The 55,817-nt window shown below is 71.4% G+C and carries 50 protein-coding genes, 2 tRNA genes and 1 pseudogene (2 of these 53 cut by a window edge); 27 read left to right on the forward strand and 26 right to left on the reverse strand.

Annotation, left to right across the window (positions count from 1 at the left end; translation table 11 throughout):
• Positions 1 to 770 carry the 5' portion of a M20 metallopeptidase family protein gene (locus ACFSZT_RS06145; RefSeq protein WP_377386919.1) on the reverse strand. Its footprint begins 460 nt before the window's first position, so only the first 770 of its 1,230 coding nucleotides appear in the window; it begins with the start codon at positions 768 to 770; the stop codon falls past the left edge of the window.
• Positions 771 to 868: 98 nt separating this feature from the next.
• On the opposite strand from ACFSZT_RS06145, the gene ACFSZT_RS06150 reads away from it, so the two are divergent.
• The 5 genes from ACFSZT_RS06150 to ACFSZT_RS06170 all read left to right on the forward strand — a co-directional run bounded on the left by ACFSZT_RS06150 (position 869) and on the right by ACFSZT_RS06170 (position 6,475).
• Positions 869 to 1,351: a tRNA adenosine deaminase-associated protein gene (locus ACFSZT_RS06150; RefSeq protein WP_377386916.1), complete on the forward strand. Its 483-nt coding sequence runs from the start codon at positions 869 to 871 to the stop codon at positions 1,349 to 1,351.
• The gene (locus ACFSZT_RS06155) at positions 1,348 to 1,845 is read left to right on the forward strand and encodes a nucleoside deaminase (protein ID WP_377386913.1); all 498 of its coding nucleotides are present in this window, start codon (positions 1,348 to 1,350) and stop codon (positions 1,843 to 1,845) included. The genes ACFSZT_RS06150 and ACFSZT_RS06155 overlap by 4 nt, the downstream gene beginning before the upstream one ends.
• Positions 1,846 to 1,868: 23 nt before the next feature.
• Positions 1,869 to 1,956, forward strand: a tRNA-Ser gene (locus ACFSZT_RS06160).
• 132 nt (positions 1,957 to 2,088) lie between these two features.
• Positions 2,089 to 4,935, forward strand: coding sequence for a PQQ-dependent sugar dehydrogenase (locus ACFSZT_RS06165; protein WP_377478184.1), 2,847 nt, complete (start codon positions 2,089 to 2,091; stop codon positions 4,933 to 4,935).
• A 436-nt stretch (positions 4,936 to 5,371) separates the two neighbouring features.
• Positions 5,372 to 6,475, forward strand: coding sequence for an HNH endonuclease signature motif containing protein (locus tag ACFSZT_RS06170; RefSeq protein ID WP_377478186.1), 1,104 nt, complete (start codon positions 5,372 to 5,374; stop codon positions 6,473 to 6,475).
• A 270-nt stretch (positions 6,476 to 6,745) separates the two neighbouring features.
• On the opposite strand, the gene ACFSZT_RS06175 is transcribed toward ACFSZT_RS06170, so the two are convergent.
• Positions 6,746 to 9,193, reverse strand: coding sequence for a LuxR C-terminal-related transcriptional regulator (locus tag ACFSZT_RS06175; RefSeq protein ID WP_377478188.1), 2,448 nt, complete (start codon positions 9,191 to 9,193; stop codon positions 6,746 to 6,748).
• A complete protein-coding gene (locus ACFSZT_RS06180; RefSeq protein ID WP_377389572.1) occupies positions 9,190 to 10,443 on the reverse strand; it encodes an Hsp70 family protein in 1,254 nt (417 codons plus the stop codon). Before ACFSZT_RS06180 ends, ACFSZT_RS06175 begins: the two co-directional genes overlap by 4 nt.
• A 246-nt stretch (positions 10,444 to 10,689) precedes the next feature.
• Between ACFSZT_RS06180 and ACFSZT_RS06185 the strand changes: the two genes are divergently transcribed.
• The 7 genes from ACFSZT_RS06185 (at position 10,690) to ACFSZT_RS06215 (ending at position 18,986) form a co-directional block, all read left to right on the forward strand.
• The gene (locus tag ACFSZT_RS06185) at positions 10,690 to 11,976 is read left to right on the forward strand and encodes an IniB N-terminal domain-containing protein (RefSeq protein ID WP_377389570.1); all 1,287 of its coding nucleotides are present in this window, start codon (positions 10,690 to 10,692) and stop codon (positions 11,974 to 11,976) included.
• A 96-nt stretch (positions 11,977 to 12,072) separates the two neighbouring features.
• Positions 12,073 to 13,878 (forward strand): dynamin family protein, encoded by a 1,806-nt coding sequence (locus tag ACFSZT_RS06190; protein ID WP_377389568.1) that lies wholly within the window; start codon positions 12,073 to 12,075, stop codon positions 13,876 to 13,878.
• Complete coding sequence (locus ACFSZT_RS06195; protein WP_377389567.1) at positions 13,875 to 15,128, forward strand: GTPase; 1,254 nt, start codon at positions 13,875 to 13,877, stop codon at positions 15,126 to 15,128. Before ACFSZT_RS06190 ends, ACFSZT_RS06195 begins: the two co-directional genes overlap by 4 nt.
• A gap of 38 nt (positions 15,129 to 15,166) precedes the next feature.
• Positions 15,167 to 15,613, forward strand: coding sequence for a limonene-1,2-epoxide hydrolase family protein (locus tag ACFSZT_RS06200; RefSeq protein ID WP_377389565.1), 447 nt, complete (start codon positions 15,167 to 15,169; stop codon positions 15,611 to 15,613).
• Positions 15,614 to 15,761: 148 nt separating this feature from the next.
• On the forward strand, positions 15,762 to 17,537 hold the full coding sequence (locus ACFSZT_RS06205) for an endonuclease/exonuclease/phosphatase family protein (protein ID WP_377389563.1): 1,776 nt from the start codon (positions 15,762 to 15,764) through the stop codon (positions 17,535 to 17,537).
• A gap of 277 nt (positions 17,538 to 17,814) precedes the next feature.
• Positions 17,815 to 18,753 (forward strand): DUF222 domain-containing protein, encoded by a 939-nt coding sequence (locus tag ACFSZT_RS06210; RefSeq protein ID WP_377389561.1) that lies wholly within the window; start codon positions 17,815 to 17,817, stop codon positions 18,751 to 18,753.
• Positions 18,750 to 18,986 (forward strand): HNH endonuclease signature motif containing protein, encoded by a 237-nt coding sequence (locus ACFSZT_RS06215; protein WP_377389559.1) that lies wholly within the window; start codon positions 18,750 to 18,752, stop codon positions 18,984 to 18,986. Before ACFSZT_RS06210 ends, ACFSZT_RS06215 begins: the two co-directional genes overlap by 4 nt.
• 342 nt (positions 18,987 to 19,328) lie before the next feature.
• On the opposite strand, the gene ACFSZT_RS06220 is transcribed toward ACFSZT_RS06215, so the two are convergent.
• The 5 genes from ACFSZT_RS06220 to ACFSZT_RS06240 form a co-directional block, all read right to left on the reverse strand.
• Positions 19,329 to 19,757 (reverse strand): hypothetical protein, encoded by a 429-nt coding sequence (locus tag ACFSZT_RS06220; RefSeq protein WP_449301407.1) that lies wholly within the window; start codon positions 19,755 to 19,757, stop codon positions 19,329 to 19,331.
• Positions 19,750 to 22,509, reverse strand: a complete 2,760-nt coding sequence (locus tag ACFSZT_RS06225) for an FtsK/SpoIIIE domain-containing protein (protein WP_377389557.1) — start codon at positions 22,507 to 22,509, stop codon at positions 19,750 to 19,752. The genes ACFSZT_RS06220 and ACFSZT_RS06225 overlap by 8 nt, the downstream gene beginning before the upstream one ends.
• 7 nt (positions 22,510 to 22,516) lie before the next feature.
• Positions 22,517 to 22,762 (reverse strand): hypothetical protein, encoded by a 246-nt coding sequence (locus ACFSZT_RS06230; protein WP_377389555.1) that lies wholly within the window; start codon positions 22,760 to 22,762, stop codon positions 22,517 to 22,519.
• Positions 22,763 to 22,765: 3 nt separating this feature from the next.
• Positions 22,766 to 23,026, reverse strand: coding sequence for a hypothetical protein (locus ACFSZT_RS06235; RefSeq protein WP_377389553.1), 261 nt, complete (start codon positions 23,024 to 23,026; stop codon positions 22,766 to 22,768).
• Between the two features lie 112 nt (positions 23,027 to 23,138).
• Positions 23,139 to 23,858 (reverse strand): GAF and ANTAR domain-containing protein, encoded by a 720-nt coding sequence (locus ACFSZT_RS06240; protein ID WP_377389551.1) that lies wholly within the window; start codon positions 23,856 to 23,858, stop codon positions 23,139 to 23,141.
• 109 nt (positions 23,859 to 23,967) lie between these two features.
• On the opposite strand from ACFSZT_RS06240, the gene ACFSZT_RS06245 reads away from it, so the two are divergent.
• Both ACFSZT_RS06245 and ACFSZT_RS06250 read left to right on the forward strand, forming a co-directional pair.
• A complete protein-coding gene (locus ACFSZT_RS06245) occupies positions 23,968 to 25,263 on the forward strand; it encodes a PP2C family protein-serine/threonine phosphatase (RefSeq protein ID WP_377389549.1) in 1,296 nt (431 codons plus the stop codon).
• Complete coding sequence (locus ACFSZT_RS06250) at positions 25,260 to 26,279, forward strand: cobalamin B12-binding domain-containing protein (RefSeq protein ID WP_377389547.1); 1,020 nt, start codon at positions 25,260 to 25,262, stop codon at positions 26,277 to 26,279. The genes ACFSZT_RS06245 and ACFSZT_RS06250 overlap by 4 nt, the downstream gene beginning before the upstream one ends.
• A gap of 5 nt (positions 26,280 to 26,284) precedes the next feature.
• On the opposite strand, the gene ACFSZT_RS06255 is transcribed toward ACFSZT_RS06250, so the two are convergent.
• A complete protein-coding gene (locus ACFSZT_RS06255) occupies positions 26,285 to 27,151 on the reverse strand; it encodes an SAM-dependent methyltransferase (protein WP_377389545.1) in 867 nt (288 codons plus the stop codon).
• Between the two features lie 234 nt (positions 27,152 to 27,385).
• On the opposite strand from ACFSZT_RS06255, the gene ACFSZT_RS06260 reads away from it, so the two are divergent.
• On the forward strand, positions 27,386 to 27,907 hold the full coding sequence (locus tag ACFSZT_RS06260; protein ID WP_377389543.1) for a DUF4396 domain-containing protein: 522 nt from the start codon (positions 27,386 to 27,388) through the stop codon (positions 27,905 to 27,907).
• Positions 27,908 to 27,944: 37 nt separating this feature from the next.
• On the opposite strand, the pseudogene ACFSZT_RS06265 reads toward ACFSZT_RS06260, so the two are convergent.
• Positions 27,945 to 28,775: pseudogene (locus ACFSZT_RS06265) on the reverse strand (EamA family transporter); the annotation flags it as partial.
• A gap of 37 nt (positions 28,776 to 28,812) precedes the next feature.
• Between ACFSZT_RS06265 and ACFSZT_RS06270 the strand changes: the two are divergent.
• Together ACFSZT_RS06270 and ACFSZT_RS06275 are read left to right on the forward strand one after the other, a co-directional pair.
• On the forward strand, positions 28,813 to 29,727 hold the full coding sequence (locus ACFSZT_RS06270; RefSeq protein ID WP_377389541.1) for a LysR substrate-binding domain-containing protein: 915 nt from the start codon (positions 28,813 to 28,815) through the stop codon (positions 29,725 to 29,727).
• A gap of 115 nt (positions 29,728 to 29,842) precedes the next feature.
• On the forward strand, positions 29,843 to 31,483 hold the full coding sequence (locus tag ACFSZT_RS06275) for a serine/threonine-protein kinase (protein WP_377389539.1): 1,641 nt from the start codon (positions 29,843 to 29,845) through the stop codon (positions 31,481 to 31,483).
• Between the two features lie 61 nt (positions 31,484 to 31,544).
• On the opposite strand, the gene ACFSZT_RS06280 is transcribed toward ACFSZT_RS06275, so the two are convergent.
• A complete protein-coding gene (locus ACFSZT_RS06280) occupies positions 31,545 to 32,000 on the reverse strand; it encodes a DUF4383 domain-containing protein (RefSeq protein WP_377389537.1) in 456 nt (151 codons plus the stop codon).
• 112 nt (positions 32,001 to 32,112) lie between these two features.
• Positions 32,113 to 32,460, reverse strand: coding sequence for an STAS domain-containing protein (locus ACFSZT_RS06285; RefSeq protein WP_377389535.1), 348 nt, complete (start codon positions 32,458 to 32,460; stop codon positions 32,113 to 32,115).
• Positions 32,461 to 32,663: 203 nt separating this feature from the next.
• On the opposite strand from ACFSZT_RS06285, the gene ACFSZT_RS06290 reads away from it, so the two are divergent.
• Entirely contained in the window at positions 32,664 to 33,155 is a 492-nt protein-coding gene (locus ACFSZT_RS06290) for a hypothetical protein (protein ID WP_377389533.1), read from the forward strand.
• A gap of 61 nt (positions 33,156 to 33,216) precedes the next feature.
• Positions 33,217 to 33,516, forward strand: coding sequence for a hypothetical protein (locus ACFSZT_RS06295; RefSeq protein ID WP_377389532.1), 300 nt, complete (start codon positions 33,217 to 33,219; stop codon positions 33,514 to 33,516).
• A gap of 66 nt (positions 33,517 to 33,582) precedes the next feature.
• Here ACFSZT_RS06295 and ACFSZT_RS06300 read toward each other — a convergent pair whose 3' ends face one another.
• Positions 33,583 to 34,212: a DUF305 domain-containing protein gene (locus tag ACFSZT_RS06300; protein ID WP_377389530.1), complete on the reverse strand. Its 630-nt coding sequence runs from the start codon at positions 34,210 to 34,212 to the stop codon at positions 33,583 to 33,585.
• An 89-nt stretch (positions 34,213 to 34,301) separates the two neighbouring features.
• Positions 34,302 to 34,703 (reverse strand): DUF6153 family protein, encoded by a 402-nt coding sequence (locus tag ACFSZT_RS06305; RefSeq protein WP_377389528.1) that lies wholly within the window; start codon positions 34,701 to 34,703, stop codon positions 34,302 to 34,304.
• A gap of 188 nt (positions 34,704 to 34,891) precedes the next feature.
• Here ACFSZT_RS06305 and ACFSZT_RS06310 point away from each other — a divergent pair, with 188 nt between their 5' ends.
• Both ACFSZT_RS06310 and ACFSZT_RS06315 read left to right on the forward strand, forming a co-directional pair.
• On the forward strand, positions 34,892 to 35,389 hold the full coding sequence (locus ACFSZT_RS06310) for an RrF2 family transcriptional regulator (protein ID WP_377389526.1): 498 nt from the start codon (positions 34,892 to 34,894) through the stop codon (positions 35,387 to 35,389).
• Positions 35,386 to 36,135, forward strand: a complete 750-nt coding sequence (locus tag ACFSZT_RS06315) for an SDR family oxidoreductase (protein WP_377389524.1) — start codon at positions 35,386 to 35,388, stop codon at positions 36,133 to 36,135. The genes ACFSZT_RS06310 and ACFSZT_RS06315 overlap by 4 nt, the downstream gene beginning before the upstream one ends.
• A gap of 195 nt (positions 36,136 to 36,330) precedes the next feature.
• Here ACFSZT_RS06315 and ACFSZT_RS06320 read toward each other — a convergent pair whose 3' ends face one another.
• A complete protein-coding gene (locus ACFSZT_RS06320) occupies positions 36,331 to 37,134 on the reverse strand; it encodes a three-helix bundle dimerization domain-containing protein (protein WP_377389522.1) in 804 nt (267 codons plus the stop codon).
• Between the two features lie 187 nt (positions 37,135 to 37,321).
• Between ACFSZT_RS06320 and ACFSZT_RS06325 the strand changes: the two genes are divergently transcribed.
• Entirely contained in the window at positions 37,322 to 37,900 is a 579-nt protein-coding gene (locus ACFSZT_RS06325; protein WP_377389520.1) for a hypothetical protein, read from the forward strand.
• 48 nt (positions 37,901 to 37,948) lie between these two features.
• Here ACFSZT_RS06325 and ACFSZT_RS06330 read toward each other — a convergent pair whose 3' ends face one another.
• The 3 genes from ACFSZT_RS06330 to ACFSZT_RS06340 all read right to left on the reverse strand — a co-directional run bounded on the left by ACFSZT_RS06330 (position 37,949) and on the right by ACFSZT_RS06340 (position 42,435).
• Positions 37,949 to 39,115, reverse strand: a complete 1,167-nt coding sequence (locus tag ACFSZT_RS06330) for a class I SAM-dependent methyltransferase (RefSeq protein WP_377389518.1) — start codon at positions 39,113 to 39,115, stop codon at positions 37,949 to 37,951.
• Positions 39,112 to 41,766: an HAD family hydrolase gene (locus ACFSZT_RS06335; RefSeq protein ID WP_377389516.1), complete on the reverse strand. Its 2,655-nt coding sequence runs from the start codon at positions 41,764 to 41,766 to the stop codon at positions 39,112 to 39,114. Before ACFSZT_RS06335 ends, ACFSZT_RS06330 begins: the two co-directional genes overlap by 4 nt.
• Before the next feature lie 306 nt (positions 41,767 to 42,072).
• Positions 42,073 to 42,435 carry an ArsR/SmtB family transcription factor gene (locus ACFSZT_RS06340; RefSeq protein WP_377389514.1) on the reverse strand — a complete coding sequence of 121 codons (363 nt, stop codon included), beginning with the start codon at positions 42,433 to 42,435 and terminating at the stop codon, positions 42,073 to 42,075.
• A 192-nt stretch (positions 42,436 to 42,627) separates the two neighbouring features.
• Between ACFSZT_RS06340 and ACFSZT_RS06345 the strand changes: the two genes are divergently transcribed.
• Both ACFSZT_RS06345 and ACFSZT_RS06350 read left to right on the forward strand, forming a co-directional pair.
• Entirely contained in the window at positions 42,628 to 44,514 is a 1,887-nt protein-coding gene (locus tag ACFSZT_RS06345) for a heavy metal translocating P-type ATPase (RefSeq protein WP_377389695.1), read from the forward strand.
• A gap of 243 nt (positions 44,515 to 44,757) precedes the next feature.
• Positions 44,758 to 45,528: a hypothetical protein gene (locus tag ACFSZT_RS06350; protein ID WP_377389512.1), complete on the forward strand. Its 771-nt coding sequence runs from the start codon at positions 44,758 to 44,760 to the stop codon at positions 45,526 to 45,528.
• Between the two features lie 311 nt (positions 45,529 to 45,839).
• Here ACFSZT_RS06350 and ACFSZT_RS06355 read toward each other — a convergent pair whose 3' ends face one another.
• From ACFSZT_RS06355 to ACFSZT_RS06375, 5 genes are all read right to left on the reverse strand, one after another.
• Positions 45,840 to 46,214 carry a hypothetical protein gene (locus tag ACFSZT_RS06355; RefSeq protein ID WP_377389510.1) on the reverse strand — a complete coding sequence of 125 codons (375 nt, stop codon included), beginning with the start codon at positions 46,212 to 46,214 and terminating at the stop codon, positions 45,840 to 45,842.
• Positions 46,215 to 46,779: 565 nt separating this feature from the next.
• Positions 46,780 to 46,866: transfer RNA gene (locus ACFSZT_RS06360), tRNA-Ser, on the reverse strand.
• Positions 46,867 to 46,901: 35 nt separating this feature from the next.
• Entirely contained in the window at positions 46,902 to 47,561 is a 660-nt protein-coding gene (locus tag ACFSZT_RS06365; protein WP_377389508.1) for a GNAT family N-acetyltransferase, read from the reverse strand.
• Positions 47,562 to 47,653: 92 nt separating this feature from the next.
• Complete coding sequence (locus ACFSZT_RS06370) at positions 47,654 to 49,063, reverse strand: selenium-binding protein SBP56-related protein (RefSeq protein ID WP_377389506.1); 1,410 nt, start codon at positions 49,061 to 49,063, stop codon at positions 47,654 to 47,656.
• A gap of 105 nt (positions 49,064 to 49,168) precedes the next feature.
• The gene (locus ACFSZT_RS06375; protein ID WP_377389504.1) at positions 49,169 to 49,666 is read right to left on the reverse strand and encodes a hypothetical protein; all 498 of its coding nucleotides are present in this window, start codon (positions 49,664 to 49,666) and stop codon (positions 49,169 to 49,171) included.
• A gap of 15 nt (positions 49,667 to 49,681) precedes the next feature.
• Between ACFSZT_RS06375 and ACFSZT_RS06380 the strand changes: the two genes are divergently transcribed.
• Positions 49,682 to 50,752: a hypothetical protein gene (locus tag ACFSZT_RS06380; RefSeq protein ID WP_377389502.1), complete on the forward strand. Its 1,071-nt coding sequence runs from the start codon at positions 49,682 to 49,684 to the stop codon at positions 50,750 to 50,752.
• Positions 50,753 to 50,796: 44 nt separating this feature from the next.
• Entirely contained in the window at positions 50,797 to 51,918 is a 1,122-nt protein-coding gene (locus ACFSZT_RS06385) for a 5-methyltetrahydropteroyltriglutamate--homocysteine S-methyltransferase (protein WP_377389500.1), read from the forward strand.
• 3 nt (positions 51,919 to 51,921) lie between these two features.
• Here ACFSZT_RS06385 and ACFSZT_RS06390 read toward each other — a convergent pair whose 3' ends face one another.
• Positions 51,922 to 52,599, reverse strand: a complete 678-nt coding sequence (locus ACFSZT_RS06390) for a potassium channel family protein (RefSeq protein ID WP_377389498.1) — start codon at positions 52,597 to 52,599, stop codon at positions 51,922 to 51,924.
• A complete protein-coding gene (locus ACFSZT_RS06395; RefSeq protein ID WP_449301408.1) occupies positions 52,592 to 53,962 on the reverse strand; it encodes a TrkH family potassium uptake protein in 1,371 nt (456 codons plus the stop codon). Before ACFSZT_RS06395 ends, ACFSZT_RS06390 begins: the two co-directional genes overlap by 8 nt.
• Positions 53,963 to 54,096: 134 nt before the next feature.
• On the opposite strand from ACFSZT_RS06395, the gene ACFSZT_RS06400 reads away from it, so the two are divergent.
• Positions 54,097 to 54,492: a hypothetical protein gene (locus ACFSZT_RS06400; RefSeq protein ID WP_377389496.1), complete on the forward strand. Its 396-nt coding sequence runs from the start codon at positions 54,097 to 54,099 to the stop codon at positions 54,490 to 54,492.
• A 6-nt stretch (positions 54,493 to 54,498) separates the two neighbouring features.
• Here ACFSZT_RS06400 and gndA read toward each other — a convergent pair whose 3' ends face one another.
• Positions 54,499 to 55,817, reverse strand: the 3' portion of a protein-coding gene (gndA, locus tag ACFSZT_RS06405) for an NADP-dependent phosphogluconate dehydrogenase (protein WP_377389494.1). Its footprint extends 121 nt past the window's final position; the window shows 1,319 of its 1,440 coding nt (coding positions 122–1,440); the start codon falls outside the window, past its right edge; it ends in the stop codon at positions 54,499 to 54,501.

Here is a 55,817-nt window from a genome sequence, read left to right on the forward strand (position 1 = left end):
TCGATCCGGGTCACCGACACCACGGCGGGGTCGGCGACGTTCACCCGGCGCGTCACCATCGTCTGCAGCGCGCCCACCATCGCGGCGGCGGCCGGAACCGGGTCGACGGCGTTGTGCGGCAGCGAGCCGTGCCCGCCCTTACCCGTGACGCGCACCGAGAACGTGTCGGCCGACGCCATCAGCGCACCCGCCCGCGTGCGGATCTGCCCGCTGGGGAAGTTGGGGTAGATGTGCAGGCCGAACGCCCGCTCCACGCGCTCGCCCGCGGCGTCCAGCACGCCGTCGTGGATCATGTGCCGCGCGCCGTGGTAGCCCTCCTCGCCCGGCTGGAACATGAACACCACTGAGCCGGCGAGTTCGTTCGCGTGGGCCGACAGCAGCCGCGCGGCCGAGACGAGCATGGCGACGTGCGTGTCGTGCCCGCATCCGTGCATGACGCCGGGCACCGTCGAGGCGAACTCCTCGCCGGTGTCCTCGGGCATCGGCAGGGCGTCCATGTCACCCCGCAGCAGCACGGCCGGACCGGGTCTTCTGCCACGGAGCACCGCGGTCACCGAGGTCGTCGTCCTGCCGGTGGTGACCTCGAGCGGCAGGACGGCGATGGCGTCGAGAATCGCCTGCTGGGTCCGCGGCAGGTTCAGCCCGATCTCGGGATGGCGGTGCAGCTCCCTGCGCAGCGCCACCGTGTCGGCCTGCAGGGCGCGCGCCTCGGCGGCGAGCCCGGCCAGGCGGACGTCGGGCAGCGAGGGCAGCTCGTGGGGTCCGGTCATGGCGTGAATGGTGGCACGGCCGTCCGTGCCGTCGGGTGCGGTCGGACGGGTGACGACTTCGGGCATCGTCGAAGGTCAACCAGGTATACGGTGGGCGCATGGCGGTGAAGGAGCCGATCACGGGGTTCGCGGTGGCCGTGGTGCGCGAGGACGGCCGGTGGCGGTGCAGCCCTTTGGACCCGGCTGCGCTCACCGAGCTGGACGCCGCGATCACCGAACTGAGAAAGCTGCGCTCGACCGGCGCCGTGTTCGGTCTGCTGGCGGTGGACGACGAGTTCTTCGTCATCGTCCGCCCGACCCCCGGCGGGGCGTCGTTGCTGCTGTCGGACGCCGCGGCGGCGCTGGACTACGACATCGCCGCGGACGTGCTCGACCTGCTGCGCGTCGAGCCGCCCGACGAGGACGACGACGTCATCTGGCCCGAGGGCGATCTCGAGGTCCTCGCCGACCTCGGGATGCCGGGTGCGGAGCTCGAGGTGATCGTCAACGAGGTGGAGCTCTACCCGGACGAGCAGCTCAGCATGATCGCCCAGCGGTGCGGCTTCGCCGACGAGTTCGGCAAGGTGCTCGACGAGCTGTGAAGCCGCCGAAGGCCCGCACCGACGCCGACGCCGTGCGCGCCGCCATCGAGGTCGCGCGACGCGCGCGCCACACCGCGGACGTGCCGATCGGGGCGGTGGTGTTCGCGCCCGACGGTCGTCTGCTCGCCGGTGCCCACAACGCCCGCGAGGAGCTCGGAGACCCGACCGCCCACGCGGAGATCCTCGCCCTGCGGGCGGCGGCGCGCGAGTACGGCGACGGCTGGCGGCTCGCCGGCTGCACCCTGGCCGTGACCGTCGAACCGTGCACGATGTGCGCGGGCGCGCTGGTGCTCGCACGGGTGGCCCGCGTCGTGTTCGGCGCGTGGGAGCCGAGGACCGGGGCGGTCGGGTCGCTGTGGGACGTCGTCCGCGACCGCAGGCTCAACCACCGGCCGGAGGTGATCGGCGGGGTGCTGGAATCGGAGTGCGCGGCGCTGCTCGCGGAGTTCTTCGCAGGACAGCGCCCTGCGGCGGACCCGTTCGAGACGCGCTGAGCCGATGCAGTATCGTATCCGGCGGTAGCGTGTCCGAGCGGCCGAAGGAGCGCGACTCGAAATCGCGTGACGGGTAACCCCCGTCCGTGGGTTCAAATCCCACCGCTACCGCTGCTCAACGGGGCAGGCGCGAGTTCTCGTGTCTGCCCCGTTGTCGTATCCGGTCCACGTATATGTGGTAACGATCACATCACGTCGCCGTGGGCTTGCAACGCTTCGCGCGCCCCTGCCGAAAAGCCCGGCATGCGCAGTGCTGCGAGAACCATCACCGGACGCCTGGGTGCCGCCGTCCTTGTCTCCCTGCTGACCGTGGGCCTGGTGGCCGGGCTCCCGGCCCGCGAGGCCGCGGCGGCTCCGGTACTGCCCAGCGGGTTCGTGTTGCGGGACCAGCCGAGCGGGCAGGCCGCCTTCGACCTGACCGATTTCGCCTACCTCCCCGACGGCAGCGTGGTCAGCACCGGCAAGCTGGGCAAGCTCGCGTGGGCGTCGGCCGACGGCAGCAGGAGCCGCCAGCTCGCCATGCTGGAGGTGGACCCCACACGCGACTCCGGGCTCGTCGGCATCGCGGTGGCGCCGGACTACACCAGCTCGCGCGCGATCTACCTCGCGCGCTCGGTGCCCCAGGCCTCCGGGTCGGTGCTGCGGCTCGAACGCTGGCAGCTCGCCGGCACGGGCGAGCCGACCGGCCTGGTCCAGGGAAGCGCGCAGACGCTGCTGCAGATACCCGCAGGCTTCCTGGTGCACGGCCTCACCGGCATCATCCCGGCCGAAGACGGCACCCTGTGGGTGTCGATCGGCGACACGTCCGACTTCGAGGGCACCGACCCGGCCGCGTTACGCGCACAGGACATCAACCAGCCGCAGGGCAAGATCCTTCGGATCCAGGCCAATGGGGACGGGGTGCCGTCCAATCCCTACTACGACCCCGCGGCGCCCGGAGCGGTGCGGAGCAAGGTGTACGCGTTCGGCTTCCGCAGCCCGTTCCGGCTGACGCTCGACCCGCGCACCGGCCTCCCGGTGGTGGGCGACGTCGGCTACCAGACGTGGGAAGAGATCGACATCGTGCGGCCGGGCGGCAACTACGGCTGGCCGTGCTGGGAAGGACGTGTCCGCACACCCGGCTACCGCGACCTGCCCGGCTGCGCAGGCGTGCCGAACACCGATCCGCTGGTGGCGTACCACCACGGCTCCGGACCCGATCAGGGCAACAGCGTGACCGGCGGCGTCGTCTACACGGGAACGAACTATCCGGAGCGCTACCACGGCGCCTACTTCTACGCCGACTACTCCGGCAAGCGAATGTGGACGGTCGCCTACGACGCGCAGGGAAACCTGACGCGCCCACCGGAGAACCCGCCGTTCGGTTCGGACATCGGCGGACCGGTGAAGTTCGCGACGGGGCCCGGCGGTGACATCGTCTACGCCGACATCTACTCCGGACAGTTGCGCAGGCTCAGCTACGTGCCCGGCAACGCCGAGCCCATCGCGAAGGCCACCACGAGCACCGACCCGGCCACGCGCACGGTGACGTTCGACGCGTCCGAGTCGCTCGACTTCAATGGCGACCCGCTGACCTACCGGTGGGACTTCGGGGACGGCCCGACCGGCACGGGCGTGCGCGCCACCCACACCTACGGCGCCGGTGCCGAGCGGTTCACCGCGCGGCTCACGGTGACCGACCCGCTGGGAGCCACCGGCACCGTCGACCTCACGGTCGTGCCCGGCAACCACTCGCCCGTGATCACGCCGGAGACGCCGGAGGACGTCACCTACGCCGTCGGCGATCCGGTGACCGTGCAGGTGAGCGCCACCGATACCGAGGACGGCGCGCTGGATGTGACGTGGACGAGCAGCACCGTGCACTGCGCCGAAGCCGACACGTGCCACTTCCACCCTGGCCCGGCCGGTGAGGGCGCCACCTTCACCGTGCCGTTCACGAACCATCCGGACTCGCGCATGGAGCTCACCGCGACCGCGACCGACAGCGCGGGGGTCTCCACCACCTACACCTACAGAGCCCTGCCGCGCGAATACCGCGTGACACTCACCAGCACAGTGCCCGCGGCGCTGGAGATCCCGGCCGAGGGCACGGGCGGGCCGACCGCGATGGTCACCGAGGGCGCCGACGTGGAGGTGCGGGCGGCCACGATCGCCAGCGACGGCGGCTCGCGGTTCGTGCGGTGGGACGACGGCGTGACCGAGCCGTCACAGACGTTCACCATGCCCGCGCGGGACGTCCACCTCACCGCCATCTACGCGAGCCCCATCGACTCGCGGTACGAGGCGGAGCCGGAACTGCGCGAGGTGCTGGGCGAGCCGGTCGGCCCCGAGGTGATCGACGGCGGGGTCCGCTACCGCACGTACGAGGGCGGCAGGCTCTACTGGACGCAGGCGACCGGCGTGAAGGCCGTGTACGGCGCGATCTACGACAAGTACCTCGCGCTGGGCGGCCACCGCGTACACGGGGTGCCGACCACCGACGAGTCGGCGACGCCCGACGGAACCGGCCGGTACAACCACTTCACCGGCATGACGGGCACGGGTATGCCGACGTCGATCTACTGGACTGCGTCGACGGGTGCGCACGGTGTTTGGGGTGCGATTCGGGATCGGTGGCGTGTGTTGGGTTGGGAGCGTGGGCCGCTCGGGTATCCGACGACCGATGAGTCGGTTACCCCGGACGGGCGTGGCCGATACAACCACTTCACCAAAGCCGGCTCGATCTACTGGACTGCGTCGACGGGTGCGCACGGTGTTTGGGGTGCGATTCGGGATCGGTGGCGTGTGTTGGGTTGGGAGCGTGGGCCGCTCGGGTATCCGACGACGGACGAGTCGGTGACCCCGGATGGGCGTGGCCGATACAACCACTTCTCGAAGTCCGGCTCGATCTACTGGACCGCCGGCACCGGTGCGCGCGACGTTTACGGCGCCATCCGGCAACGGTGGGCAGCGCTCGGCTGGGAACGGTCCTATTTGGGCTACCCGACCAGCGGCGAGTTCGCGGTACCCGGCGGGCGGCGGAACAACTTCCAGCGCGGCTACATCCAGTGGAATTCGTCCACCGGTGCCGTGATCGACCGGCGGTACTGACCGGACGGGGGTTCGGGCGGTTCGGGGCGGGGCCTGGTTTGCCGTGTGTGCGGTTCCAGTAGCCGTGTCTGCGGTTGCGGTTGCCGTGTCGGCCGTTCACGTCGCCGTGTGTGCGGTTGGCGTTGTCGTGTCGCGGTTCCGCTAGCCGTCTCGCCCGCTCCCGTCGTCGTGGGCAGTGCCGCCCATGGCACGATTCGTTCGACGCTCACGAAAGCTGGAATTTCCGTCAGGGGACCATTGTTGTGGTTGCCTGGCCTGCTTGGGTGGTTGGGTTTCAGGCACGCCTGCGGCGCGCCGCGGGAAACTGCCGCTCCACACATGACCATGCATTGTCTGGTGGTTAGCGGCAGTTCCCCACGGAACGGATTTCGTGGTCACGTTCCGTTGTTTTTCGGTTCACTCATATGATTCGGTACTTCGCGGTAGAATCGTGGGCATGGGGGAAAGTTCTCTTGATGACGTCGTTCGACTGGAGCGGGAGATCGCTCGGCTGCAGGCGTTGCAGGTGCGGGCTTTGGTGGAGTATTCGGCGTCGCGGGATGATGCTGCGGATGTGGCGTCGGAAGTGGCGCTGGGGTTGGCGATTTCGGAGAATGCGGCGCGGGTCAAAATCGGGTTGGCGCGGGATTTGGTGTCGCGGCTTCCGGAAACGTTGGGTGCGTTGTCCCGGGGCGAGATCGATCTGTACAAAGCCTCGAAAATCTCGGAACCGACAGCGGTCTTGTCTGATTCGCGGGCGCGGGAGGTGGATGCGCTGGTCTCCGGGCGGTTGGTGGGGCGGGATGCCTCGTCGATTCGGCGAATGGTGAACCGTGCGGTGCAGAAGGTGGATCCGGAGGGTGCTGCGGCGCGGGCGGAGGCGCGGCGGCGGGAACGGCGGGTCGAGCTGCGGCACGCCGACGACGCGATGGCCACGTTGACCGCCGATTTGCCCGCCGAGGTGGCCTCGGCGGCGTATGCGCGGATCGACCGGTGTGCCCGCGCGCTGCGCAACGCCGGCGACGGCCGGACCATGGATCAGCTGCGGGCCGACGTGTTCGCCGACCTGCTTCTCAGCGACCACCCAGGTGGGGGCTCACCGGAGGCCGAGATCTTCATCCACATCGACCTCGCCTCGCTGGTCGGCCTGTCGACCAACCCTGCCGAGCTCGCTGGACACGGACCACTCCCGGCGCCGATCGCGCGGGCGATCGCGTTCGACCCGAACTCGACCTGGCGGCGGATCATCACCGACCCGCACACCGGCGCCCCGCTCGACGTGGGCCGCGAGCGTTACCGGCCACCGGCCGTCACCGCCGACCATGTGAAGGTCCGCGACCGGGAATGCCGCTTCCCCACCTGCCACCGACCCGCCCACGACAGCGACCTCGACCACGTCGTCCCGTACCAGCGTGGCGGCGACACCAACACCGCCAACCTGATCGGCCTGTGCCGCCGCCACCACCGCACCAAACACACCCCCGGCTGGCGATTCCACCTCACCGACACCGGAGCCCTGCGCATCACCACCCCCACCGGCCACACCTACCGAACGCGGTAACTCCGGGCCGCAGCAGGCGATGCGGCCCGCTGTACGGGTCGTGACCATGATGCTCGCACGGTGCGACGCCTGCCGTCCTGCCCACGGCTCGCGGAGCCGCAGTGCCACGTCACCTGCGCCCGGGCCGCAACGGGGCACACCGCTCCGCCACGCGGCGGAACCTCACCCGGTCCACCGCTTTGACCGCCACGTGCCCGTTCCCGCTCGACCGCCGGACCCCGCGCACTCGGCGGACCATGCTGGGCCCCTGGGTCTGCCGGGACGCCCCGCTTACCCAGCCCGGTCCGCGACGGCGGCGCGGAGGCGGGCCAGGAGGTCGCTCCGGCTGGTGGCGCCGAGGCGCTGGCGCATGCGTGCCATGTGGTGCTCGACGGTCTTGGCCGAGATGAACAACTGGTCGCCGACCTGCTTGTACGTCATCCCGGCGACGACCAGCTCGGCCACCTGCAGCTCCCGCTCGCTCAGCTGCGTGGCCCCAGTGGGCGCGGTCGCCGGCTCGGGCGCGCGGCCCTGGAGCTGACGTGCGCAGTCGAGCAGGGTCACCATCGCGGACCGGTCGGTCGTGCGGATGGCGGCCTGGCCGGCGAGCCGCGCGGCGTCCCAGCGCAAGCCGGCGTCGTGCAGGCCCCGGGCCGCCGCTTCGACGCATTCGGCGTCGACGTCGCCGCCGATGACTCGCAGCCAGCACTCGGCGGCGGTCGCCATGGTCGTGTGGAACCCGCTGTGCCGCGCGCCGTCCGTGAGGGCGCGCACGTGCTCGGCCGCCTCATCGCGCGCCTCCGCCATGATCGCCGCATGCAGGCCGCTCCAGCGCAGCCATACCGACCACAGTGGAGGGTCGCCGAGCGCGGCCAGCAGCTCGTGTGCCCGGCGGAGTTGGTGCGCCAGCCGGTCGCGGTCGCCGAGCCGTGCGGCGGCCACGGACAGCTCACCGAATGGCAGCAGTGTGAACAGGTCCACCGGATGCCGGATGACGGCGTCGCACGCCTCGCCCCAAATGGTCCGGAGCGCACCGAGGTCGCTCGCCCTCCGCGCGAGCGCCGCACGCAGTCCGATCGCGAACAGCCAGTCGCGCGGCGAGAGATCCGCGCCGGCGGCGGTGAGACGGTCGTTCGCGACGTCGGTGTCCCCGCGCAGCATGGCGAGCCAGCCGAGCAGCAGGGTGTGCCGCGGCGCGAGCGCCCGGCCGCCCGTCTCGGCGGCCACGGCCCGCTCGAGGAGCGTCTCCGCGATCCCGAGTTCTCCACTGTGGATGGCCACGAGCGCACCCAACGCGGCGGGCGTGTCCGGCAACAACACCGACCGGCCGACCGGCTCCAGCATCTCGGCCGCGCCGACCACAGTGGACAGAGCGGTCACCGGCGGTCCGGTCACCGACTCCACCACACCCTGCGCGGCCGCCGCCACCGCACCGGCGAGCAGGGTCGGCGGCTCGTCGCCGTCGGCGGGAGCGTCGAGCAGGCGCTGGGCGTCGGCGAGTCGTCCGGTGCCGACCAGGCCGAGCGCGGCGTAGCCGGTGCACGTCCGGCCACCTGCCCACCGGAACAGCTCCGCGCTCCGGGCGAGCTGGCCGCGATGCACCAGTGCCGTTCCCGCGACGCGGGCACCCTCGCGCCGACCGGGAGCGGCGGGGTCGGCGAGCACCTGGTCGGCGAGCCGGGCGGCGGTGTCGAGGTCGCCCGCCCGCGCCGCCGCTTCGGCGCACCGCGCGCCGACCACGCCCGGCCGCGTGCCGGCCGCGACGGCCGCCCGGTAGAGCCGCGCGGCGAGCGCGGGATCGTCCGGCGCGGCCTCGTCGGCAGCGGCCTCGAACGCGGCGGCGGGCTCCGGGCCGGTCAGTCCACTGTCGACCAGCGGTCGCACGAGACCGAGCACCGGGCCGCGCCGGGCGAGCTGAACGCGCACCAACCGCTGGTACACGGCGAACCGGCGCTCCGCCGGCACCTGGGCGACCAGCGCACGGCGCGCGATCGGCAGCAACGTGCCGTCGTGGCGCAGCAGACCCGTCGCACGTGCCGCGTCGAGCACCTCGCCGACGCGGCTGTCCGGGCAGTCGAGCACCCCGGCGAGCAGCTCCGCGTCGAGCGTCACGCCGGTGCCCGCGGCCAGCAGCAGAGCGAGCGTGTCGGCACCGAGCCGGTCGAGCTCCGGGCGGAACTCCGCCAGCGCCTCGCCAGGAACCTCGGGTTGTTTGCCCACTGTGGAAGCCAGCCGGGCGACGTAGCCGGGCACACCAGCGGTCTCGGCGTGCACGAACTCGGCGAGCCGGGCGCGCTCGCGGCCCAGCACGGCAGCCACCGCCGCCTGGTCCAGCGGGCGAAGCACGATCTGACCGGACAGCCTCGTCAGCACGTCGTTGAGCGCGGCCGACCGCGGCCAGGGGCGCGCGGCGATCACCACGCCCTGCTCCTGGTCGTCGGCGAGCTCGCGCAGCTGGGCGATGCCCTCGCCGCCGAGCTGGTGGGCGTCGTCGACGAGCACCAGCGCGGTGCCGGAGTCATGCTCGCCGAACCGCGCGGCCGGGATCCCCGACCGCGCGCACCCGCGGGCGAGGTGGTCCAGCACCGTCGTCTTGCCGTACGCGCCGGGCGCGAGAATCGCCAGCCGTGCCGGTGCCAGCCGCCCGCTCGCGACGGCCTCGCACAGCCGGCGCGTCGGCTCGTCCAGCACCGGCTCGGCAGCCGAGGCCCGGGACAGCACCGGGTCGCCCAGGCTCATCGGCGGTCCTCGCCCCGGGAGTCCTTACGCCGCAACGACAACGTGCGCTTCGGCGGTTCCAGCGGGGTCACCTCGACCGGCGGCCGGGGCGGTGGCGGCTCCAGGTCGTCCGGCCCGTCCCGGTACACGGCGGGCAGCTCGTGCCGCGCGGTCACCAGCTCGCCCGAGCCTGAGCCCGAGCCCGCGTCCGAGCCCGCGTCCGCACCCGGTTCCGGGCGAGGTCCCGGACACGGTCTGGCCGCCACCGCGGCGCCCCGGGCCAGCGCGGTGGCGGGATCGTCATCCACCGCCACCGGGCAGTCCAGCATGGTCTCGGCCAGCTCCCGCACGAGCGGCACCGCTGCCGTGCCGCCCACCAGCACCGCCGCTTCGACGCCGTCACCCGGCGCCTGCGCGAGCATCCGGTGCAGTTCGGTCACCGCCGCCGCCAGAACCGGCCGCGCCAGCCGCTCGAACTCGGCACGCGGCACGGCGAGCCCCTCGGTGACGTGCACCTCGCGAGCGTGGGCGAGCCGCTCCTTGGCCACCACGCACGCCGACCGCAGCCGCGCCATCGCATCCGGATCGCGCTGGTCGGTGCCGGTCCGCTCGACGACGTGCCGCACGAGCAGGTCGTCCAGCAGCGCACCGGCACCGCATTCGGCGTTCTCGGCGTGCGTGAGGAGGTCGAACCCGCGCGGACCACGGCGCAGCAACGCCGTCTCGACGGACGTGCCCCCGATCCGGCACACCGCCAGAGTCCCGCCCGGCGGCACCTCGGCTTGCGCGTGCCTGCTCTCCGCGGCGGCGATCGGGGCCGGTAACGCGAGCACACCCGGCAAGTCGGCGCGATCGAGCGCCTCGTGCAGCAGGCCGCGCCGGTACCCGGACCACTCGGCCGGATGGGTCACAACAATGCGTTCCGGCGCGGCGCCCTCGAGGTCCGCGACGCGGTCGGCGACCCACCCGATCAGCGCGGCTGCCAGTGTCTCGGCCGGGTAGGAGACCTCCCCGAGCACGTACGGCACGGGGTCGCCCGTCCGGCGCAGCGGGCCGAACGCGACGCGCTCCGGCTCCGTCGCGGCCATGCGCATCGCCGCCTCGCCCGCCAGCAGCTCGCCGGCCGCCGACACGTGCAGCACCGAGTCCAGCCACGGCACCGCACCGCCGAGCGGTACCACTTCGGGTGGCCCCCAAGGGCCTGCGGTGGCACGGCAGACCGCGGCCGTGACGCGTGTGGCACCGACGTGGATGCCCAGCACATAGCGCATACGCGACGGTTCCTCACGATCTGTTCGCTCGCCTGGCCCAGGGTGTCCCCTTTCGTACCAAAGTGGGTCCGGCCCCGCGCACCCCCGACTCGCGGCGAGCGGCACCCCCTAATCCCCTAACGAATCCCCGTACGCCGCGCGCCGATGACGGGGAGTGATCCCCGATGCCCCGCGAGTGGCCGGGCTCCTAACGTGCTCGCGACCGCCTCTCGGGGCGTCGTGACATCCCACGCAAAGGAGATCTTCTTGTCCATCCACGAGGAGCAGACGCTGCTCGACTTCGTGCAGACCCTGCTGACCGACGCGACCGCGCGCACGGCGTTCGCCCAGGACCCGACGCATGTCCTGCAGTGCGCGGGCCTCGGTGACATCACCGCCCTCGACGTGCAGGAAGTGGTGCCGCTCGTCATGGACTACGGCTCCGCCGTCCCCGCGCTGCCCGGCCTGCAGTCGCTGCCCGAGCTGCCCGTCGGCGCCGAGGGCATCGAGGGCGCCATCGCGCAGCTGCAGGGTGTCGCACAGGCCGCCGCGGCGAAGGTCGAGGACTCCTCCGCCGACGCCCGTTCCGACGCCGAGTCGGGCAGCCTCGCCGGCGAGATGGACGCCGACGGCGCCAGCTTCGCCGCCAACGGTGACTCGCTCGCGGGCGAGTACATCGCCGTCGGCGGTGCCGGCCCGGAGAGCGCGGGCGGTGCCGCGGCGCTGGACGGCGACGCCGTCGCGGGCGCGGGCATGGTCGACGCCACTCTCGAGGGCGTGACCGGCGAGTTCGGCCTCGCGTCCCAGCAGGGTGAGCTGACCGGCTTCGGCGCGGGCAGCACGGAGGGCTTCGCCGGTGGCGCCGCGTACGAGGGCGACCTCCTCGGCGCCGAGGGCACCGGCACTGCCGGCCTGGACGCCGTCGCTGTCGGTGGCTCGCTCGAGACCCCGTTCGGCTCCTACGGCGCCGAGCTCGCCGGTGAGCCCGCTCAGCCGTCGCTGCCCGAGGTGGCCCCGACCGGTGACCTCGCCGAGGTGCTGGACTCCGAGGCCATGTCCCGCAGCGGTGAGGCGGCGGCCGCGAGCACCCTCGCGACCAGCGCCGTCGGCGGCCTGCCGCTCGAGCTGCCGGTGGATGTGCCGGCGGACGTGCCGGCCGAGCTGCCTACCGACCTGCCCGCCGCGCCGGAGCTGCCGGTCGGCGAGCTGCCCGTCGACGTCCCGGCGGACGTGCCGGCCGAGCTGCCTACCGACCTGCCCGCCGCGCCGGAGCTGCCGGTGGGCGAGTTGCCCGCCGACGTGCCGGCCGAGCTGCCCACGGACGTGCCCGCCGACCTGCCGGTGTCGCTGCCGGAGCTGCCGGTCGCCAACCCGCTGCCCGCCCCGCAGGACCTCCCCGCGCCGCAGGAGATCCCGGCCGCCATCGAGGAGGGCGTGCAGCACAACCCGGTCACCGAAGGTGTCAACTCGAGCCCGCTGGGTGAGGCCACGGGTGCGATCCAGGACCTGCCGGTCGAGGCGCCGCAGGCCGGTGACCTGGGTCTGGGACTCTGACCCGAAACTGATTTCAGAGCGATAACAGGCTGGGCTCGTGGATATCACGGGCCCAGCCTTTGTTGCGGAGAGTGACCGGGGCACACTTTCCGCCCGATGATGGCAACGCCCTGGCTCGACGTGCTGGACGAGACCGTCCGGATCTGTGGCCTGCATGCGCGCCCCGACCTGGTCGAGCGGCTCCGCACGCGCCGCGCCGATCTCGCGGGGCCCAAGGTGCGCGTCGTGGTGGTCGGCGAGCCTGGCCAGGGCAAGAGCCAGCTGGTCAACGGCCTGGTGACCGCTCCCGTGTGTGCTGTTGGCGACGACGTCACCACCACTGTTCCCGCCGTGGTCGAGCACGCTCCGGAACCGACGGCGACCATCGCCACCGACCCCGGCGACCGGCTCAGCATCGAATCGTCCGGCCGGGTTCCGGCTCCCGTCGAGGCCGTCACCGCGAGGGCCAACCGCGACGCCACCGCCGTCCGCGCCGAGGTCGGGCTGCCGCGCAAGTTGCTGGAATCGGGCCTGACGCTCATCGACTCGCCGCCGATCGGCTCCCCGGCCTCGCCGTACACGCACCGCACGCTCGGGGTGCTCGCGCAGGCCGACGCCGCGCTGCTGGTCTCCGACGCCACCCGGGAGCTCTCCGCGAGCGAGGTGGAGCTGCTCGGCCGGGTGCTGCGGCTGTGCCCGACCGTGGTCGTCGTCCTCACCAAGATCGACCTCGTGCCGGGCTGGCGTGCGGTCGCCGAACGCAACCGTGCCCGGCTGCGGCGCGACGGCCTGCCCGCGACGGTCATCCCCGTGTCGGCGTCCCTGCGTCTCGCCGCGGCCCGCACCGCCGACACGGCGCTCAACGAGGAGTCCGGCTTCCACACGCTCGTCCGGTACCTGCACTCGGACCTGATGGGCCACGTCGACCTCCTGCGCAGGCGGTCGACGGCGGCGCTGGTGCGGATGACCGTCGAGGAGCTCGCCACGCCGCTGCGGGAACGCATGGCCGAACTGCGCGACGGCGGCACCGACGAGCTCACCGCCCGCTGGCGCGCCGCCGGGCGCAGGCTGGAGGAGCTGCAGCGCGAGTCGGCGCGCTGGCAGACCGTGCTCTCCGACGAGGTCGCCGACCTCATCGCCGATCTCGACTACGACCTGCGCGACCGCACCCGTCGCATCGTCCGCGAGGCCGACGAGTACTTCGACGTCGCCGACCCCGCCAAGGACTGGCCCGAGTTCGCCGACTGGCTGCACGACAACCTCCGGGCCGCCGCCGAGGCCAACTCCTCGTGGCTGCTCGACCGGTTCGAGTGGATCGCCCGCAAGCTCGCCCGGCGCATCGCGCCGCGCGGCCAAGGTCTGTTGCCCGAGGCGCTGCTGGGGCCGGTGCCGCGCGAGCACATCGGTGAGCTGAGGATGCCGAACGTCGAACGGTTCGGCATCGGGCAGAAACTGTTCGTCGGCATGCGCGGCTCGTACAGCGGGCTGCTGATGTTCGGCCTGGCGACGACGCTGGCGGGCATGCCGCTCATCAACCCCATCTCGATCGGTGCGGGTGCGGCGTTCGGCGCGAAGAGCGTGTTCGAGGAGCGCGGCAGCAGGCTCAAGCGGCGCCAGTCCGCGGCGAAAACGGCGGCGACCCGGCACGTCGACGACTTCTTCCTCGCCTACGGCAAGCAGAGCAAGGACACCGTCCGCCAGATCCACCGCGAGCTGCGCGACCGGTGCGCCGCCGTCGCCGACGAGCTGCGCGCCGAGATCACCGACACCGCCAAGCGGATCAAGCAGGTCATCGACACCGAGACCGCGGAGCGGGCAGCCGCGTCCCGCGAGGCCGCGAAGCAGGTCGAGCAGCTCAACACGCTGTACAAGCGGGCCCACGCCCTCACGGCCACCGACTCCGTGCGCGGGCTGACGGCGTGAGCCTGCCGGAACGGACCTGGGCACTGCTGGACCGGGCGCTGGAGGCGTACGCGAACTCGCCGCGCGCGACCGCCTGGCTGCGCGGACACCGCGCCCGCTTCGCCGAACCGATCCGGGTCGCCGTCGCCGGGCCGGCCGGGTCCGGGAAGTCGACGCTGGTTCGGGCGCTCGCCGGGGATGTCGAACCGGCGTGGCAGGGGCAGGGCGTCGCACGGTTCCACGTGCCGCAGAGCCGCTCGCAACCCGAACTGATCCTCGTCGACACCCCGGCAGCCGACGGCGAGTCGGCAGAGACCGGGGTCGTCGAGCGGGCCTGCCTCGACGCCGATGCCCTGCTCTACCTGACCGCTCACCCTCACGCCGCCGACCTGTCGTTGCCCCGCACCGTGCTGGACCGGCCCGTGGCGCGGATGTCGCCGATCACCACGCTCGTGGTGCTCTCCCGCGCCGACGAGCTCGGCGGCGGCAGGCCGGACGCCCTGGTCTCCGCGCGGCAGGTCGCACGGCGCCACCGGCGCGTGGGCGAGCTTGCGGCCATGTGCCAGGACGTCGTCGCCGTGGCCGGACTGGCCGCGTCCGGGGCACGCACACTGTCCGACGAGGACTTCGAGACCGTGGCCGCGCTCGCCGCCGTGCCGAAGGAGGAGCTGGAGCCGTTACTACTGTCGGTCGATCGGTTCGCCGCCGAACCCGGCCGGCAGGCGGTGCTGGCGCGGCTGGGGCTCTTCGGGGTCCGGCTCGCGACGACGCTCGTGCGGCATGGCGCCACCAGCCGGACGGCGCTGTCGGCCCAGCTGCTGCAGCGCAGTGGATTCACCGACCTCCGCGACTCCATCACCCGGTACCTCACCGAGCACGCGCCGGTGCTCAAGGCCCGTTCGGCGCTGCTGGGGCTGGAGGTGGTGCTCCGCATGGAACCCCGCCCGGAGGCGGCAGCCCTGGTCACCGAGTTCGAGCGCACGCTGGCCGCCGCGCACGAGTTCGCGGAGCTGCGGGCATTGTCGGCGGTCACGACCGGGCGGGTCCGGCTGCCGGACGAGTTGCGGGAGGAGGCCGTGCGGCTCCTCGGCGGGTACGGCGCCGAGCCCGCGTCCCGGCTGGGGGTGGAGATCCCGGACCCGCAGCGCGCGTTCGGCGCCCTGCGCCGCTGGCAGGGCTGCGCCGCCAACCCGGTGTTGGGGGCCGCCGAACGGCGCGCCGCCGCCGTGGTCGTGCGCAGTTGTGAGGCGCTGGTCACAGGATTCCGGTAGGTTCGGCGCGGACCGAGTCCATCGACGAGGAGGTCCCGATGTCCGAGACGCCCGGCGCAGCATCGTCCACACCACCCGTCGAGGTCGTGCGGGCATTCCTGTCCGCGCTGGAACGGCTGGACATCGACGAGGCGCTGGCGTACGCGGCCGACGACGTGGTGTACCAGAACGTGCCGGTCAAGCCCGCCCGCGGCAAGCGCGCGTTCGAGAAACAGATGCGGTTCATGGCGAAGTACGGCTCCGGCTTCGAGGCGCGGCTGCACCACATCGCCGCCGACGGGCCGATCGTGCTGACCGAGCGCACCGACGTCCTCGCCGCGGGCCCGTGGAAGGCCGAGTTCTGGGTGTGCGGAACGTTCGAGGTGCGTGAGGGCAAGATCGTCCTCTGGCGGGACTACTTCGACTGGACCACCGTGCTCGCCGCGAGCGCACGTGGCGGTGCCAGGGCCGTGGTCTCGACGATCCGGGCGCGCCTCGGCCGCTGACGACGGCGGGTGGTTCCGACCTTCGGACTCCTCCACGTTGCGCAAAGTCCTTCCGTCGTTCACTCGACTGGGTAAAGATCGTCGCGTGACCGCACTCTTTCGTCGGGCGACTACGGTCGTCACCGCACTTTCGGTAGCCGGTTCCGTCGTGTTCGTCGCCCCAGCGGCCGCCGAACCGGCCGCCACCCGCATTAACGACGTCCAAGGCCACACCCGGGTCTCGCCGCTGGTCGGCGAGACGGTCACCGTGCCCGGCGTGGTGACCGCGACGCGCACGTTCGGCTCCGCCCGTGGTTTCTGGCTGCAGGACACCCAGCCCGACGACGACCCGCGCACCAGCGAGGGCCTGTTCGTCTTCACCGGCTCGCGCTCACCCGCGGTCGCTATCGGCGATGCCGTGACCGTCACCGGCCGGGTCAGTGAGTACTACCCGGACGGCCCCGACTCGGCGTACCAGTCGCTGACCCAGCTCACGGGCGCCACCTGGACGACCGTTTCCCGCGGAAACGCCGTGCCCGAGCCGCTGGCCGTCACCGAGGACACCGTGCCCGGCCGGCTGGCCCCCGAACCCGGCGGCAGCATCGAGAGCTTGCCCCTGGAACCCGGCCGCTACGCGCTGGACTTCTGGGAGGCGCACGAGGCCGAGCTCGTCGGCGTCACCGACGCGCGGCTGGTCAGCCGCAGCACGGACTACAACGAGCTCTACATCACCACCAAGCCGGACGAGAACCCGAGCGCCCGCGGCGGCACCGTCTACCGCGGCTACGACCGGCCGAACACCGGCATCCTCAAGATCGAGTCGCTGATCCCCTTCTCGCAGCGGCCGTTCCCGCAGGCCGACGTGGGCGACACGCTCACCGGCATCACCTCCGGACCCGTCGAGTACGACCAGTTCGGCGGCTACACACTCATGGCCAACGTGCTCGGCGAGGTCAAGCGCGGCGGCCTCGAGCGGGAAGTCACGCGAAAGCAGCGTGGCGGCGAGCTCGCCGTGGCCACCTACAACGTCGAGAACCTCGCGGCCGTGAACGAGCAGGAGAAGTTCGACGCGCTCGCCCGCGGCGTCGTGGAGAACCTCGCCTCGCCGGACATCGTGACGCTCGAGGAGATCCAGGACGACAACGGCCCCGAGGGCGTCGGCGACGGCGTCGTGTCGGCGGAACGCACGCTCGCCCGGTTCGTCGACGCGATCGTGGCCGCGGGCGGGCCGAGGTACGAGTGGCGGCAGATCGATCCGGAGGACCTGCGGGACGGCGGCCAGCCCGGCGGCAACATCCGGGTCGGGTTCTTGTTCAACCCCGGCCGAGTGTCCTTCGTGGACCGTCCGGGTGGTGATGCCACCACTGCCGTTCGGGTCGAGCAGGAGCGCGGCAAGCCGCGGCTTTCGGTGTCGCCCGGGCGGATCGATCCGGCGAATCCCGCGTGGACCGACAGCCGCAAACCGCTGGTGGGCGAGTTCGTCTTCCACGGCCGGACGGTTTTCGTGGTGGCCAACCACTTCGCGTCCAAGGGCGGCGACCAGCCGCTGCACGGCCGCTACCAGCCGCCCGTGCGCAGCTCGGAGGAACAGCGTGTGTCGCAGGCGAAGGTGGTGCGGGCGTTCGTCGACGACGTGCTCGCCGCCGATCCCGGCGCCAACGTCGTGGTCGCCGGTGACATCAACGACTTCCAGTTCTCGCCGACCGTGCGGACCCTTACGGCCGGCGGCGCCCTCACGGCCTTGATCGACACCCTGCCGCCCGAGGAGCGGTACAGCTACGTCTACGACGGCAACTCCCAGGTGCTCGACCACATCCTCGTGTCGCGTTCGCCCCGGCGAGTCGAATACGACGTGGTGCACATCAACGCCGAGTTCGCCACCCAGGCTTCGGATCACGATCCGCAGGTCGTCCGGTTCCGGCCCGGGAACGGGGCGGGCTTGTAGGCCTGGGGCGGTGTGGCCGATTGCGGTCGCCGTGTGTGCCGTTCGGGTCGCTGTGTCTGCCGTCTGTGTCGCTGTGTCTGCCGTTCGTGTTGTCGTTTCGGCCCAGAATTGGTGTGAGTGGGCCGTTCACGTTATTGGTTGTCGTTGTTGTGGTTGCCTTGGTTGCTTGGGTGGTTGGGTTTCAGGCACGCCTTCGGCGCGCCGTGGGAAACTGCCGCTCCACGCATCACCGTGCATTGTCTGATTGCTAGCGGCAGTTCCCCACGGGACGGGTTTCGTGGTCACGTTCCGTTGTTTTTCGGTTCACTCGTATGATTCGGTATTTCGCGGTAGAATCGTTGGTATGGGGGAAAGTTCTATCGATGAGGTTCTCCGGCTGGAGCGGGAGATTGCTCGGCTGCAGGCATTGCAAGTGCGGGCTTTGGTGGAGTATTCGGCGTCGCGGGACGATGCTGCCGATGTGGCGTCGGAAGTGGCGCTGGCGTTGGCGATTTCGGAGAATGCGGCGCGGATCAAAATAGGGTTGGCGCGGGATTTGGTGACCCGGCTTCCGGAAACGTTGGGTGCGTTGTCGCGGGGTGACATTGATTTGTACAAGGCGTCGAAGGTGTCGGAGCCGACCTCGGTGTTGTCCGATGACATGGCCGGGGAGGTCGATGCGGCGGTTGCTGGGCGATTGGTGGGGCGGGATCCGTCGTCGATCCGGCGGATAGTGAACCGTGCGGTGTACAAGGTGGATCCGGAGGGTGCTGCGGCGCGGGCGGAGGCGCGGCGGCGGGAACGGCGGGTCGAGCTGAGGCACGCCGACGAGGCGATGGCCACCCTGACCGCCGATTTGCCCGCCGAGGTGGCCTCGGCGGCGTATGCGCGGATCGACCGGTGTGCCCGCGCGCTGCGCAACGCCGGTGACGAGCGGACCATGGATCAGCTGCGGGCGGACGTGTTCGCCGACCTTCTGCTCGGTCAGCACTCGGGCGGTGGCTCACCGAAGGCCGAGATCTTCATCCACATCGACTTCGCCACCCTCGCCGGCGTCGCCGACAACCCGGCCGACCTCGCGGGGGGCACGGACCTCTCCCGGCGCCGATCGCGCGGGCGATCGCCTTCGACCCCAATTCCACCTGGCGGCGCATCGTCACCGACTCCCACACCGGCGCCCCGATCGACGTGGGCCGCGAGCGTTACCGGCCACCGGCCGTCACCGCCGACCATGTGAAGGTCCGCGACCGGGAATGCCGGTTCCCCACCTGCCACCGGCCCGCCCACGACACCGATCTGGACCACGTCGTCCCGTACCAGCGTGGCGGCGACACCAACACCGGCAACCTCATCGGGCTGTGCCGACGCCACCACCGCACCAAACACACCTCCGGCTGGCGATTCCACCTCACCGACACCGGGACGCTGAACATCACCACACCCACCGGCCACACCTACCGAACGCCATGACGCACGGCCGACGGGCGTGCCGCCGCCGCAACGAACCACGGGTCTTGGCAGTGGTGACCTGGGCGAGACCCGTGGCCGTGTCGGTAGCCTCGGCCCACGCCTTACCGCGCGGCCCGTCGGCCCACCTCGCGCGGCCTGGTGTACGGGGACGGTGGCCAAGCGACCTACCTCGCCCGGCGCCATCGGGCCGGGGCGCACCTGGCCAAGCAACCGCTCTACCTCGCGCGGCCTGCGTAAACGGGGACGGTGCCAAGCAACCCGCCTCACCCGCGCGCGCTGCCGCTGCGGGGCCAGCCGCCGAACATGCGCCACTGCCGAACATGCGGCGCCGGCGAACGCCGCCTACCGCGCCCGCCAGCTCAGTTTCAGGACCGCCTGGGTCAGCTCGTGGTAGGCGGGCCGGATGTCCTCGGCGTAGCGGTGCAGCCACTCGCCGCGCGCCGAGGCGATGGGCTCCGGCTCCGGCCCCACGTCCAACCAGGACAGTCGCGCGACGTTGTCGGCGGCCATGTTCCACCAGCGCCGGGCGCGGTCGTTCATGGCCTGCTCCGCCTCGGTCGCCGCCGTCACCTTCTCGGCGGCCGCGGCGATCTCCCCGTTGAGCTCCTCGGCGCGGGACTCCTCCCAGGCGCGCAGGTCGGCAGCCGCCTTGCGGGCCAGTCCCACGATCTCCTTGTACCGCACGGCAGCCGTGCGGGCACCGTCACCCAGGCCGTCACCCACACCGTCACCCAGGCCGTCACCCATGCGGTCGCCCACACCATCACTCATCGTCGGCCTCCGGTCGGCGGAACGGGATCACGACCTCGGGGGAGGAATGCGTCGTCCGGTCGAAGAACAACGCCCGATCCGGCCGGGGCGACCAATGCACGACTTGACCCGCGCAGAACGGAGCCAGCTCGTTGCCCTGCACGTCCAGCGCGGCCCACGCGCCGATGTCGTCGGTGCCGCCGAAGCCGAGCGTGTCCTTGAGCCGTGCCACCCCACGCCACCACCCGAGCACGTGCAACCCGCGCCCGGGACCCTGCTTGAGCAGCGTCCGCAGGTGGTCGAGCCCGCTCTGCTTGCCGGGTTCCTTGTGTTCGAGTGCGGGCAGCGCGGCATCCACGCCGTACAGCACGACGATGCGCGACGTCCGCATGCCGGGCAGCTCGGTGGACAGTGTGGTCACCAGTTCGGACAGCCCGTCGGCGGGCACCACGTCGGCCTTGTGCCCCTCGGCGACGAGCCGCTCCCCGAGCACGGTGACGGCGGTCAGGCAGCGCTCCACCGCACAACACAACACGAACTCGACGTGCCCGGGCTGGTACTGCCGCGCCAGCGACCGCGTCGCCGAGTCCAGAATGGACAGCGCGTCCTTCTGGCTGGTGCCCAGCACGGCAAGGTTGCGGCCCGGTGCGCCGGTGAGCTCCACCGCCTGGGCCGTGTCGGCGACGTCGATCGACTGGCCGACCAGCGCGCGCGGGCGTTCGGTCGGCGACAGCGACGTGAACGCCGCCGAGTCCTCCAGCGCGGGCGCGTGGGCACCGTCGAACAGGCGTGGACTGCCGTGCCCGGCATAGCGTTCCCATAGTTGCCGCTGCAGCGCGGGGAACACACCCTTCGAACTCGCGTCCGGGATATGCGCGAGCTGGTTGCCGTGTGCGATGCCGGAGTCGTGGTTGACGACGGCGTGCCAGCGTGGCGCGGCCACCGCCGCCTGGTTCGTCTCGGCGAGCACACGCCGGGCCTTCGGCATGGCGATCCGCAACGTGCACTGCTCGAACACCGCCGGCTTGCCCCAGAACGCCTCGATGCCCGCGATGTCCTGGCTCGCCAGGATCAGGTGGATGCCCTGCGAGCGCCCGCGTCGCGCGATGTCCTCCAGCAGCGACGTCGCCAGCGCCGTCACCGCGTCGCGCTCGGCGAAGAGGTACTGGAACTCGTCGATGACCGCGACGATGCGCGGCCAGTGTCCGTCCGGGTCCTGCTCGCGCAGCTCGGCGAGGTTGGTCACCTCGTGCTGCTTGGCGGCGGCGGAGCGCCTACGCAGCTCGTCGGCGAGAAACCGCAGCAGCGCCAGCCCGAACTCCCGGTCGGTGTTGACGTTGACGCCCACGAGCCGCGCGTGCGGCAGCCAGCTCGCGTCCTTGCGCCCGGGCGCCAGCCCCGCGAACGACACGCCCTCCTTGAAGTCCAGCAGGTACAGCGCCAGCTCGTCCGGCGAGTACCGGGCGCACAGCGAACCCAGCAGCGCGTACAGGAAGTTGGTCTTGCCGGAGCCGCTCGGTCCGCCGATCAGCGCGTGCGGGGTGGCGTCGCCGATCACCACGTCCACCGGCTCGCCCTCGTAGAACCCGACGGGTGCGCGCAGCTCCCTCGCCGAGCACTCGGTGCCGTACTCGGTGGGCAGCAGGTCGGCGAACGAGCGCGGCCCGCCCTGCTTCTCGATCAGCGCCTCGGCGATCCGGCTCGCCGCGGTGGTGACCTGGCCGGCAGGCAACGGCGGGTCCAGCCGCACCACGAGGTCGGCTCCCGTCATGCTCGTGACGGCCTCGCGCTCGTTGCGCAGGCTGATGGTCTCGACGGAGCCGCCGAGCATCGTCGGAACGTCCACCAGGATCAGCGAGATCCCCGCCGCCAGTGCCCCGCTCGCCACCCGTTTGAGGTCGCGGATCTGCTCCGGCTGCAGCTCCTCGCCGTTGCCGTAGAGCACGCCGATGCGCCACGGTTCGAGCCGCTTGCCGGTGGCCCGGCGCATCGCCCGCAGCGACGGGTAGCCGGCCTGCATCGTGTAGCCGTGGATGCGGCGGATGTGCCCGGCGAACTCGTCCAGCAGGTCGACCAGACGTGTCGGGTCGTGCACCGTGACCGCGCTCGTGCGGCTGAGCGCGTAGAAGTTGGGCAGCACCGCCGTGAGCCGGCCGACGTCCCACAGGTGGACCTTCACCGCGCCGGGTTCGAAGGTGCTGAGCACGCGCATCAGCAGGTTCTCCACCAGCGCGTCCACGGCCGGGCGCGTCTTCGGCGCCGACGTGATCGCCAGGTGCGACTCGTCCAGCAGCGGCACGGCGACGTCGAACGTCAGCTCCGTGCCGGGCGTCCGCCCCGCGTCGCCGCCATCCACTGTGGACTCGCCGATGCGCCACAGTTCCGGTGGCGTCACCCCGGCCGACGTGCCGACCCGGCCGAGCCACTCGCCGGGTGGCCTGCCCGCGGGGCCGGGCGCGCTCGCGGCGACCAGCTCGCGCAGCCGGTTCGGCCCGTCGGCCCACTCGGCGTAGAACTGCGTGCGGACACCGTTCAGCCAGGTGAGCACCTCGGCCATCGCCGGGTCGGTCATCCGCTCGCAAAGCTGCGGGTCCTGCGTGGCGCGTTCCATCCCGGCGCGCACGATGAGCTGCTCCAGCTGCCGCTTCGCGAGGTCCGCCTCGGCCGCGGCCCGGGCGTTGCGGGCCGCACCTCGGGCCAGCCCGATCTGGTGGCGGAGACGATCGAGCGCCGCGACGACGCGGGCCCGCTGCTCGGCGACCTTCCTGCCCATGACGCTGCTACAGCCTCGCCTCGTAGTGGTTCAGCAGCTCACCGGCTCCGGCGAGCCGGCCTGCCTCGCTGTCGATCTGATCGAGGGCATCGGCCAGCTGCGGCGGTACCCAGGGCTCGGCCTGGGCCTGGACCTCGACGATGACTCGCCGGTACTCCTCCAGCAGCTCCTTCGCGCGGTCGGTGTGCGCGCGGGCGTCGGTGAGACCGGTGTGCACCGCGGCGAGCGACTGGCGCAGCTGGTCGAACGACATCGGCTAGAGCCGCGCCGAGTAGCTCTCGGCGGAGGAGATGCAGGCCTGGATGGTGCTCTGGGTGCCGTTGATGCCCTGCAGTGCCTCGGCGAGCAGGCCGTGTGCCTGGTTGACGTCCTCCTGCGTGCTGCCGGACGTCGCCATCGCCAGGGTCTGCTGGGCTTCCTCGAGCGCTTGGGCCGCCTGCTGAAGGGCGGCGATGCTGGCGGAAGCCTTCTCGTTCGCGGCGGCGATCCCTGCGCGGATCTCTTCCACTCCGGGCATGGGGCGGACTCCTTGAGGAGGTCGGGTGTGTCGGATACCAACTTAGCGTGACTGATCGACTCCGGACAGATGCAGGCGGGGGGAGCCCGTCGCTTTGCTGGGTACGCCGGACTCAGGCGCGCGGTGTGTGCGCCTGGATCAGCCGCTCGGCGATCTCGCGCAGCTTGGTGTTCTGCTCCTGCGAGATCCGGACGAGCAGGTTGAACGCCTGCTCACCGCCGATGCCGTAGCGCTCCATCAGCATGCCCTTCGCGGTAGCGATGATGTCGCGGCTGTCCAGCGCGGATTTGAGCTGGGCCTGCTTCTGGGAGCCGGTGAGCGCGAGCGCGGCGTGTGCGGCGAACAGTTCCGCGAGGTGCACCGACTCGGTGTCGAAGGCGTCGGGGACGCCGGAGTAGAGGTTGAGCGAACCGACCGTGGACCGGGTGGTGAACAGGCGCACCCCGAGCAGCGATCTCATGCCGCGGGCGGCGGCGGCAGGCGCGAACCGGGGCCATCGGCTGTCGGTGCTCAGATCACCCGTCCGGTAGACGGGATCCTCCAGCACGGCGTCGACACACGGCCCCTCGCCGAGTTCGTGCTGCAGCTGGTCCAGCCGGGAGACCAGCTCGCTGGACGGGGCCACGGAGCGGATGCGGCCCGATTCGAGCAGGGACACCCCGGCGTGCTCGGTCCCCGGGACGGTCGTGGCGGCCACGGAGACGATCCTGGCCACGGTTTTGTCGACGTCGGCGTCCGGCACCATTTCCCGGGCGGCCTTGCCGAACACCTCGGCGAGCTCTTCGAGCGGCAGGGCGGCTCGGCCTGCGGCACGTTCCATGTCGGCGGGCACGGCTCGATTCTGCCCTGCCCCGTCCGGACCACTCGCCGCGACAGTGGTATCGGGGTTCGCGCGGGGCTAGGGTCGGGATGCAAGGCACGACGGCCCCGGAGGAGCGCCTATGGATGCGGCCGTACGCCTCGGAGTCACCACAGCCGCCACGTCGCCCGAAATCCTGCGCCGACAGTCGGAGTTCCTCCTCGACGCGTCGCGGCAGCTCGCGGGTTCGTTGAACGTGCGGCGCACCGTCCTGCGGGCGTTGCACCTCGCCGTCCCCTTCCTCGGTGACAGCGCGGTGCTGGCGCTGTTCGAGGGACGCGGCGTCGCGCTGTTCGTGGCCGACGCGCAGGGCCCCGCGAGCGAAGGGGTGTTGGTCCACCGGCTCGACGAGAACTCGGGGCTGCGCCACATCGCCGAGGTCGGTCGCCCCGAGCGGCTGCACCTGGCCGGGCCCGGGGCGGCGGAGGGGCTGGCCGGCCTCATCCCGGACGAGGGCGTGCGCGGGATCGTCGGGACGCCGGGGCCGACGGACGTGCTCGGGGTCGGGCTGAGCGCCCGCGGGACGACCGTGGGTGTGCTCGTCGTGCTGCGCGAGGCGGGCCGCGGCTACGACGCGCGGGACGTCGGGATCGCGGAGGACTTCGCCCGGCTCGTCGCGGTCGGGATCTCGGGGGCGCGGCTGTACGAGGAGCGGATGCGGACGGCGGCGACGTTGCAGGAGAGCCTGCGCCCGCCGGAGCTGCCGGAGGTTCCCGGGCTGCGCCTGGCCGCCCGGTACCGCGCGGCCAACGAGCAGATGGACGTCGGCGGCGACTTCTACGACGTGCACGGTGGGCCGGACGATCTCGGGCTCGTGGTCGGGGACGTCTCCGGCAAGGGGATCGAGGCGGCGGTGCTCACCGGCCGGGCGCGGCAGACCATCAAGACGGCGGCCTATTTCGACCGCTCGCCCGCCAAGATCCTCACCGCGCTCAACGACGTTCTGCGCGAGGACGGGACCGGCCGGTTCATCACGGTCGCATGCCTGCGGCTGCGGCGCGTGGCGGATGGGCCCGGCTTCACCGCGACGATCGCCGTCGCCGGGCACCCGGCTCCGCTGGTGCTGCGCAGCGACGGCACCGTCGAGCGGCCGGACGTGCGCGGCACGCTGTCCGGTGTCCTGTCCGGCCTGAGCTACACCGAGGTCGAGCTGCGGCTGGAACCGGGGGACGCGCTGCTGGTGTACACCGACGGGGTGGAGGAGGCCCGGGGACGCGAGGGGTTCTTCGGGCTGGACCGGCTGCTGGAGCTGCTGCCCGTGTACGCGGGGGCGGATCCGGAGGTGTTGTGCGACGCGGTCGAGCGCCGGGTGCTCGACTACCTCGGTGGCCGCGACCACGACGACATCGCACTGCTCGCGGTCGGGTGCGACCGGTGACTCGCACCGATGCGCTCACTCGCGGTCTGGCCGACTTCGAGCACGCGTTGGCGGCACGGGACGTGGTGGCGGCGGTGGACGTCGTCGAGGAACTGCTCCACGACGGGGCCGACGCCGTCACGGTGGCACTGGACATCATCGCCGCGGCGCAACGACGCGTCGGGGAGCGCTGGCTGCGCGGGGAGTGGTCCGTCGCGCAGGAGCACGCGGCCACCGGGATCTCGGCGTCCGCGCTCGAGGCGATCGCCCGGCGCGTCAGCCGAAAGGCGGCACCCAGGGGCCGGATCGTGCTCGCCTGCGCGGAGCGCGAGTGGCACACGTTGCCGGCGCTGCTGGTCGCCACGGGCCTGCGGGAACACGGGTGGGACGTGACGTGCCTCGGCGCGTCCACCCCGGCTGATCGGCTGGCGTCCTATTTGCACGATGTCGACCCGCACGTGGCGGCGGTGAGCTGCTCGGTGGTCGGCGCGCTGCCGAACTCGCGCCGGTTCATCGAGGCGGGAACGGGTGCGGGCATCCCGGTGCTCGCCGGCGGGTCCGCGTTCGGCCCCGACGCGCGGCGGGCGGAGGCCCTCGGGGCCACGGCGTGGGCGCCTTCCCTGCGAGCCGCGGCCGACGTCCTGGACGCGCTGCCCGCCGTCGTCTCGCCCGCCCCTCCGCTGCCGGCGGGGCTGTTGGCGGAGCAGCGGGTGCTGGAGCTGGAACACCACGCGCGGACCGAGTCGCTGCGGGGTCACTGGCGTCCCGAGGACACGCTGGGCCCGGACACCACCGGCCACGACGAGGTCGCGGCCATCGCCAAGGACTGCGTCCAGCACGTCCTGTACGCCGTGCAGGCCGCCTTGCTGACCGGGGACGGGCGGCTGGTGCGCGACGCGGCGGAGTGGATCGGCGCGGCGCTCACGGCGCGCGGCGCGCCCGCGTCGGTGACGTCCGCGCTGGGCGACGAACTCGCTCACGAGCTGCGTGGCCGCGAGCGTGCCGTCACGCTGGTGCGCCGGTACTGGCCGAGGTGAGGGCGTCAGTCCTTCGTCGCGGTGACGAAGGCAGGCCGGTCGAACAAGCCGCCTTCCTCCGGCAACGTCAGGTCCAGGTCCGTGGCGACCTCGGCGGGGTTCGCCTCGGAGACCGTCCAGCCGTGCGCGCGGAACCAGGCGGCACAGTCGATGCCCGGCTCGTCGTAGAACAGGTCGTCCACGGTCAGCGAGATGCCGAGTTCCTTGCGGAGGCGGTCCAGTCTCGGGTCGTCGAGGCTGTCGGCGGTGGGCCGCGTGAACACCTCGACGCACGCCGCGCTGCCCGGGCCGGACAGGTCGTCCACGGCCGTGAGCAGGTGCCGCTGGCTGTCGGCGGGCAGGTAGGGCAGCAGGCCTTCGGCGAGCCAGGCGGTCGGGCAGCGGGGTGAGAATCCGGCGCGGACGAGCGCGTCCGGCCAGTCGCGCCGCAGATCGATGCCGAGCGCCGTGTGGTCGGAGCGGGCCTCGGCGGAGGCGGCGGCAAGCACGCTGTTCTTGAAGCCGATGACCGTGGGCTGGTCGAGCTCCCACGTGCGGGCGGGCATGGCGAGCCGGTACGGCCGGGTGTCCAAACCGGACCCCAGCAGCACTGCCTGCGGCGTGCCGCGCTCGGTGGCGTGCAGGAAGAAGTCGTCGAAGAACCGCGTGCGCACGGTCAGGTAGTGACGCAGGACTTCGGTGTGGGCACCGTCCTCGCCGAGCGCGTCCAGAATGCGCGTGGGCAGGTCGGCGGCCTTGACGAGTTGTTCGGCGTACGGGTCGTGAATCCGGGCGTCCGGGCGCGCTGTTTCGGCCGCCCTGGCCGCGGCGACCCACACTGCGGTGACACCGACGCCGGAGTTGATGTCCCAGGTGTCGTGCTTGCTTCGCATGCCCCCACCTCCTTGATCACCGAGTCACGTTTCGTGACGGTAGCGCCACGGTGTGGAGTGAGGACGAGCGCTTGTGAGTCACTTAACGAATTGTCTCGATGATTTTCGGTAATCGCGGGCTAAAACCGCAGAATTCGGGTGCAACAACGGAGTCGGGTGGTCCTCGCGGACACGCAGGGGTTGTACGGCATACCCGTAGGGGGTATGTTGATGGTGAGCGAAGGGAGCACTCCCATGCCGGATCTGCACGATCGCCACGTGGCGCCGGGCGCACATGTCAGTAGCCACCAGCACGGCCACGCGGCCCCGGGCGGTCATCCGGCCACCTGGGGCGTGGCAGTGTCGGCCACGTTGCACTGCCTCACCGGTTGCGCGATCGGCGAGATCCTCGGAATGGTGATCGGCACGGCGCTCGGCTGGCACGACGTGCCGACCATCGTGCTGGCCGTCGCGCTGGCGTTCGTCTTCGGTTACGCGCTCAGCATGCGCGGCGTGCTGCGCGCGGGTGTGGGCGTGCGGAAGGCTCTGAAGGTGGCGCTGGCGGCCGACACCGTGTCGATCACCGTGATGGAGCTCGTCGACAACGGGGTCATGGTCGCCGTTCCGGGTGCCATGGAGGCCGGTCTGGGCACGCTGCTGTTCTGGGGTGCGCTCGCCGTCGCCTTCCTGGTCGCGTTCCTGGTGACCCTGCCGGTGAACAAGTGGCTGATCGGTCGTGGTCGCGGGCACGCCCTGGCCCACGCCTACCACCACTGACGCTCGTGCGACGGGTGGCCGTCACGGTTCCTGCGGCGGCCACGCCGACGCAGGCCAGCGCCACCCACTGCCACGGGCCGAGCAACTCCCGCAGCAGCAACGTGCCTGCCAGACCCGCGGCCGCAGGCTCCAGGCTCTGCAGGATGCCGACCGCACGCGGCGGCAGGTGACGCAGCGCCGCCAGTTCGAACGAGTACGGCAGCACGGCCGACAGCACGGCGACCAGCGCACCCTGGCCGAGGACGACGGGATCGACCAGCGCGCCGCCGCTCTCGGCGATCCCGAACGGCAGAGCCAGCAGTGCCGCCCACCCGAGCGCCAGCGCCAGCGGCGACCCGCCGGACATCCGTGCCCCGGCGCGCTTGCTGAGCACCAGGTAGGCCGCCATCGACACCCCGGAGACGAGAGCCAGCGCGAGACCCGGCAGCGACGCCGGCGCGTCACCCGGCGCGTCGAACAGCCACACGCCGAATCCGGCGAGCAACGCCAGTGCCAGGTCGATCGGCCGCCGGGACGTCACGACCGCCAGCGTGATGGGACCGAGCAGCTGCACCGCCGTCGCCAGTCCCACCGGCAGCTGGCGCAAGGCCAGGTAGATGACGTTCATCCCCCCGATCGCCGTCCCGAAGCCGATGACCAGCAGCACGTCGGGCTTGCGGCGGGGCAGCGCGGGCCGGTGCACGAGCAGCAGCAGCGCCGCGGCGATGCTCAGGCGCAGCGCGACGACCCCCAGTGGGCCGAGCGAGTCGAACATCCCCTTCCCGGCGGCCTGGCCGAACTGGATGCTGAGCACACTGCCGAGCACGAGAAACGGTGCCGTGCGATCGCCCATGACTTCACGATCGGCGGGCACACCGTTCACGTCCATCGACGGTTTGTGGCCGTGAGCGTTTAGCGTGGACTACATGATTGACCTGCGCCGGCTTCGGGTGCTGCGCGTGCTCGCCCAGCACGGCACGATCACCGCGACCGCCGCGACGCTGCATCTCACCCCGTCCGCGGTGTCGCAGCAGCTGAAGCTGCTCGGGCGGGAGCTCGGCGTCAAGCTGTTGGACCACGAGGGCAGGCTCGTCCGGCTGACTCCTGCCGCCCGGGTGCTGCTCGAACACGCCGACGTCCTGACCGCACAGTGGGAACGGGCCTGCGCCGAGCTCGCCGCACACGAGCACGAGGTCACGGGAACGCTGCGGGTCTGCGGTGTCTCGTCGGCGCTGGCCGCGCTCGTCGCGCCGGTCCTGCCCCGGCTGCACGCGGCACACCCGCGGCTGCAGGTGGAGGTGACGGAGGAGGAGAGCGCCGACTGCTACGAGCTGTTGTTGACAGGGCAGTCCGATCTCGCGGTCGTCCTGCCCACCCCCGGCGCACCGCCGGTGACCGATCCGCGATTCGAGCAGCACCCGGTGCTCGACGACCCGCAGGACCTGCTGGTGCCCGACGGGCATCGGCTGGCGCGTCCGGAGGGCGTGGAACTGGCCGAGGCCGCGGGCGAGGACTGGATCGTCAAGACCCACCACAACGACTCCTATCCGCTGCTCACCGCGGCCTGCGCGGCGGCCGGGTTCGCGCCGAGGGTGCGGCTGGAGGTCAAGGAGTGGTACGCCGTGTCGGCGTTCGTCGCGGAGGGGCTCGGGGTGTGCCTGCTGCCCCGGCTGGTTCCGCTGCCATCGAGGTACGCGGTCGCGCGGATTCCGTTACGTGGCACTCCCGTCCCGACGCGCAGGCTGATCACGTGTGTCCGCCGCGGGAGCTCGGGGCATCCCGCGGTGGGTGCCGCGCTCGCCGCCCTGCGGGACGTGGCTGCTGCCCTCACGGCGGCCTGACGCCAGATTTCACGGAAACGAATTGTTTTCGTTTCGGCTCCCCGCACTGGGTTGGGCAATCGGCGATTCCGGCCGCCTTTTACCCTGACCGGGTGAACGACGGACAGGGCACGCTGTGAGTGAGGTGGGTCGGCTGCTCGCCGGGCGGTACCGGCTGCGGCGCCGCATCGGCAGCGGCGCGATGGGCGTGGTGTGGAAGGCGCTGGACGAGCGGCTTCGACGTGACGTCGCCGTCAAGCAGCTCATCCCGCAGCCCGGCCTCAGCGCCGAGCACGCCGAGGAGGCACGGCAACGTGCCATCCGCGAGGGACGGATCGCGGCCAGGCTGCGGCACCCCCACGCGGTCGCCGTGTACGACGTCGACGAGCATGACGGCCTGCCGCTGCTGGTCATGGAGTACTTCCCCAGCCGCAGTCTCTCCGAGGTCATCGCCGAACGGCGGCTGACGCCGATCGAGGCCGCGGGTATCGGGGCGCAGGCGGCGTCGGCTCTGGCCGAGGCCCACGCGGCGGGAGTCGTGCACCGCGACGTCAAACCCGGCAACATCCTCATCGGCGACGACGGCACGGTGAAGATCAGCGACTTCGGCATCTCCCGCGCCACCGGCGACGTCACGGTGACCCAGTCCGGGATGGTCGCGGGCACACCCGCCTACTTCGCGCCGGAGACCGCGCGCGGCCGGGCAGCCACACCCAGCGCCGACGTGTTCTCGCTCGGCTCCACGCTCTACGCCGCGGTGGAGGGGGTGCTGCCGTTCGACGACGACGAGGACAACCCGCTCGCCGTACTGCACCGGGTCGCCGCCGGTGTCGTGCCGCCGCCGCGACATGCCGGACCGCTCGCGCCGATCCTGGACGCGATGCTCGCCACCGATCCGGCCGCGCGGCCGAGCAGCGCGGACGTGGCCCGGGCGTTGCAGGACGTCGCCGAGGGCCGGCAGGTGACGCTCGCCCCGCACGCGGCGCTCGTCGCGGTGGGCGGTGCCGACGCGCCCACCGACCCGCTCGCCGGCACGGCGGCGCCCACGATGACGGTGCATCCGGCGCCCGGCACAGGCGGTACGAGGCTGGATGTGCGACCGCTTGCGGACCTTGACCACGAGCAGCCGGCCGCTGCGCGGCCGTCCCCGCCACGCAGCCGGTGGTGGCTGCTCGCCGCCGGTGTTCTCGTGCTGGGTCTGTTGACGGGAATTCTCGCCGCGACCCTGTCCGGTGACGACGACTCGGCCGACACCGCGCCGCCGCCGACGAGCGCCTCCGCGCGCCCGCTGAGCCCGGCCAGCATGCAGCAGGCCGTCGCCGAGTTCTACGCCGCTCTGCCCGCGGACACCGACCGTGCCTGGGGCCACCTCGCGCCCACCTTGCGCAAGCAGGGCCGGGACGTCTTCGACGGCTACTGGGCCGGCGTCGCGAGTGTCGAGGTGATCTCACAGCCTCGTGTGACGGGCCAGCAGACCGTCCACATCGGTATCAGGCTCGCGATGCGGGACGGCGGCACGGTGACCGAGTTCCACCAGTTCGGCGTCACGCGCGTGGCCGGCGCGCCCCGACTCAGTGCCGACACCCTGCTGCACAGCGAAACCTCGACACCCCCACCGCCACCGCCACCGCCGCCGCCGGCCGAGGACGACGGTCGCGAGGAGCGGCAGCCCGGCAACGACGAGGACCGCGGCGCGGACAGGGCAGAGGACGAGCGCAAGGGGGAAGAGGACAAGAAGGGCGAGAAGGAAAAGAACGGCCACAAGCGCGAGGAGTGAGCCGACGGGGCGGGTGACGGTCTGGTGAGGTCCGCCGCCCGCCTCGTCAGCGTTTCGCACCTCAGGCGGTTCGCCCGGCGATGGCGGGCCGCCTGCGCAGGGCCACCCCGAGGCCGATCATGCCGACGCCCAGGCCCAGGTGCAGCCAGTTGTCGGCGCCGTTGACCGGGACGAAGTTGGCCGCGCTGTGCTGGTCGATCAGCAGCCCGTACAGCCACAGCGCCAGGTAGATGGCACCGCCGCCGATGAGGAAGCCCGCGGCTCCGGCGGCGGTCCTGGCCAGCGTCAAGCCGGCGACACCGAACAGCAGGTGGACGATGTTGTGCAGGATCGACACGTGGAACACGCCCAGCAGCATCGCTGTCGATTCGTGTCCGGCGAAGGTCATGCCGCCGTAGTCGGTCGTCACCCCGGGAATGAAGCCCAGAATGCCGACCAGCAGGAAGACCGCGGCCACCACCCGCGCTGCTGTCTGAAGTGGACTGACGTGCCGCGTCGCGGCGTCCGATCGAGCCATGATTCGTTCTCCTTCTGCCGCAAGCGGCTGCGACGTCAGATCGGGCTACCCGCCGGGTGGGCGGATATGCAGCCGTTGAACAGTGTTCGGCGGCTCGGACGGCGGCGGAGTGCTACGTCGTCGCCGATTCGGCCGGCACGGGCAGTTCGGAATCGATGGCGAACATCGCGGCCAGGGTCGCTCGCTGCACCGGCGCGAGCACGTGCGAATGGGGCAGGATCACGGTGATTCTCGTAAGACCGCGCGTCAGCGTGCGTGCTTCGGCCAGGGCGGCGAGCGCGGAGGTGTCCAGCCGGGTGACGGCGGAGAGGTCGATGACCAGATGCGGTGGGCGACCGAGTACCTGGCGGATGACCTCGTGCTGGAATCGTGGCGCGGTCGTGCTGTCGATCTCGCCCGCGACCTCGAGCGTCACGGTGTGATGCCGCGAGTCGGTGGCCGAGCCGATGCTGAATCCCATGGATGAAGGCTTTCTCGTGCGGGGCGCCGGTCACCGGAGCCGGTTCGCCCAGGGCTGACGACGGCGTCTGCCGGGTCGTCGCGGACGGAATACCCACGGCCGATCGCTCTCACGCCGTCCGCGATGTCCGGCGGCGTGATGTGTGCCGCAGGGCGCGCGGCCACGTCGCGATTGCCGCGGTGCATCGCGGGTACGCCAGGACCGTGGAGAAATTCCTCGGCATCTACCTGAAGGATCAGCTCGCGCTGGGGGTGCTGTGGCGGGAGCTCGCCCGGCGGGCCGAGCGCAACAACCGGGGCTCGCAGGCGGGTGAGGCGTTGGCGCGCGTGGCGATGGGCATCGCCGAGGACGTCGACACCTTCCGGACGATCATGCGCAGGCTGGGGGTGCGTCCCAACCCGGCCAAGACCGCCGGGGCGGTGGCCGCCGAACGACTCGGGCGGCTCAAGCTCAACGGGCGGCTCCGCACGTACTCGATGCTGAGCCGGTTCGTCGAACTCGAAATCCTCACGATGGGCATCCAGGGCAAGAAGCAGTTGTGGACGACGCTTCGTGACCTGGCGGGCCTGGCCACCCGCCTGCCCGACATCGACTTCGACCACCTCATCGCTCGCGCGGAGCGGCAACGCGCGGAGCTGGAGCCGTTCCGCACGAGCGTGGGTACCCAGGCGTTCCGCGGCGACCAGCCCACGTGACGCACTGCCCAAGGGCCGGCGACCGGACACGCTCCTCGCCGTCCCGGAAGGGAGGACCACGGTGCCGGTTCGCCTGACAGTCCGGCAAGCGGGTAGCCACGAGTTCGAGGTCGAGTACCGGCGCCAGGGCCAGTTGGAGTGGTGCGGTCGGGTTCGGCTGCCTCCATGGCTTGCCCAGGAGCTGCGAGGTCCGGTGGTGGGCGAGGAGGCCATCGCCACCGCGGCCGCCCGGATCGCCGTCGAGGAGTTCGTCGCGGTGGGGCTGCAGTGCCCGTTCGAGCTGGATCCGGACACGTTGACCGCAGTGGATCTCGCCCTGGTGCCCCGGCTGCGAGCTGCCCTGCATGGCGAGCCTGCCTGACGCCTGCCATGGTGGCGGCGTACCCGGGTGCCGGGCGGACGTGCGCCCGCCCGGCATCCGGCGCGGTCAGCGCTGCAAGGACCGCATCTCGGCGATCTCGGCTTCCTGCGCGTCGATGATGCGCCGCGCGAGCGCCTTCACGTCGGGATTGCGTCCCTGCTCCAGAACCGTGCGCGACATCCGCACGGCGCCCTCGTGGTGGGCGATCATCAGCTGCAGGAACAGCCGATCGAACTCGGCGCCCTTGGCGCGCTCGAGCTTGCGCAGGTCGGCCGCGCCCATGCCGGGCATCTCCTCGTGGCCCGGGCTCGGTGAGTGGTTCCCCCCGGGCGTGCCGCCGTGGGTCTCGGTCTGATCGACGCCCCACTGTCGGAGCCAGGCCTTCATCTGGGCGATCTCCGGGCCCTGTGCCTGGGCGACGCGCCCGGCGAGGTCCACGATCGCCGGGTTGCCGGTGCGGCCCTGGACCAGGCGCGCCATCGCGAGCGCGCCCTCGTGGTGCGGAATCATCTGCCGGACGAACGCCACGTCGGCCTGCCGCTGGGCCGGCCTGTGCGCGGGCTCGTGGGCGGACTCGCTCGTGCTCGGTGCTGCGGTGCTGCTCGCCGGGCCGGCTTCGGAGCCGCCGACGCAACCGGTGGCGAGAACGGTACCGAGCGCCGCCGCCAGGGCAGCACGGATCACGGACTTGTTCATGGTGGGTTCCTCTGCGTTGTGGAGCGACGAGGTCGTGGAGCTGCACGTCTGCCGGGCCGCAGGAGTCACCGACTCCGCGGCGCGGGGCATCACAGCCTCAGCACACAGAGGTGATGGGAGAAGTTTCCGCGGCCAGGGGCGAAGGGATGTGGCGGCGCCCGGGCACCGGCGCGGCGCACGACGGGCGCGCGGGCGGCCGCGTCCTTCGAACGGCGAAGCGCGACCAACCTGCCGGTGAGCACGAGCACCGCGACACCGGCGAGCACGGCCAGGCACAGATGCCCGAGTGCGGTCGACGAGTCGTGGCCGGCCGCGAGCGAATCGGCGTCGTCGGGTCCTGCGTCGCCATGGTCCGGGGCGGCCTGGCTTGCGTGCGCGGTCGGGGAGGCCACGGGCGTGGCGTGGTGGGTCGCGATGTGGTGCATGACGACGAGACCGAACAGCAGAGCGCACACCAGCAGCCAGCGCGCCACGGCGCTCCGGTGTTGCACGTCGATCACTCCGCAGGCACTGAGTGGAGTCCGGCCTTGCCTGGTCTCCGGCGCAAATAGGTTACAGCGCCGGGTGCGGCCGCCAGGTGGCGGCGGCTTGCCCTAACCCGCACTCGCGGGCGCCCGGCCAACTGCACGGGCGGCAGGACTACCTAGATAATCCATATCTAGATATGTAGTGTCTAGGCATGGAGCTGCCGAAGGGCGTTGAGTGGGCCGCGCACGCGCTGGTTGTCCTGCATGTTGTGGGGGACGATCGGCCTCTTTCGAGTGCGGGCTTGGCGCGGGTGTTCGATCTGTCGCCCACATACTTGAACAAGCATCTGCAGAAGCTGGCCGCCGCCGGGCTGGTCACGTCCGTCCCGGGCGCGAGTGGGGGGTTCCGTCTGGCTCGCGGGGCCGATGAGATCAGCTTGCATGACGTCGTGGCCGCACTTGGGAGCGCCGGGCCCCTGTTCCGGTGCAAAGAGATCCGCTGCCAAGGAGCTTTTGCCGACCAGAAGTCCCAGATCCTGGCGCAGGGTCTGTGTGGCATCAACAGGGCCATGCTGCAGGCCGAGGACGCCTGGCGCTCATCGCTTCGGAGCGTCTCCATCGCCGCCCTCGCATCCGGCGTCGGCGCGGCATCACGCACCCGCATGTTCCAGGTCACCGGCCTGGAACCGACCACGCAGGAGAACCAGTGAAGATCGCCATCGTGGGGGCCACCGGCACAGCCGGCCTCGCTACAACCGCTGCAGCTCGACGGGCCGGGCACAACGTGATCGCCCTGTCCCGGGCCACCGGCGTCGACCTGCACACCGGCGCCGGTCTCCAGGAGGGGCTCACAGGCGCCGACGTCGTCATCGATACATCCAACGCCTTTCCGGCCAGCTCGGACGCCGACCTGGTCGCCGCCTTCGTCGCGGCAACCCGGCGTCTGGTCGAGGCCGGCAAGCAGGCCGGGGTACAGCGTCTGGTGCACCTGTCGATCTGCAACATCGACCAGCCTGCCTTCGACGAGTTCGGCTACTACCTCGCCAAGCGAGCCCAGGAAGAGGTGCTGGCTACGAGCTCGCTGCCGCACACCATCATCCGTTCTGCGCAGTGGATGGAGTTCGCGCTGAATCCCGCTGCCGTCACCGCCACCGAGTCGGATGTGCGGGTGGAGGACTGGTCCGTCCAGCCGGTCGCGGTCGCATCCGTTGCCGATGCCCTGGTCGAGGCCGCCACTGGCGATCCGCGAAACCGCCAGATTGCCGGCCCGAGCAAGATCCGCCTGCCAGAATTGACTCGCGCCCTGCTGGAAGCAACTGGAGACCCACGCCCGGTGGTGGTCACCGAGCCGTCCCTGCCGGCACTGGCCGAGGGCGTGTTGCTCGCCCCCGACGATGCCGAGCTACTCGGCCCCACCCCGGCCGAATGGGTCAGCGTCCAGCGGGCCTCGGCGTAGACCGGAGCACCAACGAAGTACGCCTGTGAGGGGCCGGTGCCAACCCGGCCCCTACTCATGTCCCGGAAGGAGTCCACTGTCCCACTGCCGCGGCCCTCACCCCTCGCCTGATCGTCGCCCGACTCGGCTGTCGGCGTCGTCCTCAGGTTCACGCCGGTGATGCGCACGGCGCAACAGGGATCAGTGCGGTGCTCCTCAGGCCGCCGACATCCTCGCCATACGGGGGCCGAGTGAGGTTGCCAGGTCGATGCGGCGCTGGGTGCGGCGGACGGCGGCAGCCCGTTCCGGCCTGTTCACGGCCAGCGCTCGGACGACGGGATCGTCGGGGCCGCGCCTGGCCTCGATCTCGGCCATGCGGTCGGTGAACGACACGGGTTCCCCGGTGGGGCTGGTGGTCATGTCGCAGTACCAGAGGGCGTCGCGCACGGGGCCGCGTTCGTCGGGAAACCGGGCCAGTTCGTGCGACAACCCGAGCAGCTCGGCGACGGCGGCGGCACCGGCGTGGTGGGCGACCAGCGCGCACACCCGTGGGTCGACGCCACGGTCGTGCAGGTACCGCGCCCCGTCGAGGGGGTGGAATCCGGTCACGTTCACCGGGCTCGCGTAGCCGATGTCGTGCAGCCACGCCGCGGCGATCAGGGTGTCGCTCTCGGCCGGTGCCACGAGGTGGGCGATCCGGGTGGCCGCGCGAGCGACGCCCTGGGTGTGTGCCCAGCGGCGGGGCAGTTCGGTGGCGAGCAATTCCCGGGCCGTGCGCTCGGCCCAACCCGGCAGTGACTCGGCACCGGATCGGATCCCGGCGCGCACGGCACGCTCGACGAGGATCGGCACGAAGGTGAGCACCCGGGCATTCGCGAAGCGAGCACGCTCCTGCCGTACCCGGTCGTGGATGACACTGGCCGGCACTCGCCGCTGCTCGCGGGCCAGCCGTGTCTCGAGAGCCTGGATTTGCTGGTCGAGCCGCGCATGGGCGACTGTCGAAGGCTCCGGAGTGCCCATGATCTCCTTCCGCTCGCTCAGTAGGCAGAGCGCTCCCCGAGTCTTGGCCCGAGTGGGCCGGATGGCAATGCGAAAGCGCTGTAGGCCACAAGCCGACGAGCAGTCGTGTCCGCGCTCGTAGGCTTGCCCCGCTCGCGGGCGTGAGTTGTCCACACCTTCGGCACAACAGCGAGCAGAGGACGTGCGCATGACGCGGGATGACAAAAAGCGCGGGCAGCGTTTCGCGAAGTTGGAGCGAACCACCACCCGAGTGGCGGTAGGGCTCGTCATCGCGGGCCCCGTGCTCGGCATGGCCGCCGGCGTGCTCGGCGCGCTCGAGGTCTACCCCTACGAGCACACCATGACGGTCGCGCTGACCAGCATGCTGGTTCCGATCGGCCTGGCACTGCTCGTCGGCGCGGTCGTTGGTCTGTACGTCTTGGGTGGGGCGAAGCTCGCGCCGTTCGGTGCCGTCTTCGTCGCGGGGTTCGCCGCACTCGTCTACGGGATCGTCGCGGGCGCCACCACATGGTTCGACGTCGGCGTCGGGCTGCTCACGATCTGCGGCGGGGTGTTCTACCTGGCGGGCGTGGTGTCCGGGCGCGCTCCGGCCGCGGCGCACAACACCTCGGGGCTCGGCGTCGCTGTGGTCGGTGGCCCGGTCGTAGCCGTCGCCGGTCAGCTGCTCGGTCAGTGGGGCCTGTTGTTGTTCGGGGCGATGGCGTTCGGCTGCGGCGTGGGCGGCGTCCTCGGCCACTGGTGGGTCGTACGTCGACGGCCCGAATAGGCGTGCCCGCCTCCGTCCGGCGCCGCAGCCGGGCGAGCTCCGGTCGACTTATCGCCGCCGCCCAGGCAGGACACGCCGGACGGCCCGGGTGATCGGGTTCTCGCGAACCCGTCGTCGCGCCGCGTCACCGGCGAGCTCGGCGATCACGGCCGCCGCCCCGCGAAGCGTGGCCTGCCGCGCGCTGACCGCGGCCAGCCGCTGGTGAGCTTCCTCGAGTGCGGCCAGATCCGAGGCATGGCGCTGCTCGGCCTTGTGCAGCCGCCGGGTGAGCTGGTCGAGTTGCTGCCGGCTGCTGTGGAGCCGTTCGGCGAGGGTGTCGGCCTCCCGCACGTGCTGCGCGGCCTCGTACTGCAGCTGCAACACGCGGGTGTACAGGGCGAGGCGGTTGTTCTCCATCGCCGCCAGCAGAGACGAGTCCGCATAGGGGGACAACGCGGCCCGGATGGCCTCGGCGCCCGGATTGCCATCGCGAACCAGCACACCGACGCCGAACACCGCCGGGATCACCGTCAAGCTCCATGAGTCGCGGGCCGCGGCCACGGCGTCCTCGACGGCGGTGAGCACGCCGTTGGCCTCGCCGCCGGCGTGGGTCGCGGTGGTGAAGGCGCCGGCCCCGACGAACCCGGTGGGGGTGAGTTCGTCATGCCAGATGGTGGGCCCGTCGGCGCTGTCGGGGTGGCGCGCTTCGGCGGGCAGTCTCGTCGGCTGGTAGTACAGATCGCGGCGCCCGCACGGCCACAGCACGTCGTGCAGCACGATGACCGCGTCCGGTGCGCGGGTGAGGATCCACTCCAGTTCGGCGCGCACGGTGGCGTAGTTGTGATCCCCGTCGAGCACATACAACTCCGCGGCGGGAAGCCCGGCCAGCGCGGCCGGGGAGGGCTGCTCGATCAGCCGCACCGCGTCGTTGTCACCGAGCGCGGCACGCAGCGCCGGACTGGGGTCAGGGTCGACGCAGTACACCCGGCGGGCTCCCAGGCCGGTGTACATCTCGGTGACCTGCCCGGACTCCACGCCGATCTCCACCACCGTGCCGATGTCGCAGTGGGTGAAGACGGCCGCGAAGACCTCGCGGAACAACGCCAGGGAATGCAGCAGCAGCGGTTGGGCACGCGCGGCGCGGGCTTGGGCGTGGGGGTCGTGGCGATCGCCGGTCGTCACGTGGCCGCGCAGCGCGGCCCCGGGCGCGCCGACGCCCCGGGACGCGGGAGTCATCGGAGTCCGGCCAGCTTGCGAGCGGCGATCCGGCGAGCCCCGGCCGCCACACCGGCCAAGCCGCGGGTCCGGTACTCGGCGCGGGCCCGCGCGGCGATGCGCGTCAACCGGTCGGCCGGCGGAATCCTCGGTTCGAGCCTGGTGACCGACCGGGGCAGCAGCGCGAACGCGACACTGATCTGTGCGCAGGTAACCGGTGCGCCCAGCTTCGCCGCCAGCGGCAACCACATTGCCGACCGTTCGGATTCGCACTCGATGATCTTGCCTCCCAGCCACAGGCATTCCGCCAGTGGCAGGCCGGCCAGGTCCTCGACCGTGTCCCACCGCAGCACGCGCGGGGTGGGGTTGCCGCCGGCGAGCACGGTGGCCTCGATCCAGTCGATGCGCACCAACGCCGGTCGCCCGGCGATGGCGATGGTGACGTCGAGCGCGCCCCCGGCTTCGAAGTCCAGCCGGGCGAACGAGAGCCCATTGTGGTTGATCCGCAGCCGTGAGCGTGGCCCGTCGTGCCAGCGGTCGTCCCTGCCCCGCCAGCGCAGGCGCGTGTAGGTCGGCTCGCCCGCGGGTTCGAACACCGAACGGTCCAGCTGCCCGGAATCCACCGCCCTGACGGCCGCGCTCAATTGCGGGTCGGTCGCGGCCAGCAGGCGCGGCCAGAACGCGTCGCGCATGGTCAGCTCGTCCAGGTCGCCGGGTGAGAGATAGGGCAGCGCAGCGGCCAGGTCATCCGGCACGATCCGGGTGGCGATCTCGGACCCGAAGTTGTCGTCGTGTACCCAGCCGCCGAACACCCCGGCCTCCTCGACGGTGGGGGCGATCAGCGCCGCGCCCAGGATGCCCGCCAACCGGTCTCGCGCGGTCTCGCCCAGTATGGGCCAGGCGCCTTCGGAGGCGTCGACGTAGCGGCACCACTGGGAGTGGAACGCGCGGATGCCGGCCTGCACAGCACGGCGCTGCTGTGCTTGGGCGTCGCTGTCGACGCAGGACCCGAGTGAGGGAGTGCCGTCCTCGGCGAAGCCCAGCAACGACCCGCACACAGCGCTGACGCACTGCTCGAGGACCTCCGGGCTGCGCCTCACCGCCTCGGTGGTCTCGGCCGGGTGCCCGGCCTGCCCCAGGTATCCCTGGGCGCGCAACCCGAGCCGATGGAGCATGGTCACGCGGTGGTCGGTGGCCAGGTACAACCCCGACACCCGCACCGGCACGTCGGCCAGCCGCAGCACCTCGGCGAGTTGCCGCTGGATCGTGCCGCCCCAGCCCAGATCCAGCAGCAACAACTCGGGATCATCCAGGGCGCCGCAGCCTCGCAGCGAGGCGATCAGCCGTTCCCGGGCGGCGGTGACGGTGGTCGCCAGTCTGTTGCGCAGGTGCGCGGTCTCGGTCAGGGCGGCGGCGACCTGGTCGACGATGGCGCCGTTGTCGAGCACCACGTCCAGCCGGGTGGCCAGTGCGGGCACCTCACCCGGTCGCAGCTCCAGCATCGCCAGCAACCCTCGCACGGTCAGGCGGTAGGAGCGGCGGATGAACTGGTGCACCGACGCTTTGTCGAACGCGTGCAGGTTCGCGATCGACGTGACATGCCGTGACAGCCACACCGGTCGCGCGCGAACCGCCCAGCCCCGGGCGGTCGCGGTGGCATTGACCAGTTCCGAGAGCAGTTCGCCCTCCCGCATGGGGCACCACAGTGTCGCGATCCCGGCGCGCTCCGCCTGGTCGGCGGCCCACTCGGCCAGCCCGGTCAACACCGGACCCACAACGCCCGCGCCGTAGCGCCACGCCGTACCCACCGCGGCGTCGGTTTCCCCCGTGCCGGCCAGGTGCAGGGTCTTCGCCCGTAGGCCGGTCAACCCGAAATCACCGTCGACCGCGTCCAGCGGCGGTTTCGCCGGTTCGAAGCCATCCTCCGGCTCGCCTTCCCGGTCGAGCACAGCCGCAAACCGCTTGTCGACGCGGGAGTAGGCGACCGTGCGAATTCCCAGCTCGGCGGGTACCTCGACGTCCGCGACCGCGTCGTCGCCGACGTGCACCAGCTGCTCGGGGCGCAGCCCCAGATTGGCCAGTACCACTTTCCACAGACCGGATGACTTGTCCACTCCATGCTCGTGTGAACGGAACACCCGCGCGCCGCGCAGACCGGCCAAGTGCGGGCGGTTGAGCAGGCGAGTCAGCTGTGCTTCGGTGAAGTAGGTGTCCGAGACCAACACCAGTGAAATGCCGCGGGCGGCTGCCAGATCGACAAGCGCGGCAATGTCGAGGTCGACCACGGTGAGCTCGCGTTCCACCTCGAGTTCGGTCTCGACCAATTCCTTGAGACCGGAGCCTGGGAACAGTTCCAGAGGCATCGCCCGCCAGATGTCGAACAACGACACCTCGCTGCCCCAGTCGGCGCGGGCGCGACGCGCCTCCTGCTCGGCAGCCACGCGCATCCGGCGAAACGACACCGGCGACAACCACTGCGCGCAGCGCCCACCTGCGTGCAGCCTGGCCGCCAGCAACTCGAACACGTCCGTCGGCCGCGGTACCCGGCGCCACAACACCGTGTCGAACACGTCCAGGGACAGCGCCGTGCACGAGCCGCTGTCCACCGCGTCCCACGCCGGACGCAACGCGACGTGCGCGATCCCGGGTCTTGCCTCGTCGACCACAGTCATACCGCCCCACCCCAGCTCCGAATGTCATAGAGGAAAACGGCAAGGAAGGTACCACCCGCGCACATTCGTTCTCGGCATTTCTTCCGGGTGTTATGGAACTGTCGCGATATGGATCCGTGGTGATTTTTCTGCACTCGGACGGATTTGCCGGTGAATATCCTACCGGAACTGCGGCCTTTCGGTGAAGATCAATTCTTTCCGGTTTCGGGCGATGGTTGATGGATTAGGCCCTGGCTATGGGACGAACATTTCGGCGAGGTGGCCGAGCATGTTCGGGTCGCGGGCACGTCGTGATTGCGGCCGTGGTCAGCTCGCGGCGCCGGGTGTGTCGGACAGTCCGAGTCGCAGGTGTTCGCTGTGGTAGACGGCCTCGTCCAGCAGTTGGGCGACGTGGTTGTCGTAGAGGCTGTAGACGATGCTGCGGCCGGTGCGGGTGCCGGTGACCAGGCCGAGGTTGCGCAGCAGCCGGAGCTGGTGGGAGACCGCGGACTGTTCCATGCCGATCGCCTCGGCCAGCGCGGTGACCGGGCGGGGGCCGTGCCGCAGTTCGGTCAGGATCAACAGCCGGCTCGGAGTGGCCAGGGCCTGCAAGGTGGTGGCCACGTGGGCGGCGGACTCGGCGTCCAGTCGTGCGGCCGGACGGTCCTGTCCCTGCACCCCGTGTCCCATGCGGTGAGTGTAGCCAATGCGATACATGAAGACGTCTTCATTCTTTCTGTTATCGTCGGCGGGTCTGCTCGTCCGTCCTGGAGGTCTCTGGTGTCGTCCCCGACCACGACCGTCGACGTTTCACCCCGGTCACCCGCTGCGGCCACGACGGCGGTCCCGCCGCGGCGGACCCGGGTGTTCGCGCTGCCCGAGATGCGCTGGGCGGCCGCGGCGGTGGGGCTGTTCCTCGCGGGATTGGCCACGCAGCTGCTCGGCGGCCCGGGCTGGTCGTGCTGGGCGCTGTACCTGGCCTGCTACGCCGCGGGCGGCTGGGAGCCGGGCCTGGCCGGGCTGAAGGCCCTGCGCGAGAAAACCCTGGATGTGGACCTGCTGATGGTGGTCGCCGCGGTCGGTGCGGCAGCGATCGGGCAGGTGATGGACGGCGCCTTGCTGATCGTCATCTTCGCCACCTCCGGGGCGCTGGAAGCGCTGGCCACCGCCCGCACCGAGGACGCGGTGCGGGGGCTGCTCGACCTGGCCCCGGACACCGCGACCCGGCTCGCCCCCGACGGTGCCGAGGAGATCGTCGAAGTCGCCGACCTGGACATCGGCGACCTCGTGCTCGTCCGCCCCGGGGAACGGATTGCCGCCGACGGCGAGGTCGTGGCCGGAGCCGGCGAGGTGGACCAGGCCACCATCACGGGCGAGCCGCTGCCGGTGGACAAGACGGTCGGGGACGAGGTGTTCGCGGGCACGCTCAACGGCACCGGGTCGCTGCGCGTGCGGGTGGGCCGCCGGGCCGAGGACTCGGTAGTGGCCCGGATCGCCACCCTGGTGGAGCAGGCCGGCCGGACCAAGGCCAAGACCCAGCTGTTCATCGAGAAGGTCGAGCAGCGCTACTCGATCGGCATGGTCGCGGCCACCATCGCGGTGTTCGTTATTCCCTTGAGCCTGGGTGATGCGCTGCAGGATGCGCTGCTGCGCGCGATGACGTTCATGATCGTCGCCTCGCCGTGTGCGGTGGTGCTGGCCACCATGCCGCCGCTGCTCGCGGCGATCGCCAATGCCGGGCGGCACGGCGTGCTGGTCAAGTCCGCTGTGGTGATGGAACAGCTGGGCACCACGAACCGCGTCGCGTTCGACAAGACCGGCACCCTCACCCGCGGCACCCCCGAGCTCGCCGAGGTCCGCGTGCTGCCCGGCACCCGTTTCACCGAGACCGAGCTGCTGCGGCTGGCCGCTGCGGTAGAGCACCCCAGCGAACACCCTCTGGCGGCGGCGATCGTGCGTGCCGCCCGCGCCCGGGAAGTCGAGCTGCCCACGGCCGACGAGTTCACCGCCCGGCCCGGTCGCGGCGTGTCGGCCCTGGTCGAGGACCACTTCATCCAGGTCGGCTCCCCGGCGGCGCTGCTCACCGGCGCCGGCACCGCGCCGGCAGCGGCGGCCGTCGACGCCCTCCAGCGACGCGGCCACACCGCCGTCGTCGTGCTCTGCGAACACCGCCCGGTGGGTGTGCTGGCCATCACCGACCAGGTGCGCCCCGAGGCCGCCCCGGCCGTGGCGGCCGTGACCCGGCTGACCGGCTCCGCGCCGGTGCTGCTCACCGGCGACAACCAGGACACCGCTGCCCGGTTGGCCGACCGGGTCGGCATCACGGATGTGCGCGCCGGGTTGCTGCCCGACGACAAGGTCACCGCCGTCCGCGAGCTGGAGAGCAGCGGCGAGCGAGTGACCGTGGTCGGTGACGGCATCAACGACGCCCCCGCCCTGGCGGCCGCGCACGCCGGCATCGCCATGGGCGGCGCAGGCTCCGACCTCACCCTGCAGACAGCCGACGCCGTGGTGGTACGCGACGACCTGAGCACCATCCCCGCGGTGATCTCCCTGTCCCGCCGAGCCCGCCGCGTGGTCGTGGCCAACCTGGTTATCGCCTTCACGTTCATCGCCGTGCTCGTCGCCTGGGACCTCATCGGCACCCTCCCGCTCCCCCTGGGCGTCGCCGGGCACGAAGGCTCCACCATCCTCGTCGGACTCAACGGGCTGCGTCTGCTACGCAAGGCCGCCTGGCGCCGCGCCGCCGGCACGTCCCGCCGGCCCTGACACCGAGCGGCCCGTGGTGTGCGGCGAGCCGTCCGCTCCGTTCCTTCCGATCCGGAGCGCGACGGGGGCGTGCGCCGTCCACAATGGTGGGTTCCCGCGTCAGGTCGAGCGGGGAGGCGTTGCGGCGCCGTAGGAGCCCTTGAGGCGACCGGCGCGGCGTACGACGATGACTGGCGAGAAGGGGCTTCCCGGGCCGAGCCACGGGTGCTCTGCTCCTCGGCGCGCTCGGCAAGGGGGTCAACGATGAACACGGTGTCAGTGGTGGCGGCGACCATCTCGGTGGCGGGCGCACTCGTGACACTCCTGCTCGGCGCGCTCATCGAGAGCGGGCGCCGGCGCGCCCAGCGCAGGGAGGCGCGGCGCGACCTGGCCAGTACCTACAGCGAGCCGCTCCTGCAGGCGGCGGCATCACTCGCCTCGCGCCTCGGCAATGCGGAGATCGGCCAGATCACCGAGTTCGGAAGCCGGTTGCCGGAACGCTTCCGCGACTATGCGGTGTACGAAAGCATGTACCGGTTCGCGCGGTACCTGTGCTGGGTGCAGATCATCGCCTCGGAGGTGCACTTCCTCGACTTGGGAACGAGGCGGCGCAACCGCAGGCTCGTCGAGCACCTTGCCGCCGTGCAGGTCGTGATCAGCGACCGCCACACCTACGGCAACCTGGCGTTCCAGCTCCTCGGCGGGGAGCAATGGGCGCTCGGTTCGCTGCTGGTGGAGCCGGTGCGGGACGGCAACGGTCGTTCTCGATGCATGTCCTATGTCGAGTTCCGGCGCCGCCTCGGCAGCGACCCCGAGTTCCGCCGTTGGTTCGAGCCACTGGAGCGGGACTTGAACGACTTGCTCGACGGACGGCGGGACGGACGCGAGCGCCTCGACGCGCTCGAGGCGCAGCTACGGCGGCTCATCCGCTTCCTGGACCCGGCACGTGTCTGGGCACCGTTCGACGATGCTCCGGCCACCAAGAACGCCACCAAGAACGCCACCAGGAACGCCACCAAGAACTCTGTGGCGTGACGTCGGTGCGTCCGGAACACGTCCCGCCTGCGTCTCTCAACGCTCGTGGGTGAGGCCGGAGCTGCCGGCATGCCAACGACATGCGGCCGCCGCGGTGGTTTGTGCGAGCCGGCCCGCGGCTAGCCTGCTGTCGTCCAGGCGTGTCGCCTGGCGAGGTGGGGTTCCGGCGTGGGAAAGCCCCCGATCGCGCCGGAACCCACCGGCATGGAGCCCCACTACTTCAGCGCCATCCGATCGGCGATGCCAGCTCTTCGCACGCCGCGCCTCCGCGACGCTGCCGCTACGAGGAGCGCCGAAGGTGACCACTGCGGTCAGGGCCTCCGAAGGGCCTTGATCACGAGCTGGGCGAGGATGTTGTAGAGCAGCGCTGCCAGACCGTAGTTCATCACGACGCCGAGCACGGCGTCGTCGGGAGTGAAGACGTCGCCCAACCCGAGGACCAACGCCTTCGCGACCGAGTAGATGGCGGACACGAACCCGTTGCCCTGATTGGCGTCCAGCACCACGAATGCGATGTGCAGGACGAACACGGCGGTGATGAGGCCGACCACCGTCCGGATCACGGCGATGACGGCATTCGCCCCGTCCCCGCGGCGACGGTCGGGCGCGGGCTCACGGTATTCGGGACCGGGCATGCGCGGATCGCGGCCGCGATACGGGTCGGAGCCGTACGGGTCGTAAGTCATGGCCGCGGATTCTGACAACACAGAGAGTGAATGACAACCCCCGCTGAGAGATCAACCACCGTTTTGTGGTCGGCTGTCATGCTCAATAGGCGAATCGATTTCACTTTAGGCCGAGAGGTGGTGAAAAGGGAAAGGAACGGCAACGGGAACAAGGCGCACTGGCGAACGTGGAGAATGGGCGGCCAATTCGATGCAAATCGAGCGGAAGCCGGAAAACCTCGACGTGTGGACGGTCGAGCGGGGGACGAGGGCGCATGCGTGCCCCGCTCGCCGAGGGGCGCACCAGTAGCGCATGTGGCACCACGGATGCGTCGGGCGGCCACTGACCCGGAGGGCACTGCCCGACCGCTACGGGAGCGGCGTCGTCGCCGAGGTCACATCGCGAGCCGTCCGCCCAACCGTCAGGCTCACATGGCCGAGGCATTGGACGAGCAGCGCGTCCGGCAAGCCGTGGAGCGAGCAGGTGATCTGTGGGAGGACTCGGCATCCAGTGCAACCGAGACGGAACAGCACAACGCCGGGCGGCCCGATCGTGGGCTGCCCGGCGTTGTGCCTGTTCAGCGAGCGGAGGATACGGGATTCGAACCCGTGAGGGCTGTTACACCCAACACGATTTCCAATCGTGCGCCTTAGGCCGCTCGGCCAATCCTCCGCGAAAGAGGGTACAGGACCGCGCGTGACCAGCGGTTACCGGGTCTGAGCTGCATCGACGCCGAGGAGCGGCAGACACGGCTGGAGTCCCCGCACGGTCACCGGCACGCTGCGGTGACGTTGCCAGGCCTGCCGGGTCAGGCGCATCCGCCGCTCGACAACGGCCTTGCCGCGTACGGCGTGCCGCGCGATGCCGTCGTCGGCGTAGCCGAGCTTGCGCGACACCGCGAGGGACGCGACGTTGTCCTCGAACGCGCCCGTCCGCGCTTCCTCGGCGCCCAGCCCGGCGAACGCCAGGTGCAGCACGGCCGCCCGCATCTCGGTGCCGAGTCCCGAGCCCTGGTGAGCCAGCCCGAGCCACGACCCGGTGCGGACCTCCCGCGTCACGCTGAAGTCCTGGGCGCTGATCGCCTGCTGGCCCACCACCACGCCGTCGCACACCACGGTGAACTCCAGCGCCCACTCCGCAGGCGTCAGCGCGCCGAGCACGCGCCAGTGGTGCTGCACCACCGACCGCGCGACCTCCTCGGGTAGTGCGTCGGTGAACGGGGTGAGGAACGGCATCTCGGCAGGGTCGTGGATGCCCTTCGCGGCGAGGGCCGCCAGCTCGGCGAGCCGTTCCGCGGTGGGCAGCCGCAGGTCCAGGCGCGGCGTCGTGAGCCGCAGCCCGGTGAGGGGGAAATGCTCGGCCAGCATGCGTCGAGTGTGGACGGATCGCGGCCCGACGTCAGGTGGTTTTCCGCAGCGATGCGGCCGTGATCCAGAGGCGGGTCAACGACCGGACCCGGTCAGCGGAAGCAGTACGAGTCGGACGACGCGTCGCCGCCCTGCAGCCGCACCTGATGGGCGCGCAGGCCGCGAAAGTCGTCGCCGTGCGGGAAGAACCGCTCGTCAACGGTCAGTCCGCCTCCGGCATCGGGGTCGGTGTCGAGCTTGGCGAACCACGCGCCCACGCCGGCTGGATAGAACTGGTCGTCCCACGAGCCGTACAGCGAGTTGGTGACGTAGATGCGCCTGCCGTCCCGGCTGACCTCCACCATCTGCGGTCCACCCGCCAGCGGCTCGCCGGGGGCCGACGGATGCGGCGCGCGCCCGGCGATTCCGCCGAGCCGCACCGAACCGGTCTCCCGCGGGCGCGCCGGATCACTGACGTCGTACTGCTTCAACTCGCCGGTGCCCCAGCACGAGACGTAGAGGTACCGGTCGTCGACGGAGAGGTTGATGTCGGTGACCAGCGGCGGAACGGCGCCGAAGGGTTTCAGTGCGGGCGGCAGCTCGCTCTCCTCGGCGGGCTCGGCGGCGATCGTGATGACCTGGTCGGCCTTCCAGGCGTCGCCGTCCCGGTGCCACCGCCACACCGACGCAGACAGGTCCTCGGTGCTCACCACGACGCCGACGAATCCCCACGTCGCGTCCGGGTCGTGGGAGGGCCGCAGCTCCAGCACCATCTGGTGTTGCGGACCCAGATCGATGACCTGCCGGTGCTTGCCCTCGGCCAGGTCCCAGAAGTGCAGCGCGTGGCCGTACTCGCCGGCCAGCAGCAGCTCGGGGTTGATGCCGTCCTCGACCATGGACGGCGTGCCCCATTCGGAGGTGATGAGGGTGTTCTGGTTCAAATGCCACCACGCGTCGTAGGCCAGGTACTGCGGGCCCCGGTCGGTCTCCCACGCGCGGAGCACCTCGAACGTGTCGTGGTCCAGCAACGCGATGCCGCCCGGTCCGTCGGCGCCGTTGCCGCCGCCGAGGCAGGACAGGAAGATGCCATCGGGCCCGCAGTGCAGGGTGTGTGGCCGCGAGTAGCCGGCCTTGGCGGCGAGCTCGCTCGCCTCGATGGTGCGCACCAGCCTCGGGTGCGCCGGGTCCGGCTGGGTGTCGTAGACGTGGATGTCGGACGACCGCAGCCCCGGCAGCAGCAGGTAACGGCGTTGCAGGCCCTCGGTGTGGTGCCCGGCGTGGGCGAACGCGCTGCTGCACGCGTTCCAGCCGAAATGGTGCAGCTCGTTGCCGCTGGTCGGCAGGTCGGTCCAGCCGACGATGCGCCCGTAGGAGTCCGACGCCGGGTCGGTGTCCACCACCAGCGCGTCCGGTTTCTCCGCCGCACGGTCGAACGCCACGACGTAGGCGAGTTGCTCCGGCGGCGCGGCGATGGCGTCGGCGGGGGTGCGGTAGAACGTCGGATCGATCGCGGGGCTGCTCATGGCGGACCTTCCTCCGCGGGACGACGGTGGACTTCCAGCGTCATCGGTGGCGACGCCCCCTGTCCAGCCACCCGCCGTGGTTCTTTCCGTGGTCTCTTTCCGCGGTCAGCGGACCGCGCGCAGGGCCATCCGGAACCGGCGCCGCCGCTCGGTGGCGGCGAACGTCGCCGCGGTCACCATTCCGTAGGCAAGGTGTGGCAGGACGTCGCTCAGCCAGTCGGCCGTGCTCCACGAGCGGGGGTCGGTGATACCGAGGACCGTCATCGGCGCCGACGCGCCGACCATCGCGGTACCGCTCGCCGCGAGGCCGCCGACGACGACGGACGGGTTCCAGCCACACGCCCTCGCGGCTCCGTAGCCCGCGCCGACCACGACGCCGGTCACCGTGCCGAGCAGGGCGCCGAGCCCGGTCAGCCTTGCCTGCCTGGCCTGGCCGTCGCCTGGGACGTCGGTGCGCAGTGTGCGCGCGAGCTTCTCCACCGACTGCTCGGGTGTGGTGCTGGCCGGGCGCCCCCGCACGGCCATGTCCGCGTACGTGGTGGCGTTCAGCGCGGTCACCCCGGCCGCCCCGGCCGCGATGCCGCGTGCGATCGAACTCAGCATGGTGGCGGATACCCGGTGTGCCTGGGGCGAACCACGGGTGTGGAGATCGTCGCGGTGGGTACCCGGGCGCGCGTGATGCGTGCCGATCGGGCGACCCGACTGTTGCGAAGCCGGCGGCCGGTGCTCGCAGCGGCGTCCTTCGCGGTGCTGGCCGTCGGGCTGCTGCTACTCGTCAAGTGGCTGCCCTACGGGGAGAAGGCGGTGTCGGTCGCGGGCACCGGCGACTGGCCGGGGTCGTCGCTGCTGGACACCGGCTCGCCCAGCCTGCGTGCGGGCTGGGAGTTCCTGCTCGCCTACACCGAGGCCATCTGGCCGGCATTGGTGGCGGCGATCGTGCTCGGTGCCGCGGTGGAGGCGCTGGTGCCCGCCGAGCGGCTCGGCAGGCTCGGCCCGCTGGGCGGGGGAACCCTCGCGCTGCCCGGCATGATGTGCACCTGCTGTGCGGCCCCGCTCGTCACCTCGCTTCGGCGCGCCGGAGCGGCCACGGGATCGGCGGTGGCGTTCTGGCTCGCCAACCCGGTGCTCAACCCCGCCGTGCTGGTGTTTCTCGCACTGGTCGGTCCGTGGCAGTGGCCGGTGACGCGGCTGGTGATCGGTGCCGCGCTCGTGTTCGGGGCCGGTGCGCTCGCCGCCAGGATGGCGCCGGCCGAAGTCGCGCCCGTGGCCCGCCCGGACCCGCGCAGCGCACCACGCCGATTCGGGACCGGGTTCACCCGGTTCACGCTGTTGCTCGTCCCCTTGTACCTGCTGCTCGTGTTCGCCGTGGGCGCGCTGCGGGGTTCGCTGTTCCCGCTCGCGGACGGCCTCGCCGCACACGTCGTGCCCGCGGTGCTCGCCGCGGCCGTGCTCGGTGTGCTCCTCGTGCTCCCCACCGGCGGCGAGATCCCGGTGGTGCTGGCGCTCGTCGCCGCCGGATTCCCTCCGGCCGTGATCGGGGTCCTGCTCATCACGCTTCCCGCGGTGAGCCTGCCGTCGATGGTGCTGGTCGGCAGGGCTCTGACCTGGCGGGTGACGGCGACGGCCGGGGCCTGCACCGCCCTGGCCGGGATCGCGGCCGGCGGCCTGCTGACGGTGTTGTCCGGATGACGGACGCTGTTGAACGCGATGCCGCCGGGTGTGAGGATGCGGCTATGAGCCGTCGTTCGATTCCCCCGTTCCGAGCCGACCACGTGGGCAGCCTGCTGCGGCCGCCGGAGCTACGGCAGGCGCGGGAGCGCGCCGCGCGTGGCGAGCTCAGCCGCGAGGAGCTGCGCACCGTCGAGGACAAGGCCATCGCCGAGGTCGTCGAGCGGCAGCGCCAGGTGGGCCTGCAGTCGGCCACCGACGGTGAGTTCCGTCGCACGTCGTGGCACATGGACTTCATCTACCGGCTCGGCGGGGTGTCCCAAAGCGACGAACGCCTGCACGTGCGGTTCCACAACGCGGCCGGCGACCTCGAGTTCAGCCCGCCCGGCTTGCAGGTGGACGGCAAGGTCGGGCTGGCCGAGCCGATCTTCGCCGACCACTTCGACTACCTGAAGTCCCTTGTGGACCCCAGCGTGACACCGAAGCTGACCATCCCGTCGCCCAGCATGGTCTACTACCGCGGGGGCCGCGCGGCCGTCGACGAGCGCGTCTACCCGGATCTCGAGGACTTCTTCACCGACCTCGGGGCGGCCTACGCGGACGAGGTGTCCGCGCTGGCCCAGCGCGGCTGCACCTATCTCCAGCTCGACGACACCAGCCTCGCCTATCTCAACGACCCGAAGCAGCGGGAGCTCGTCGCCCGGCTCGGCGGCGATCCGCAGACCCTGCACCTGCGCAACATCGCGACGATGAACGCCGCCATCTCCGGCAGGCCGGAGGGCATGGTCGTCACGACCCACCTGTGCCGCGGCAACTACCGGTCCTCGTGGGCGGCCGAGGGCAGCTACGACTTCGTCGCCGAGGCGCTGTTCAACGAGCTCGACGTGGACGGCTACTTCCTCGAGTTCGACGACGAGCGCTCGGGTGGCTTCGAGCCGCTGCGGTTCGTGCCGAAGGGCAAGTACGTCGTCCTGGGACTCGTCACCACCAAGCGCGGCGAGCTGGAGCCGATGGACACGCTGCGGCGGCGCATCGACGAGGCAGCGCGATACGTCGACATCGATCAGCTCTGCCTCTCGCCCCAGTGTGGCTTCTCCTCGACCGAGGAGGGCAACGACCTCACCGAGGAGCAGCAGTTCCGCAAGCTGGAGCGAATCGTGGAGACGGCCGCCGCCGTGTGGGGCTGAGCCTCACCTCGGCGATGACGGCAGGTCGGCGAACTTCTCCACCTGGTCGCGCCTGCCCGCCACCACCAGGATGTCGTGCGGGTGCACCACCGTCTCGGTCGTGGCGTAGGTGAAGCCGCTGCCGGGACGCTTGATGCCGACCACGGTCACGCCGTATTTGTTGCGGATCTGGGTCTCGCCGAGCGGCTTGCCGCGCACCTCGTCCGGCGCCGTCGTCTTGACGAGCGCGTAGTCGTCCTCGAATTCGATGTAGTCGAGCATCCGGCCGGTCACCAGGTGCGCCACCCGCTCGCCCATGTCGTACTCGGGCAGCACCACGTGATGTGCGCCGACGCGTTCGAGGATGCGGCGGTGCTGCCTGCTGACGGCCTTGGCCCAGATGCTCGGGATGCCGAAGTCGGACAGCAGCGACGTGGTGAGGATGCTCGCCTCCATGTCGGTGCCGATCCCCACGACGGCGCGCTCGAACTCGGGCACGTCGAGCTGCGTCATCGCCTCGGCGTCGGTGGTGTCGGCCACCGCGGCGTGTGTGAGCTCGTCGGCGTAGCGCTGCACCAGCTTCGGGTCGCGGTCGATGCCGAGCACCTCGAAACCGCTGCGCACCAGCTCCATCGCCAGCGAGCTGCCGAACCGGCCGAGCCCGATGACGACGACCCGGTTGACGTCATTGCCCTTACCCAACGATCGGCCTTTCTTCCGGTAGTTCGTAACGCCGCGTGCGCTCGCGCAGCGCGAGCGCCGAGGCCAGGGTGATCGGCCCCACCCGGCCGAGGAACATCAGCACCACCAGCACCAGGTGTGCCGCGCTGTTCAGCTCGGGGGTGATGCCCGTCGACAGCCCCACGGTCGCGAACGCCGAGACCGCCTCGAACAGCACCGATTCGATGCGGAAGGGGCTGAGCGTGAGCAGCAGCAGCGTGCCGGACACCACGGCGGCCACACTCAGCAGCGCCACCGTGAGGGCCTGGCGCTGCACCGTCGCGGGCAGCTTGCGGCCGAACACGTGCACGGACGGCTCGCCGCGGACCTCGGCGTAGATCACGAACGCCAGCAGCGCGAACGTGGTGACCTTGATGCCGCCCGCCGTGCCCGCGCTGCCGCCGCCGATGAACATCAGGATGTCGGTGACCAGCAGTGTTCCTGATTCCATCTCGCCCATGTCGAGGCTGTTGAACCCGGCCGTGCGGGGCATCACGCCGTGGAAGAACCCCGCGAGCAGCTTCCCGCCCGCGCTGAATCCGCCGAGCGTCTCAGGGTTGTTCCATTCGGCGATCGTGATGACGGCCACGCCGGCGACCAGCAGCAGGCTGGTGGTCAGGACGGTGATCTTGACGTGCATCGACCACCGGCGGCGTGTGCGACGCAGGTGGCGCCACAGCTCCAGCCACACCGGAAAGCCCAGCCCACCCGCCAGCACGGCGACGGAGATCGGCAGGCAGATCCACGGGTCGGTGACGAAGCCCATGAGGTTGTCGGTGTAGAGCGCGAAGCCGGCGTTGTTGAACGCCGAGACGGCGTGGAAGATGCCGTGGTAGAGCGCACGGTCCAGGTCGTAGTCGTAGCCGGTGAGGAACCGTGCGGCCAGCAGCAAGGCCACGATCAGCTCGAACACCAGGGACACCGACACGACGCCGCGCACCACCCGCCGCGCGTCGCCGAGGTCGAGCGCCTTGGTCTCGGCCTGCGCGGTGAGCGTGAGCCGCAATGCGAACCGGCGCGAGACCAGTAGACCGAGCAGCGTCGCCGTGGTCATGATCCCGAGCCCGCCGAGCTGGATGAGGCCGAGGATCACCACCTCGCCGACCGTCGACCAGTGCCCGGGCGTGTCCACCACCGTCAGCCCGGTCACGCACACTGCCGAGACCGCGGTGAACAGTGCGTCGACGACGCCGGTCGGCTCGCCCGATTCGGACGAAACCGGCAGCATGAGCAGCACCGTCCCGCACGTGGCCGCCAGCGCGAACGCCAGCACCACGATCCGTGCGGGCTGCCGCCAGTTCGGAAGCAGCCTGCGCAGCACGGACCCCACCAGCACCTGGGCCACGGGGACCCACCGTTCCCTTCGCTTGTCGTACGAGGTCAAGCTAGCCGACGGCACAGGGACGCGCACCGTCGTGCGGGGGTTGCGCGGCTGTGGGCAGGTGAGGTCGGCTGGGAGGTGCCCGGCAGGCGGGCCTGGTGCGGTCCCGTTCGCCGCACCTCGAGGGCATCGACGTCGTGGTGCTCGAGTGCCGCAGCCGCGCCGACGTCGAGCACCGCGGGCGGGCAGGCGAGGGTGAACAGCCGGCGGCGGAGCTGCTCCGCGAGCTGGGGTGCCCACCTGATGGGATGCCGCCGCCGGAGTTCGAGGTGTCCGATGTGGAGCTGCACGTTGTGGACGCAGCGGCCACGCGGATCGCCTGCCGCGATTCACCGGGCGACGCGCCCACACCGCGCCGGGTGCGGCGGGTCTGGCACTTCTCGTGGTTCACGACCTCCATGCTGCGCCCGGGCCCCGTTCCGGCAGCGACTGCGACCGGCGCGGCTGCGCTACACCTGCTCGTCCACCGCGGCCGCCACGAGCCCCACCGGTGACCGCGGTTACGCCGGGTGCTCCGCGCGCTGCTCGGCCGCCCACTCGGTGTGGAACGAGCCCTCCCGGTCGACCCGGCGGTAGGTGTGGGCGCCGAAGTAGTCCCGCTGCCCCTGGATCAGCGCGGCGGGCAGCCGCTCAGCACGCAGTTCGTCGTAGTAGGCCAGCGCGGTCGAGAAGCCCGGCGTCGGGATGCCCAGGCGCACGGCGGTGGACACGACGGAACGCCATGCGTCCTGCGCGTCCTCGACGGCCTTGCGGAAGTCGCCGCTCGTGAGCAGGGTCGGCAGTTCCGGCTCGGCCTCGTACGCGGCCCGGATGTCGTCGAGGAACTTCGCGCGGATGATGCAGCCACCGCGCCACAACGAGGCCACCGAACCGAGGTCGATGTTCCAGCCGTACTCCGCGCTGCCCGCCTGGATCTGGTTGAACCCCTGCGCATAGGCCACCACCTTGGACGCGTACAACGCCTGCTCGACGTCGTCGGCGAACCGTTCCGCCTCGCTCCCGGACAGGGGCGTTCGCGCCGGTCCGGCAAGGCCCCGGGCCGCCGCGCGCAGGCCGGCGTGTCCCGAGAGCGACCGCGCGAACGTGGCCTCCGCGATGCCGGTGATCGGCACACCGAGGTCGAGTCCGATCTGGACCGTCCAGCGGCCGGTGCCCTTCTGCTCGGCCTGATCCTGCACGACGTCGACGAACGGTTTGCCGGTGGCGGGGTCGGTGTGGGCGAGGACGTCGGCGGTGATCTCGATCAGGTAGGAGTCGAGGCGGCCGGTGTTCCACGTGCGGAACACCTCGGCGATCTGCGCGGGCTCGTAGCCGAGCGCGCCGCGCAACAGGTCGAACGACTCCGCGATGAGCTCCATGTCGGAGTACTCGATGCCGTTGTGGACCATCTTGACGAAGTGACCCGCGCCGTCCGGTCCGATGTGGGCGCAGCACGGTGTGCCGTCGACCTTCGCGGCGATGTCCTCCAGCAGCGGGCCCAGCGACGCGTAGGACTCGGCCGAGCCGCCCGGCATGATGCTCGGCCCGTGCAGCGCGCCCTCCTCGCCGCCGGAGACGCCGGTGCCGACGAAGTGCAGCCCGCGTTCGCGCAGCGCGGCCTCGCGGCGGCGGGTGTCGGCGAAGTGGGCGTTGCCTGCGTCGACGATCACGTCACCCGGTTCGAGCAACGGGGCGAACTCCTCGATCACGGCGTCGGTCGGTTCACCGGCCTTGACCATGATCACCAGTTTGCGCGGCCGCTCCAGCGCGTCGACGAACTCCCGCGCCGAATAGGTCGGCACGAAATCGCCTTCCGAGCCGAACCTGTCGACCAGCTCGC

This window comes from Prauserella oleivorans (assembly GCF_042685745.1).
Lineage (GTDB): Bacteria > Actinomycetota > Actinomycetes > Mycobacteriales > Pseudonocardiaceae > Prauserella_A > Prauserella_A oleivorans.

Excerpts from the sequence above, each read along its gene's own strand:
- ACFSZT_RS06200 (WP_377389565.1), top strand. The coding sequence starts at position 15,167 with ATGTCCGAGACGCCCGGCGCAGCATCGTCCACACCACCCGTCGAGGTC.
- ACFSZT_RS06350 (WP_377389512.1), top strand. The coding sequence starts at position 44,758 with ATGAACACGGTGTCAGTGGTGGCGGCGACCATCTCGGTGGCGGGCGCA.
- ACFSZT_RS06175 (WP_377478188.1), bottom strand. The coding sequence starts at position 9,193 with ATGAGCCTGGGCGACCCGGTGCTGTCCCGGGCCTCGGCTGCCGAGCCG.
- ACFSZT_RS06165 (WP_377478184.1), top strand. The coding sequence starts at position 2,089 with ATGCGCAGTGCTGCGAGAACCATCACCGGACGCCTGGGTGCCGCCGTC.
- ACFSZT_RS06375 (WP_377389504.1), bottom strand. The coding sequence starts at position 49,666 with ATGCTGAGTTCGATCGCACGCGGCATCGCGGCCGGGGCGGCCGGGGTG.
- ACFSZT_RS06225 (WP_377389557.1), bottom strand. The coding sequence starts at position 22,509 with ATGGGCAGGAAGGTCGCCGAGCAGCGGGCCCGCGTCGTCGCGGCGCTC.
- ACFSZT_RS06190 (WP_377389568.1), top strand. The coding sequence starts at position 12,073 with ATGATGGCAACGCCCTGGCTCGACGTGCTGGACGAGACCGTCCGGATC.
- ACFSZT_RS06220 (WP_449301407.1), bottom strand. The coding sequence starts at position 19,757 with ATGAGTGATGGTGTGGGCGACCGCATGGGTGACGGCCTGGGTGACGGT.
- ACFSZT_RS06335 (WP_377389516.1), bottom strand. The coding sequence starts at position 41,766 with ATGACTGTGGTCGACGAGGCAAGACCCGGGATCGCGCACGTCGCGTTG.
- ACFSZT_RS06285 (WP_377389535.1), bottom strand. The coding sequence starts at position 32,460 with ATGGGATTCAGCATCGGCTCGGCCACCGACTCGCGGCATCACACCGTG.
- ACFSZT_RS06340 (WP_377389514.1), bottom strand. The coding sequence starts at position 42,435 with ATGGGACACGGGGTGCAGGGACAGGACCGTCCGGCCGCACGACTGGAC.
- ACFSZT_RS06235 (WP_377389553.1), bottom strand. The coding sequence starts at position 23,026 with ATGCCCGGAGTGGAAGAGATCCGCGCAGGGATCGCCGCCGCGAACGAG.
- ACFSZT_RS06270 (WP_377389541.1), top strand. The coding sequence starts at position 28,813 with ATGATTGACCTGCGCCGGCTTCGGGTGCTGCGCGTGCTCGCCCAGCAC.
- ACFSZT_RS06320 (WP_377389522.1), bottom strand. The coding sequence starts at position 37,134 with ATGGGCACTCCGGAGCCTTCGACAGTCGCCCATGCGCGGCTCGACCAG.
- ACFSZT_RS06365 (WP_377389508.1), bottom strand. The coding sequence starts at position 47,561 with ATGCTGGCCGAGCATTTCCCCCTCACCGGGCTGCGGCTCACGACGCCG.
- ACFSZT_RS06325 (WP_377389520.1), top strand. The coding sequence starts at position 37,322 with ATGACGCGGGATGACAAAAAGCGCGGGCAGCGTTTCGCGAAGTTGGAG.
- ACFSZT_RS06180 (WP_377389572.1), bottom strand. The coding sequence starts at position 10,443 with ATGCGCTATGTGCTGGGCATCCACGTCGGTGCCACACGCGTCACGGCC.
- ACFSZT_RS06385 (WP_377389500.1), top strand. The coding sequence starts at position 50,797 with ATGAGCCGTCGTTCGATTCCCCCGTTCCGAGCCGACCACGTGGGCAGC.
- ACFSZT_RS06260 (WP_377389543.1), top strand. The coding sequence starts at position 27,386 with ATGCCGGATCTGCACGATCGCCACGTGGCGCCGGGCGCACATGTCAGT.
- ACFSZT_RS06245 (WP_377389549.1), top strand. The coding sequence starts at position 23,968 with ATGGATGCGGCCGTACGCCTCGGAGTCACCACAGCCGCCACGTCGCCC.
- ACFSZT_RS06255 (WP_377389545.1), bottom strand. The coding sequence starts at position 27,151 with ATGCGAAGCAAGCACGACACCTGGGACATCAACTCCGGCGTCGGTGTC.
- ACFSZT_RS06150 (WP_377386916.1), top strand. The coding sequence starts at position 869 with ATGGCGGTGAAGGAGCCGATCACGGGGTTCGCGGTGGCCGTGGTGCGC.
- ACFSZT_RS06310 (WP_377389526.1), top strand. The coding sequence starts at position 34,892 with ATGGAGCTGCCGAAGGGCGTTGAGTGGGCCGCGCACGCGCTGGTTGTC.
- ACFSZT_RS06170 (WP_377478186.1), top strand. The coding sequence starts at position 5,372 with ATGGGGGAAAGTTCTCTTGATGACGTCGTTCGACTGGAGCGGGAGATC.
- ACFSZT_RS06300 (WP_377389530.1), bottom strand. The coding sequence starts at position 34,212 with ATGAACAAGTCCGTGATCCGTGCTGCCCTGGCGGCGGCGCTCGGTACC.
- ACFSZT_RS06345 (WP_377389695.1), top strand. The coding sequence starts at position 42,628 with ATGCGCTGGGCGGCCGCGGCGGTGGGGCTGTTCCTCGCGGGATTGGCC.
- ACFSZT_RS06330 (WP_377389518.1), bottom strand. The coding sequence starts at position 39,115 with ATGACTCCCGCGTCCCGGGGCGTCGGCGCGCCCGGGGCCGCGCTGCGC.
- ACFSZT_RS06370 (WP_377389506.1), bottom strand. The coding sequence starts at position 49,063 with ATGAGCAGCCCCGCGATCGATCCGACGTTCTACCGCACCCCCGCCGAC.
- ACFSZT_RS06355 (WP_377389510.1), bottom strand. The coding sequence starts at position 46,214 with ATGACTTACGACCCGTACGGCTCCGACCCGTATCGCGGCCGCGATCCG.
- ACFSZT_RS06280 (WP_377389537.1), bottom strand. The coding sequence starts at position 32,000 with ATGGCTCGATCGGACGCCGCGACGCGGCACGTCAGTCCACTTCAGACA.
- ACFSZT_RS06230 (WP_377389555.1), bottom strand. The coding sequence starts at position 22,762 with ATGTCGTTCGACCAGCTGCGCCAGTCGCTCGCCGCGGTGCACACCGGT.